The organism is uncultured Anaerococcus sp. (assembly GCF_963512375.1).
Classification (GTDB): Bacteria; Bacillota; Clostridia; order Tissierellales; family Peptoniphilaceae; genus Anaerococcus.
The window spans coordinates 57,672-110,838 of sequence record NZ_CAUPMI010000006.1 but is presented as its reverse complement, the minus strand read 5'-3'; the positions used below and the strand labels follow the sequence as shown (position 1 = coordinate 110,838).

General features: G+C 34.6%; 52 protein-coding genes, 1 pseudogene and 1 CRISPR repeat array (1 of these 54 running past the window's edge). Of the genes and pseudogenes, 51 read left to right on the top strand and 2 right to left on the bottom strand.

The features are described from left to right. The 31 genes and pseudogenes from RRB46_RS04290 to RRB46_RS04145 all read left to right on the top strand — a co-directional run. Positions 1 to 453: hypothetical protein (locus RRB46_RS04290; RefSeq protein WP_311537638.1), on the top strand; the 453-nt coding region annotated here is incomplete at its 5' end. A gap of 183 nt (positions 454 to 636) precedes the next feature. After that, a complete protein-coding gene (locus RRB46_RS04285) occupies positions 637 to 1,551 on the top strand; it encodes a carotenoid biosynthesis protein (RefSeq protein ID WP_311537637.1) in 915 nt (304 codons plus the stop codon). Positions 1,552 to 1,576: 25 nt separating this feature from the next. Next, positions 1,577 to 1,828 (top strand): hypothetical protein, encoded by a 252-nt coding sequence (locus RRB46_RS04280; RefSeq protein WP_311537636.1) that lies wholly within the window; start codon positions 1,577 to 1,579, stop codon positions 1,826 to 1,828. Positions 1,829 to 2,297: 469 nt separating this feature from the next. Further along, positions 2,298 to 2,708: a hypothetical protein gene (locus tag RRB46_RS04275; RefSeq protein WP_311537635.1), complete on the top strand. Its 411-nt coding sequence runs from the start codon at positions 2,298 to 2,300 to the stop codon at positions 2,706 to 2,708. 150 nt (positions 2,709 to 2,858) lie between these two features. Continuing rightward, positions 2,859 to 3,797 (top strand): alpha/beta hydrolase, encoded by a 939-nt coding sequence (locus tag RRB46_RS04270; protein ID WP_311537634.1) that lies wholly within the window; start codon positions 2,859 to 2,861, stop codon positions 3,795 to 3,797. Positions 3,798 to 3,846: 49 nt separating this feature from the next. After that, positions 3,847 to 4,326 carry an ABC transporter permease gene (locus tag RRB46_RS04265; RefSeq protein ID WP_311537633.1) on the top strand — a complete coding sequence of 160 codons (480 nt, stop codon included), beginning with the start codon at positions 3,847 to 3,849 and terminating at the stop codon, positions 4,324 to 4,326. Between the two features lie 12 nt (positions 4,327 to 4,338). Continuing rightward, entirely contained in the window at positions 4,339 to 5,082 is a 744-nt protein-coding gene (locus RRB46_RS04260) for an alpha/beta hydrolase (RefSeq protein WP_311537632.1), read from the top strand. A gap of 112 nt (positions 5,083 to 5,194) precedes the next feature. Next, a complete protein-coding gene (locus tag RRB46_RS04255; protein WP_296128969.1) occupies positions 5,195 to 5,563 on the top strand; it encodes a hypothetical protein in 369 nt (122 codons plus the stop codon). Beyond that, positions 5,560 to 6,228, top strand: a complete 669-nt coding sequence (locus RRB46_RS04250) for a hypothetical protein (protein ID WP_296128972.1) — start codon at positions 5,560 to 5,562, stop codon at positions 6,226 to 6,228. Before RRB46_RS04255 ends, RRB46_RS04250 begins: the two co-directional genes overlap by 4 nt. Beyond that, positions 6,173 to 6,670 carry a hypothetical protein gene (locus tag RRB46_RS04245; protein ID WP_311537631.1) on the top strand — a complete coding sequence of 166 codons (498 nt, stop codon included), beginning with the start codon at positions 6,173 to 6,175 and terminating at the stop codon, positions 6,668 to 6,670. Before RRB46_RS04250 ends, RRB46_RS04245 begins: the two co-directional genes overlap by 56 nt. Before the next feature lie 9 nt (positions 6,671 to 6,679). After that, positions 6,680 to 7,468 carry an EFR1 family ferrodoxin gene (locus RRB46_RS04240; RefSeq protein ID WP_311537630.1) on the top strand — a complete coding sequence of 263 codons (789 nt, stop codon included), beginning with the start codon at positions 6,680 to 6,682 and terminating at the stop codon, positions 7,466 to 7,468. Positions 7,469 to 7,689: 221 nt separating this feature from the next. Further along, complete coding sequence (locus tag RRB46_RS04235) at positions 7,690 to 8,001, top strand: hypothetical protein (RefSeq protein ID WP_311537629.1); 312 nt, start codon at positions 7,690 to 7,692, stop codon at positions 7,999 to 8,001. A 291-nt stretch (positions 8,002 to 8,292) separates the two neighbouring features. Continuing rightward, positions 8,293 to 8,547 (top strand): annotated as a pseudogene (locus tag RRB46_RS10620) (transposase); the annotation flags it as partial. 62 nt (positions 8,548 to 8,609) lie between these two features. Then, positions 8,610 to 8,900: a transposase gene (locus RRB46_RS10615; protein WP_399529907.1), complete on the top strand. Its 291-nt coding sequence runs from the start codon at positions 8,610 to 8,612 to the stop codon at positions 8,898 to 8,900. A gap of 53 nt (positions 8,901 to 8,953) precedes the next feature. After that, positions 8,954 to 9,100, top strand: a complete 147-nt coding sequence (locus tag RRB46_RS04225) for a hypothetical protein (protein ID WP_311537628.1) — start codon at positions 8,954 to 8,956, stop codon at positions 9,098 to 9,100. Between the two features lie 323 nt (positions 9,101 to 9,423). After that, positions 9,424 to 12,162 carry a CRISPR-associated helicase Cas3' gene (gene cas3, locus RRB46_RS04220; RefSeq protein WP_311537627.1) on the top strand — a complete coding sequence of 913 codons (2,739 nt, stop codon included), beginning with the start codon at positions 9,424 to 9,426 and terminating at the stop codon, positions 12,160 to 12,162. A 2-nt stretch (positions 12,163 to 12,164) separates the two neighbouring features. Continuing rightward, a complete protein-coding gene (locus tag RRB46_RS04215; protein ID WP_311537626.1) occupies positions 12,165 to 13,919 on the top strand; it encodes a type I-E CRISPR-associated protein Cse1/CasA in 1,755 nt (584 codons plus the stop codon). Next, positions 13,906 to 14,508 carry a type I-E CRISPR-associated protein Cse2/CasB gene (gene casB, locus RRB46_RS04210; protein WP_311537625.1) on the top strand — a complete coding sequence of 201 codons (603 nt, stop codon included), beginning with the start codon at positions 13,906 to 13,908 and terminating at the stop codon, positions 14,506 to 14,508. The genes RRB46_RS04215 and casB overlap by 14 nt, the downstream gene beginning before the upstream one ends. Continuing rightward, a complete protein-coding gene (cas7e, locus tag RRB46_RS04205; protein WP_311537624.1) occupies positions 14,498 to 15,562 on the top strand; it encodes a type I-E CRISPR-associated protein Cas7/Cse4/CasC in 1,065 nt (354 codons plus the stop codon). Before casB ends, cas7e begins: the two co-directional genes overlap by 11 nt. A 9-nt stretch (positions 15,563 to 15,571) precedes the next feature. Then, positions 15,572 to 16,261: a type I-E CRISPR-associated protein Cas5/CasD gene (cas5e, locus tag RRB46_RS04200; RefSeq protein ID WP_311537623.1), complete on the top strand. Its 690-nt coding sequence runs from the start codon at positions 15,572 to 15,574 to the stop codon at positions 16,259 to 16,261. 9 nt (positions 16,262 to 16,270) lie between these two features. Beyond that, positions 16,271 to 16,909: a type I-E CRISPR-associated protein Cas6/Cse3/CasE gene (gene cas6e, locus RRB46_RS04195; RefSeq protein WP_311537622.1), complete on the top strand. Its 639-nt coding sequence runs from the start codon at positions 16,271 to 16,273 to the stop codon at positions 16,907 to 16,909. Beyond that, positions 16,899 to 17,840, top strand: coding sequence for a type I-E CRISPR-associated endonuclease Cas1e (gene cas1e, locus RRB46_RS04190; protein ID WP_311537621.1), 942 nt, complete (start codon positions 16,899 to 16,901; stop codon positions 17,838 to 17,840). The genes cas6e and cas1e overlap by 11 nt, the downstream gene beginning before the upstream one ends. Then, on the top strand, positions 17,840 to 18,721 hold the full coding sequence (gene cas2e, locus RRB46_RS04185) for a type I-E CRISPR-associated endoribonuclease Cas2e (RefSeq protein WP_311537620.1): 882 nt from the start codon (positions 17,840 to 17,842) through the stop codon (positions 18,719 to 18,721). Before cas1e ends, cas2e begins: the two co-directional genes overlap by 1 nt. A 28-nt stretch (positions 18,722 to 18,749) precedes the next feature. After that, positions 18,750 to 18,961: a CRISPR direct-repeat array (repeat unit 29 nt; unit sequence GTATTCCCCGCACACGCGGGGGTGATCCT). Between the two features lie 196 nt (positions 18,962 to 19,157). Next, positions 19,158 to 20,009: a molybdate ABC transporter substrate-binding protein gene (gene modA, locus RRB46_RS04180; protein WP_311537619.1), complete on the top strand. Its 852-nt coding sequence runs from the start codon at positions 19,158 to 19,160 to the stop codon at positions 20,007 to 20,009. Then, on the top strand, positions 20,009 to 20,671 hold the full coding sequence (gene modB / locus RRB46_RS04175; protein WP_311537639.1) for a molybdate ABC transporter permease subunit: 663 nt from the start codon (positions 20,009 to 20,011) through the stop codon (positions 20,669 to 20,671). The genes modA and modB overlap by 1 nt, the downstream gene beginning before the upstream one ends. Further along, positions 20,665 to 21,693, top strand: coding sequence for an ATP-binding cassette domain-containing protein (locus tag RRB46_RS04170; protein WP_311537618.1), 1,029 nt, complete (start codon positions 20,665 to 20,667; stop codon positions 21,691 to 21,693). Before modB ends, RRB46_RS04170 begins: the two co-directional genes overlap by 7 nt. A 1-nt stretch (position 21,694) precedes the next feature. After that, positions 21,695 to 22,633 carry a GTP 3',8-cyclase MoaA gene (gene moaA / locus RRB46_RS04165; RefSeq protein ID WP_311537617.1) on the top strand — a complete coding sequence of 313 codons (939 nt, stop codon included), beginning with the start codon at positions 21,695 to 21,697 and terminating at the stop codon, positions 22,631 to 22,633. Further along, positions 22,634 to 23,122 (top strand): cyclic pyranopterin monophosphate synthase MoaC, encoded by a 489-nt coding sequence (gene moaC, locus RRB46_RS04160; RefSeq protein WP_311537616.1) that lies wholly within the window; start codon positions 22,634 to 22,636, stop codon positions 23,120 to 23,122. Further along, positions 23,103 to 23,534: an MOSC domain-containing protein gene (locus RRB46_RS04155; RefSeq protein WP_311537615.1), complete on the top strand. Its 432-nt coding sequence runs from the start codon at positions 23,103 to 23,105 to the stop codon at positions 23,532 to 23,534. The genes moaC and RRB46_RS04155 overlap by 20 nt, the downstream gene beginning before the upstream one ends. Continuing rightward, positions 23,527 to 24,501 (top strand): molybdopterin-binding protein, encoded by a 975-nt coding sequence (locus RRB46_RS04150; RefSeq protein WP_311537614.1) that lies wholly within the window; start codon positions 23,527 to 23,529, stop codon positions 24,499 to 24,501. Before RRB46_RS04155 ends, RRB46_RS04150 begins: the two co-directional genes overlap by 8 nt. After that, the gene (locus RRB46_RS04145; RefSeq protein WP_296129023.1) at positions 24,498 to 24,977 is read left to right on the top strand and encodes a molybdenum cofactor biosynthesis protein B; all 480 of its coding nucleotides are present in this window, start codon (positions 24,498 to 24,500) and stop codon (positions 24,975 to 24,977) included. Before RRB46_RS04150 ends, RRB46_RS04145 begins: the two co-directional genes overlap by 4 nt. A 50-nt stretch (positions 24,978 to 25,027) precedes the next feature. On the opposite strand, the gene RRB46_RS04140 is transcribed toward RRB46_RS04145, so the two are convergent. After that, positions 25,028 to 25,720: a GntR family transcriptional regulator gene (locus RRB46_RS04140; RefSeq protein WP_311537613.1), complete on the bottom strand. Its 693-nt coding sequence runs from the start codon at positions 25,718 to 25,720 to the stop codon at positions 25,028 to 25,030. Positions 25,721 to 25,921: 201 nt separating this feature from the next. On the opposite strand from RRB46_RS04140, the gene dpaL reads away from it, so the two are divergent. From dpaL to RRB46_RS04040, 20 genes are all read left to right on the top strand, one after another. Beyond that, on the top strand, positions 25,922 to 27,163 hold the full coding sequence (dpaL, locus tag RRB46_RS04135; protein ID WP_296129029.1) for a diaminopropionate ammonia-lyase: 1,242 nt from the start codon (positions 25,922 to 25,924) through the stop codon (positions 27,161 to 27,163). 25 nt (positions 27,164 to 27,188) lie between these two features. Then, entirely contained in the window at positions 27,189 to 28,385 is a 1,197-nt protein-coding gene (ygeW, locus tag RRB46_RS04130) for a knotted carbamoyltransferase YgeW (protein WP_265212663.1), read from the top strand. 18 nt (positions 28,386 to 28,403) lie between these two features. Beyond that, positions 28,404 to 29,741 carry a YgeY family selenium metabolism-linked hydrolase gene (locus tag RRB46_RS04125; protein WP_311537612.1) on the top strand — a complete coding sequence of 446 codons (1,338 nt, stop codon included), beginning with the start codon at positions 28,404 to 28,406 and terminating at the stop codon, positions 29,739 to 29,741. Positions 29,742 to 29,767: 26 nt separating this feature from the next. Further along, positions 29,768 to 31,228: an NCS1 family nucleobase:cation symporter-1 gene (locus tag RRB46_RS04120; protein WP_311537611.1), complete on the top strand. Its 1,461-nt coding sequence runs from the start codon at positions 29,768 to 29,770 to the stop codon at positions 31,226 to 31,228. Positions 31,229 to 31,243: 15 nt separating this feature from the next. Further along, positions 31,244 to 32,614 carry a dihydropyrimidinase gene (gene hydA / locus RRB46_RS04115; protein ID WP_311537610.1) on the top strand — a complete coding sequence of 457 codons (1,371 nt, stop codon included), beginning with the start codon at positions 31,244 to 31,246 and terminating at the stop codon, positions 32,612 to 32,614. Next, on the top strand, positions 32,607 to 33,539 hold the full coding sequence (gene arcC / locus RRB46_RS04110; RefSeq protein ID WP_311537609.1) for a carbamate kinase: 933 nt from the start codon (positions 32,607 to 32,609) through the stop codon (positions 33,537 to 33,539). Before hydA (RRB46_RS04115) ends, arcC begins: the two co-directional genes overlap by 8 nt. 63 nt (positions 33,540 to 33,602) lie before the next feature. After that, positions 33,603 to 36,167, top strand: a complete 2,565-nt coding sequence (locus RRB46_RS04105) for an FAD-dependent oxidoreductase (protein WP_311537608.1) — start codon at positions 33,603 to 33,605, stop codon at positions 36,165 to 36,167. A gap of 9 nt (positions 36,168 to 36,176) precedes the next feature. Beyond that, positions 36,177 to 37,496, top strand: coding sequence for a putative aminohydrolase SsnA (ssnA, locus tag RRB46_RS04100; protein WP_311537607.1), 1,320 nt, complete (start codon positions 36,177 to 36,179; stop codon positions 37,494 to 37,496). Between the two features lie 23 nt (positions 37,497 to 37,519). Beyond that, the gene (locus RRB46_RS04095; protein ID WP_297688568.1) at positions 37,520 to 38,899 is read left to right on the top strand and encodes a uracil-xanthine permease family protein; all 1,380 of its coding nucleotides are present in this window, start codon (positions 37,520 to 37,522) and stop codon (positions 38,897 to 38,899) included. A gap of 131 nt (positions 38,900 to 39,030) precedes the next feature. After that, on the top strand, positions 39,031 to 41,322 hold the full coding sequence (xdhA, locus tag RRB46_RS04090; RefSeq protein ID WP_311537606.1) for a xanthine dehydrogenase subunit XdhA: 2,292 nt from the start codon (positions 39,031 to 39,033) through the stop codon (positions 41,320 to 41,322). 13 nt (positions 41,323 to 41,335) lie between these two features. Continuing rightward, positions 41,336 to 42,223 carry a xanthine dehydrogenase subunit XdhB gene (xdhB, locus tag RRB46_RS04085; protein WP_311537605.1) on the top strand — a complete coding sequence of 296 codons (888 nt, stop codon included), beginning with the start codon at positions 41,336 to 41,338 and terminating at the stop codon, positions 42,221 to 42,223. Then, positions 42,213 to 42,767, top strand: a complete 555-nt coding sequence (xdhC, locus tag RRB46_RS04080; RefSeq protein WP_311537604.1) for a xanthine dehydrogenase subunit XdhC — start codon at positions 42,213 to 42,215, stop codon at positions 42,765 to 42,767. Before xdhB ends, xdhC begins: the two co-directional genes overlap by 11 nt. Positions 42,768 to 42,917: 150 nt before the next feature. After that, a complete protein-coding gene (locus tag RRB46_RS04075) occupies positions 42,918 to 43,280 on the top strand; it encodes a hypothetical protein (RefSeq protein ID WP_311537603.1) in 363 nt (120 codons plus the stop codon). Further along, positions 43,270 to 45,042: an acyltransferase family protein gene (locus RRB46_RS04070; RefSeq protein WP_311537601.1), complete on the top strand. Its 1,773-nt coding sequence runs from the start codon at positions 43,270 to 43,272 to the stop codon at positions 45,040 to 45,042. The genes RRB46_RS04075 and RRB46_RS04070 overlap by 11 nt, the downstream gene beginning before the upstream one ends. Positions 45,043 to 45,266: 224 nt before the next feature. Next, positions 45,267 to 46,637, top strand: coding sequence for a dihydropyrimidinase (gene hydA, locus RRB46_RS04065; protein WP_311537600.1), 1,371 nt, complete (start codon positions 45,267 to 45,269; stop codon positions 46,635 to 46,637). Next, complete coding sequence (gene xdh, locus RRB46_RS04060) at positions 46,637 to 49,270, top strand: selenium-dependent xanthine dehydrogenase (protein ID WP_311537599.1); 2,634 nt, start codon at positions 46,637 to 46,639, stop codon at positions 49,268 to 49,270. The genes hydA (RRB46_RS04065) and xdh overlap by 1 nt, the downstream gene beginning before the upstream one ends. Then, positions 49,263 to 49,964 carry a selenium cofactor biosynthesis protein YqeC gene (gene yqeC, locus RRB46_RS04055; RefSeq protein WP_311537598.1) on the top strand — a complete coding sequence of 234 codons (702 nt, stop codon included), beginning with the start codon at positions 49,263 to 49,265 and terminating at the stop codon, positions 49,962 to 49,964. The genes xdh and yqeC overlap by 8 nt, the downstream gene beginning before the upstream one ends. Further along, complete coding sequence (locus tag RRB46_RS04050) at positions 49,954 to 50,526, top strand: nucleotidyltransferase family protein (protein ID WP_311537597.1); 573 nt, start codon at positions 49,954 to 49,956, stop codon at positions 50,524 to 50,526. The genes yqeC and RRB46_RS04050 overlap by 11 nt, the downstream gene beginning before the upstream one ends. Next, positions 50,519 to 51,322, top strand: coding sequence for a selenium-dependent molybdenum cofactor biosynthesis protein YqeB (gene yqeB, locus RRB46_RS04045; protein WP_311537596.1), 804 nt, complete (start codon positions 50,519 to 50,521; stop codon positions 51,320 to 51,322). Before RRB46_RS04050 ends, yqeB begins: the two co-directional genes overlap by 8 nt. After that, positions 51,319 to 52,116: an XdhC/CoxI family protein gene (locus RRB46_RS04040; protein WP_311537594.1), complete on the top strand. Its 798-nt coding sequence runs from the start codon at positions 51,319 to 51,321 to the stop codon at positions 52,114 to 52,116. The genes yqeB and RRB46_RS04040 overlap by 4 nt, the downstream gene beginning before the upstream one ends. Positions 52,117 to 52,148: 32 nt before the next feature. Here RRB46_RS04040 and RRB46_RS04035 read toward each other — a convergent pair whose 3' ends face one another. Further along, positions 52,149 to 53,167, bottom strand: partial view of an aminotransferase class V-fold PLP-dependent enzyme gene (locus RRB46_RS04035; protein WP_311537593.1) — the 3' portion only. The gene runs 118 nt beyond the window's last position; 1,019 of the gene's 1,137 nt are visible here — the last part of the coding sequence; its start codon lies off the right edge, out of view — the gene reads right to left on this strand; it ends in the stop codon at positions 52,149 to 52,151.

Genomic DNA, 53,167 nt, shown 5'->3' with positions numbered 1-53,167 from the left:
ACACAAACACCAGGCACAGATCAAGCAGATGCCAGTACACAAACACCAGGCACAGATCAAGCAGATGATAGTACACAAACACCAGGAATAAATCAACCAGGCTTAGGTGGTAGTAAATTAGAATATCCAGCACCAAAGGCACCAGAGCATAAGAATCAAGAAGAAAAGGTAAATGATAATTACCAATATTATCTATCCGAATATGGCACAACAAATATCAAAGCCCATGATAGGATTAGAAAAGATTATAGTGATATTTATAGAAGGCTAAGGGAAGCTTATGAAAGAATTAGCAATACAGAAAGAGCAGCAAGATTTTTACTTAAAAACTTCCCAGAAACAGTAAAACCAGTAAAAACAGAATTAGAAGCCTTAGTCGAAAAATCTTATAATCTAAGACTACAAGCTAAAGAAAAACTAGACAAGTTCGAAGCTAGCATGGCAAATAGATAAAATTTATATATATATAGGCCATATAAAAAATAAAATGTATCAACCTAAATCCTGATTTAAGGATAAGGGTTGATACATTTTTTATTTCTACTAAAGTTAAATATTTAAGGTAAGATAAATTCAAGACCTTAGTTTATCTCTATAGCACACAGTTAAGATTAATAAAAAATTTGGGAGGAAGGTATGAATTGGACAAATTCTTTTGAACTTATTTGTTATTTTATAGTTTCAATCCTTTTAGTGGATATAATTAAAAATAAATCTTATAGGGAACTTGGACTCTTGATATCCGGAGCCCTTGCTGGATTTGCTTTAGAGCTTTTAGCAGTGAGGCTTACAGATATTTACCACTATAGCAATGATTTTTATATAAGTATTGGCTACACTCCCTACCAATTCCCATTTTTTGGAGGGCTCATGTGGGGTGGGATAAGTGTCGTTGCCCTAAGGATAGCCAAGAAGTTTTCTCTTAGTAACATTATGACAGCCTTATTAAGTGGATGGCTGATTGTGAGTATGGATTTACTTTTAGATGTAGTGGCTATTAGGCTAGATGGTGGATTTTGGGTATGGGATGGTCGTTCTATAAATCTAGATATCAACCACCATATGTTTATGTCTGTAATTTGGGTAAATTTTTTGGGTTATATGTTCGAAGTGCCTTCGATTATATTTATGACCTTAAAAAGTTGGGAAAAAGATGGAGATCAGGAGAAGGTAAGGTTTTTAAGGTCAATTCTTATTGGACTAGGAGGAGTGGCTTTTGTAGGTGTTTGTAGCTATATTTCATTACTTTTAAATAAAATCACTGACGAATGGTTCGCTTATTTATCTTTTTTAACTATATGGATATTTGTTTTAATGAAATTATTAGCTTATCTAATAGATAAAAGAAAAAATATAATTATAAGTCATAAAAAAGACTGGACTGTAATCATATTTTGGTTTTGTATCTACATCTATTGTATTGGCGGATTATTTAAACTTGGAATAATAAAGGACCTTCCTATTTATGGATTATTTGCCTTACTTTTATTTATTTTGACAATGGTTTTAGCAATCGTAGAAATAAAAGATAAGCCCAAAGCTATAAAATAATTTTGATTTTAAGATGGGGGATTATATGGGAGAAATTATAGAGTTTCCAGCCTATAAAGAAGCAAAGGAAAAATTAATAGAACTTAAAAAAACTTTAGCAGAATTGGTTTTTGAGAAAGACAATTTAAAATTTGTTATTTGTGAAAATATCAAAACTCAATATATGCTTAATTTTGGAAGTCTTGAATACAATTTTTATAAGGCTTACTGCAAATATCTCCGCCTAAGGAGAAAGAAAGAGATGATTCATGCAAATATGTATCATGGATATTCATAATTTTGACTTTGAATTAATTAAAGGATATCACTGCTTTATAATAGGCCATCGTATAAAAGATAAGAAATTATTGGAAAGTTAATAAATAAAAATTTAAGCACAAATATAGATACTTTAATGTATTTTGAGAGAAAGCAAATCTTTGGAGAAGACTAATCTCTAAAAAGTCAAAAGGCGAAATAGAAATAGAGTCAAGCAAAATAGATAGGCTTAAGATTGTATATGACCTTGCAATGATATCAAGTCTAAAAGCAAAGTCAATAAACTATCTGATATCAGATGATGAATATTTTACTGAATATTAAGTAGAAGATTTAGATAATATTTTTTCAGGCAAAAGTCTATTTGCTCCTTCTGATTGGAAAAAAATTAGAGATGGATAAATGATTTACTTAAATTGCTAAAATGATTTTTGCAAATAAAATAATAAAGAAACTCATAATTTAAAAATTTAAAATAGGGAGAGATGATGGTTAAGGTTAGGAAAAGAAATTTATTATTGATAGCTGGCTTTGTTTGGTTTATGGCTGGTTTTAATGTTGCGAGACTTGGGATTTTAGTTTATGGGTCTATCGATCATGTTTGGTATTTATATTGCCTAAGTCTTCTTGTTTTTATGGTTTTTGGTAGAATGTTTTTAAAGATGACTAAAAATCACACAAAAAGAATTATGGCTTATGATACTTATGTGCCTTTTTGGAAGTTTTTTGATAAGAAATCTTATTTGATTATGGCTTTTATGATGAGCTTTGGGATTGGCCTTAGAGCATCGGGCCTAGCCCCGGATTTTTTTATAGGATTTTTCTATACTGGCTTGGGCTTTGCACTAGCTTTAGCTGGTATTGTTTTTGTTAAAAATTATTTTGTATCTGGTAAATAAAATTAGAAATGGCTCTTAGGATGAGAAATCTTAAGAGTCATTTTTAGTTAGAATTTAATAAAAACCAATTTACCTTACTAAAATCACGGTATAATGATGGTGATAATAAGTATCAATTTATAAGATTTTATAATGTGACGAGGGTGTGATATGAGTTTAACTTATAAATTAGCAGCATGTCTTGTAAGAATGCTTGGTGTCAAAAAAATGTTTTTAAAGAACAAAGAAGAAATGCTTGAGTATGCAAGGGGAGAAAATGCAAAAGAAGTATTTGATTTAGCTAAGGCTATAAAGAGAGCTAAGAGAAGAAATTATTATCTTATTGATAAAGATGTGATGGGCTATAGGCTAATATCATATCAAAAAAATGAAAATCCTACTGCTGATGCTGTATTTTATTTATTCGGTGGTGGAATGATTACCCAGCCTAATAAATTAGATTTTTCTTTGGCAGAAAGAATCATGGAGAAAACTAATAAGGATGTGTGGTTTTTATTTTATCCTCTTTGTTCAGAAGATGTAAAAGTAGATAAGACTTATGAGGTATCTTTAAGAGCTTATGGTGTAATGACAAAAACTTATAAGGCAGAAAATATAAGTGTCCTAGGATTTTCATCAGGGGCTGATCTTGCCATTGGGATTTTTTTACACAATAATGCTTTGGGTAGGTCTTACCCTATGCCAGGGAAAATAATATCTGTATCTCCAGGAGGGATTCCTGACCTAAACTTACCCGAAAATAAGGAAATATGGGAAAAAGTAAATGCGATTAAATCTAAAGACGTAATGATAGAGCCTACATATCTAATAACTGCAAGGGAAATCTTAAAGGGAGATAAAGATTTGCCTGAGTATATGCTTGATGGGACTAAGGGAGATTTTTCCGACTTCCCAAAGACGTATTTTTATTATGGGTCAGATGAATGTCTTTATGCCTATGCAGATGAGTTTAAAAAAGCTATGGAAAATTATAAAGCGCCATATGAAATTGTTGTTGGCAAGGGAATGTGCCACTGTTATCCTTTGGTGAGATTTTTTAAAGAGGGTAGAGATGCCCAGGATGAAATAATAGAATTACTGAAGTATTGAATTTATATTAGTTTAAAGTCGATTACGGAAGTCTTTAAGGAGGGTCTTAATGCTTGTAATTGAATTAATTATCCTATGCCTAATATTTTTTGGCCTATGTTATTTAGGCACGGGAACAGATGATAAAAATTTAAAAAACTATATGTCTTATCCAGATGAGGTCCAATCAAAAATTAAAGACATAGTAGATTATCAAGGAAGTTTTAAAGAGAAAAGTAAGATTTCAACATTTGTAGGGAATTTTATAATTTTTTCACTTGTGTTTTTCTTCTTAGGCTTAAAAATACGACAAGAAGGCTTTATGCAAAATTTCATATCCTTATTAATTTTAGGCCAAGGTCTGAATCTTTTTGATCTAATCATAATTGATCTCTTGTGGTGGAGAAATACAAAGAGAATTAGATTTACAAAAATCCCAGAAAAAAATCTTTATCAAAATCCAAAAAAACATATAGAAACCTTTTTAAGGGCCATGCTTATGTATTTTCTTATAGCCTTGGTAGATGGCTATATTTTGACTTTATTTTAAAAAGGTGGAAGTATGAAATTTATCACTTACGGAAATAAAGATAATAAGTCACTCCTATTTATCCATGGTCTAGCATCAAGTGCTAACTTGTGTTTTGGAGGACTTTTGCCTTATTTAAAAGATTATTATGTGATTTTAGTAGAGCTTGATGGGCATTGTCCAAGTGATGAAAATGACCTAAATAGTATGGGAGAAGAGATATCTAAGATAGAAAATTACATACTAAAAAACCTAAAGGGAAATTTATATGGCCTTTGTGGCTTTTCTATGGGAGGAACCCTTGCAGTAGATTTAATTAGTAGGGGAAATATTTGTGTTGAAAAAGTCTTACTAGATGCTCCTATAACCGCGGAATTGGGATGGAAGGCTTATCCCTATACCCAGGCTTTTATCATTGGCACAACCATGATCAAAAAATCAATCTCTATTCCTAAATTTATGATTGATTGGCTTATGGGAAAAGATAATGATAGTGTAATTGAAATGACTTATAAAAAGATAAGTAAAAAATCAATTAAAAATGTGTGTAAGTATATTTTCCATTATCAAATAAATGAGAATTTAAGAAATTTTCATAAACCTGTCCTATTTTGGCGAGGAAGGCAAGAGCAAGTCCCAGAAATTAGCCAGGACAATTTAATGAAATATTTACCACAAATGAAGGTGGAAATATTTGAAGGAATGGGACATGGACAATATTTACACGAGCATCCAGCAGCCTATGCTGAAAAATTAAAAGTATTTTTTAATGACTAAGGAGATTTATGAAATATTTTACAAAAGAATATAACAAGTATCTAACAATAAGAGTAAGTGAATCAGGACTTGTATTGTACGATGAAGAAAAAAGGGCTTTGGGTTTAGAAAAATGAATGTAGAAAAAACTAGACAATTTTATAAAGATTATGATGACCTATGTGATTGTGCCTATTGCAAAAATTATATAAAAGAAATTAAGAAGGCTTATCCAGACTTGGATGCTTACTTAGATAAGTTTGGAATTGATATAGAAAAGCCCTGGGAAATTCTGCCAGGAGAGGTCTCTGATGAAATGATTGAATATCTAGGAGCCCAGTATATTCTTATTGGAAATAAAAATTATTTTAAAAAGGTAAAGTTAGGAGATATAGCAATAGACCTTGCAAAATCTTTCCCAGATCCTGGTTTAGATTGCGACCATTATGTGATAGAAGTAAGACCAATAAAATTACAATGGACAGTAGAAGGAGAAATATGAAAAAAATTTATAAAGAATTTTCAGAAATAAATGGCCAATACATTGAAGAAATACCGGGTCAAGCACGTTTTGGATATGGCTTATCCGATATGGATGACTTTTTTGAGATAGAAGATATCATCAAATATGATGGATTCTATAAGGGATCTCTAATAAGATTTTATGATTACCAAACAGGGAAAGTTTACCTGCCTTTTGACTTAAAAGAAAACATAGCCTACGGGAGGCCAATTTATATAGGAGATATTTTTTACATCTTGCAAGTAGACTTTAATGAAGGTTTTGCAAATATATATAAGTATTATCCAGGGGAAAGCTTGGAAAAAATTTTTGATTACAAAATCAAAGACCTATCAACCTACAATCTTTCTCTTATTGGTTTAGACCTCCATCTAATAAGCCAAGATTCTAACAAGTTTGAAATTTATTATCCTTATAGGAAGACTGTTAAACTTGCCGAAAACGAGTCAGTTCTTTTGATAGATGATGGTAAGGTTTATATTAATGCTTGGATTGAAGAAGGCTGGGATGAGGAAAATGATATAGCAAGTGAAGATTATTCCTATTATGATAAGCTAATCATAAAAGACTTGGAGTCAAATATTATCGATGAAAGGGTTGGAAATCTCCATCAAAGTCAAGATGGGACTTGGTGGGTATCTTAGAAAAATGGCAAATCTGGATATATTCTTAACCGATTATGAAATATATAAGGCAAATCCAAAATGGTGGCTAGAAATTTTCGATATTTTCTTAAAGTCAGGATTAAGATTCAAAGCAAGTTTTGAACGAAATCGAACTTATATTTTGGATATCCACTCTAATTATGATAATGACCTTAAAATTACTATAGAAAAAAATATAATTTATCTTGAAGGAATATTTAATAGAAAAATGATAAATTATTTTAAGGCAACCTACAAAGTCGTAAACGGCGTTGGAATAGATTATTATAGTCCATTTTTAACTCTTGAAATTGGAAAAAATTATTGTAGTGCCCATTACGGGAACGAGCTTTATCTGACAGACCTAAGCATGGATGAGTTTGACAAGGTCATGAAAATAATAAATCCTTTAAGGGAATATTTTAAAATTGATATTATTTAAGGAGGGGAAATGATTTTATATTTTTCTGCTACAGGAAATAGTGAATATTTGGCGAAATCACTTGGTGACGAGCTCGGGGATGAAGTTGTGGACTTATTTTCTTATATAAAAGAGGGCAAACTTGGTGTTTTTGAATCTGACAGTCCCTTTATTCTTATTACTCCAACTTATTCTTGGAGGATTCCTTTATTTTTATCTGAATATCTTTTAACTTGTGATTTTAAGGGAAGTAAGGATTTTTATGTGGTTATGGATTATGGGGATTCTTGCGGAAATGCCTATAATTACATAAAAGAAGATTTACATATGTTAGGCCTTAATTTCAAGGGGCTTTATGGGATAAAAATGCCTGAAAATTATATCATGCTTTTTGATCTTAATAGCCCGGAAACAAATAAGAAAATAATCGCAAATGCTAAAAATGATATAGAAAAAATTGCAAGATACATAAAAAATAAGGAAGAGTTTCCAAAAAGTAAAGTTGGATTAGTCGGTAAATTTCAATCTGCGATTATTAATCCTATTTTTTTCAAGTTTATTGTTAAGGATAAGAAATTTTATGCGACTGACGAGTGCATATCTTGCGGGCTTTGTTCTAAGGCCTGTGTTTTAAATAATATAAGCTATAAGGATGGCAGACCGGTTTGGAATGGTAGATGCACTCATTGCTCTGCTTGTATTTCAAAATGCCCTAAGGCTGCTATTGAATATGGCAAGAAAACTAATGGGAAGAAGAGGTATTTATTAAGTAAATTACTAGATAGTAAGAATCAAAATAACGATATAAAATGTAAATAGTTATAAGTTTATTTTTAACTTTATATAAAATAATGTTAAAATATGGTTAGAGCTTGGTAGATAGAATTTTTTAGAAGGTTGTTTGTCAAAAAAATGCCAAATTTTATCAAATCATGATTAATTTATCTGGTGTAGGGTATATATAAAATAGCTAGCTTATAACAAATTATGTCTTATGATAGACTTAGATAATAAATTTTAATCTAATCCAAGGGGGATTTATGAAACTATTTGATTTTACAGATAAAGAACAAGATGAAATAAAAAAAGGACTTGAGACAGCAGAAATAAGTGATGAAGAAGCAGGTCAAAAAATATTGGATTTAGTTCCAGAGGAGTGGATCAAGAAAATTCCATTTTTTATTAGAAACCATTCTACAAGTAAGACTATAGAAAGGATCGCAAATGAGTTCCCTGACCTATATGAAGTTGCTAAAAGGCCTGGTGACCTTCCAGAAAAGGAGAGGGAAGAACTAAGGAAGATTATTACAGATATATTTAAGGAAAAGATGGAAAAACATAATATTAAATAGATTTGATTTTTAAATTTATAAGATAATAGTCGAATATTAAGCCAATAATTATGGCATAAAAATAGCATCTAGGTTTACTGGATGCTTTTTAACTAACTAATTTTACTCTTCTACAACCGTTAGCACAAGGAGCCTAGAATTTTCCATTTAGTAGGTGCAGGTTATAAGGCTGATAAGCCTTAGACTGTAGACAAAGTAGATGAAAAACACAACTTCATCTACTTTTTCTATGCGATAAATCCTTAAATCAAGCCATCTATAGGTATAAATATACGAAAGATGGAGGAAGTTATGATCTATGAAAACGAAAAGAATAATACTGAGCAAGTTCAAATGGTATCAGTAGAACAACTAGTCCCAAAAGACCACATATTAAGGAAAATAGATAAATACATAGACTTTAACTTCATATACGACCTAGTAGAAGATAAATACTCACAAACAACAGGTAGACCAAGTATCGACCCAGTAGTCTTAATAAAACTTGTAATCCTACAATACTTCTTCAACATAAACAGTATGAGACAAACAATAAGAGAAAAGGAAGAATTGATAAAGAATCATTCTATCCAAAACAATACAAATATGATGAAACAAACGACTGCTAAATATGCCCGGAAAACAAAATCCTTCTCCACTCAACAACAAACAGAGAAGGCTATAGAGTATATCAGAGCAAGAAGAGCCTATGTGAAAACTGTCCAAGTCTAAGAAGAGGTACAAGAAGTAAAAGCAATGTAAAAGTAATAACCAAACATATCTGTCAAGAATACATAGACAACTGTGAATGGTACAGATTAACCAAAGCTGGAAAATCTGAATACAAGCAAAGAAAAGAAACAATAAAAGACAATTTTGAAGTGCAAAAGAATACCGTAGCTTCAGATATACTAACATGATAGGAAAAGCTAAAATGAGTATGAAAGCGGCACTAACTTTTGCGTGATTAAATATGAAAAAACTAGAAAAATTACTAGATAGATTAGATGAAAATATAGGTAAATTCACTCCATTATTTGAAAAAATAATATATTTTAGGATAAATATAGAAAAAAGCGTCGACTGGCCAGGTGTATTAGTGGGTTTGTCAACTCTCTGAGATAACACATAAGTTATCTTTTATAAATTATATCACAAAAAAATAAAAGAGAAGATGTAAAAGGAAAATTCAATAATACATGACATTTAAATCTTTTTCATATATTTTATCAAATGTATTGACATTGTTTGTAAACCGAAATATTATATAAAATATAAAACATTGGTGTTTTATATTTTACTCGATCATCGAGGGTGATCCTGTTTTATATTTTATAATCAGGGATTTCTCGCAAACGCGAGGGTATTTTTAAAACCTCTTTCAATAAGCGGATAAACAGGATCTCGCCTCTAGGCTATTAGAATTATTTGTAGGTAAAAATTATGGATTATAAGAAATTATGGGCTAAGAAAAAACGCATTGACGATCAATTTTATTGGTTGCCACTTTATATTCATCTTAAAGAAACTGGATTAATTGCAGGAGCTTTGTGGGACCATTGGCTAAGTGCTGGTGTTAAGGATATGATATCAAAAATTCTTACAGATAATTATGGGGTAGATGACGGTTATGGAAAGAAATTAGCCATATTTTTAGGAGCAACACACGATTTAGGCAAAATTTCTGCAAGTTTCGCATTTAAGAAAACCTTTCCAAGAGATAATTCTTTAGATGAATTTATATATGATTTGTTAAGCAAGGGCGGATTTTATTATGATGGCAGAGATTATGGTAATCTCAGGCATAATTACTTGAGTGAATATATTTTATATAAGTTTGGTGCTAATTCTACTGTTGCTTGCCTTGCTGGAGCTCATCATGGTAGACCAATGTCTGAAAAGACAAAAAATCTTGGAACTAAGTATATTGAAGAAATCTACCAGACTAACGACCCTAATAGTAAAACTTATGAGGAACGGGAAAATATACATAGGTATTTTTTTGAGACAGCACTTAAAGATAGCGAAATAAATGATGTAAAAAATTTGCTTATTTTACCTCAAAATGTCCAGGTAATTTTTTCAGGTCTTTTGATTTTTGCTGATTGGTTGACGAGTAATGAAACCTATTTTCCCCTCATAAAGGTAGATGAACAGGCTTGTGTTGATGATAGGATTGAATTAGGATTGCGTAAATGGTTAGACGAAAAAAATCCTACTTGGAAGCCTTACGAGATTTATCATCCTGAAACTTTTAAAAAAAGATTTGAAAATAAACCAAGATATGATCAAAACCTAGTTGGAGAGATAGTCTCTGATATTTCAGACCCAGGCATAATAATTTATGAGGCAATGACAGGTTCTGGAAAAACTGAAGCAGCTCTTATGATGGCTGAAATATTGGCGAACAAGGCGAAAAGGAGTGGCATATATTTTGCACTTCCAAGTCAAGCTACATCTAATGCTATATTTTCGAGGATGAAAAAATGGTTGAATAATTTATCTAAACTTGATAAGACAAAGAAAGCTATAAGGTTAATACATGGCAAGGCCTACCTTAATAGTGAGTATGAGTCGCTTAAGGAGTCGGAAAATATCTTTGATGGTGAAGGAGGAGTAGGAGTTAATAGCTATTTTGCTGGAAGAAAATTATCCATACTTGATGATTTTACTATAGGAACTATTGACCAATTACTTCTTTTATCTCTAAAACAAAAACACCTCATGTTAAAGCACTTAGGCCTAGCAAATAAGGTTGTTATTATTGATGAAGTGCACTCCTATGATGCCTACATGAGTGTCTACCTAGAAGAAGCAATAAAATGGCTTAGTTCCTATAAGGTTCCAATCATAATCTTATCTGCAACCCTCCCGATATCTAAACGAAATAGTTTGATAAAAGCCTATGTCCAAGGTCAAGGCAAAGTACATGATTTTATATACCCTAAAGATTTTGAAGAAAATTATTCATATCCTCTTTTAACATATTCTGATGGGAAAAATATTAAGCAATTTACTGATTTTGAGAAAAATAAAGATAAAACTATTGAATTAATTAAATTTAATAAGAATGAATCTGATTTAATTATTGAAAAAATAAAAGGAATATCAGAGGATGGTGGGATATTTGGAATTATAGTGAATACAGTTAGGAAAAGCCAAGAACTTGCTAAAAAATGTATTGATCTTTTTGGAGATGAGAATGTAGAGCTTCTTCACTCAGCTTTCATTGCTGAAGATAGGTATGAAAAAGAAAACAGGCTAATGAAAATTGTTGGAAAAAGTGCAAATAGGCCTAAGTTTAAAATTCTCATAGGGACTCAGGTTATGGAACAGTCGCTGGATATTGATTTTGATGTATTATTTACAGAACTCGCTCCTATAGATTTGTTAATACAAAGAATAGGCAGACTTCATAGACATGAGGAAAATGATAGACACAGACCCGGTAATTTTAAAAATCCAAAATGCTATGTCTTATCTTGTTCTTCATACGAATTTGATAAGGGTTCTACTTATGTTTATAGTCCCTATATATTAATGAGAACTGAATATTATTTACCAAGTGACCTTAAATTGCCTAAAGATTTACCTAAGTTAATTAGTCAAGTCTATGGTGATGAAGATTTAATGCTTGAACAAAATGACATGATCAATTATATGACTTATAAAAAAGATTATGAATATAAATTGAAAAATAAAAAAGATAAGGCCAGAGTTTATAGGATTTCAGATCCAAAGCATACTATAAAAGAAAGAAATAATATAAAAGAATGGATTGTAAATCCTAAAGCAGATGCAGAAATCTCTGATCTTAAAGCGTCAGCTCAAGTTCGTGACAGTGCTGATAGTATAGAATTAATATGCTTAAAGAAAATTGGAGATGGCTATGGACTAATTGATAGTGATAAAAAAATAGAAAACATTGATGAAGCTCTTGCCAGGAAAATTGCTAATCAAACCATAAGACTTCCACTTGCGGTAGCAAATACTAAGTCTATAGATAAAATAATTAGAAATTTAGAGATGACTTATATAAAAAAGTTAAAGGAATGGGATAACCATAAGTGGCTTAAAAATAATTTGGCAATAATCTTTGATGAAAATCTAAAATATGAAATGGAAGATTATATTTTAATTTATGATAAAAAATTAGGATTAATTTATGAAAGAAAGGAGTAAATATGGGAAGGTTTAATCTAATTGATGATCCTTGGATAGAGGTTTTATTAGATAAGAAGGGATCTAGAAAGTTAGTAAGTCTTAGACAAATATTTGAGAATTCTGCAGATTATATTGATATTTGCGGAGATATGTATATTCAAGATTTTGCTGTAATGAGGCTGGTTTTAGCTATTATGCACACAGTATTTTCAAGATATGACGCAGATGGAAATCCTTATGATTATCTAAAAATAAATGATAAGATGCAGCAGCTAGAAAAAGTAGATGAAGATGATTATGAAATTTATAAGGATGATTTATTAGATACTTGGGAAAATATTTGGAAGATGGGTAAATTTCCTCAAATAATAATAGATTATCTGGAATGTTGGAAAGATAGTTTTTATCTTTATGATGATAAAAGACCCTTTTATCAAGTGACAGATGAATATATGAGTCTAGACAAAATAAAGGGTAAAACTATTGGACAGATATCAGGAAAAAATATTAATAGAACTATAACTGAGTCGGATAATAAAATTGCATTATTTGCGCCAAAGTCAGCAAATGAAAATAATAAAGAAATTTTGACAGATGATGAAATTGCTAGATGGCTAATAACTTTTCAGTCTTATACAGGTTTAGCTGATAAGACAGTTTATGGTAAAGAAAAATATAAGCGCCGCAATTCAAAAGGTTGGCTTTATGACTTAGGAGCAATATTTTTCAAGGGTTCAAATCTTTTTGAGACATTGATTTTAAATTTTGTGATATATAACAAGTCATCCGACGAATACACTTATAATATCCAAAAACCAGCTTGGGAATTGACCGATGATAAACTAATTAATTTTCACCTTGACTTTGAAAAAAATATTGATAATATAGCTGGTCTTTATACCGCTTACTCTAGAGCGCTTTTTATAGATCCTAATCATAAACAAGAAGAGCCTTTTTCTATGAAATTAATCAAACTTCCAGAAGTTAATCATGCCGATAATTTTCTAGAGCCAATGACATTATTTAAATATAACAATACTGGAGAAAATAAAGGACAATTCACTCCGAAAAAACATCCAGCAAATCAATCTATGTGGAGATACTTTGGACAAATTAAAATGTCATACGAAAATTACGAATCTGAAAATAAAGATGCAACATATAGAAAACCAGGAATTATTTATTGGTTTGATGAGATTTCTGATATAGTAGATTTGGAAAAAATATCTTTAGTAGCCTTAAGCCTAGAAGATGATGGCAATGCTACATCTTGGGTTCCAATAAATGAAATATATGACAGGATGAATATGAATATTGATGTATTTATAGATGACCTTGGAGAGGGATGGATATTTAGAATTAATAAAATGGTTGACTACACTAAAAAAATAGTAGGAGGCATATACGGAGGATTCCTTAAAGATATTGAGGCAATTAGAAATCTGAAAAAGAGCGATTTTGCAAAAAACAAGGTTGAGCAAATGTACGCTATAATAGATAAACCTTTTAGAGATATGATAGAAGCAATTAATAAAGAAGATTCAATGATAGATACCGAGGTGAAATGGAAGTGTGAATTGAATCATTTAATATATAGAGAAGCGAAAAAAATATTTGAAGAAGCTGGAGCAAGTGATTACACTATGAAACAAATAGTAAGCAAAGATAAGGATGGTAAAGAGAAGAAAGAGCCAGCAAATATAGCCACAGCCTTTAACAAGCTTTGTGCAATATTATATAAATATGGAAAGGAGGAAGACGATGGAAAGAAATAGTATATATAAAGTGAGCAAAAAGATAATAATATACTTAAACGAAACGAGGAAAAATCCATCAACTAAGGCAATTTTAGCAAATTTAAGGAATTCTTCTAATAGACCTATTGGAGAAAATATTGAATCGTTAGCTTTTATATTTTCGATGGTGCCAGAAGAAGAGCTTGGGATAAGTTATAAGCTAAATTCCTTTGAAGATACGCTATTGACGGTATTACAACTTTATGCTTTATATCAACAAGGAAAAGATGAACAGGTGATATTTAATGAAGAAGGTCAAAGTAAAAGTTTTGGAATTAGTCTTAAGTCTATAAAAACATCTGAAAAAGATGAAAGTAACTCCACAGATCTTAGGTTTAATGCTTTGATAAGTGCAAGTGATTTTAATGAGTTAAAACACCATTTAAGACAGCTAATAAAAATTTTGCGTTCAAAAACAGATGATAAAGTTGATTTTCCGACTCTCGCTAAGGATTTATACGAATATAAAAAATATAATAGCAAGGATTCCATTAGAATAAAATGGGCAAGAGATTATTATAGAAGTAGTAAAAATGAAAATAATAAAGGAGAAAATGATGAAAAATAGACTATTTTTAGATGTACATGTAATTCAAACACTACCACCAGCAAATATTAATAGGGATGATACAGGAAGTCCTAAAACAGCTCAATATGGCGGAGTAACAAGATCTAGAGTTAGCTCTCAATCTTGGAAAAAAGCTGTTAGAGCATATTTTAATGAACATGGAAATTTAGAAAATCAAGGAGTAAGAAGTAGAAATTTAGTTAAATTCATAGCTGACAAAATAATAGATTTAGACCCAAGTAAGAGTGAAGAAGATGCAATGAAATTAGCAGAAGATAGCTTGAATAAAGCTAAGATTTCAACAAAAGATGGTAAAGTAAAAGCTTTATTTTTCATCAGTGACAAGCAAGCAGAAAACTTTGCTAAAGCAAGTTTGGATGGTATCAAGGATAAAAAAATCTTACAAGAAATATTAAATGATAATCCATCAATAGACATCTGTTTATTTGGTAGGATGGTGGCAGATGACCCAACTTTAAATGAGGATGCATCATGTCAATTTGCTCACGCAATTTCAACTCACCCTATAGAAAGAGAATTTGATTTTTATACAGCAGTAGATGATCTAGCACCAGATGATAATTCAGGCGCAGGAATGTTAGGAACAATTGAATATAACTCATCAACAGTATATAGGTATGCTAATATAGGACTTCATGAATTTAGAAATCAATTAGGTGATGACGATGCCTTTGCTTATGCAGTTGGCTTGTTTATTGAAGGTTTCTTTAAGTCAATGCCAACAGGAAAGATCAATACTTTTGCAAACCAAACCTTGCCATCTGCTATAGTATTATCGCTTAGAACAGACAGACCTCTAAATTTGATAACAGCCTTTGAAAAACCTATAAGATCAAATGATGGTTATGTAGAAAAATCAATCATAAAGCTAAGCGATGAGTATGAGAAATATAACAAAATACTCGAAAAACCTATATATTCATCATATTTAATTATAGATGACGACGAATTTAGTAATTTTGGTAAAAAAGAAGAATCTCTAGAATCATTAATAGAAAATCTTAAAGTAAGTCTAATAGAATATCTTAAATAGGACTTAGAAATGAAAACTATATTATTAAAACTAGCTGGCCCTATGCAAGCATGGGGTACAAGCTCAAAGTTTGAGACAAGGTATACTGACTATTATCCTTCAAAGTCAGGAATTATTGGGCTTGTAGCTGCTAGTATGGGCCTAAAAAGAAATGATAAAAATATAGAGGAATTAAATAAGATAGACTTTGCAGTAAGGATTGACCAAGAAGGAAAAATTCTAAGAGATTATCATATAGCAGCAAAATATAAGAAGAATGGAAGTCTTGAAAGAAATTATGTGACTAATAGATATTACCTAGAGGATGCTGTCTTCGTAGTAGCTTTAGGTGGCGAAGATGAATTTATTGAAGAAATTTATAAAGCCCTTAAAAATCCTTATTACCAACTTTTTATGGGAAGAAGGTCTTGCCCAGTTCAAGCAGACTTTATATTAGGCTTATATGATGAAGATATAATGAATTTGATAAAAAAATATCCTTGGCAAGCAAGTAATAATTACAAGAAAGCAAATCCAATTTATAGGGCAAATATTTACTCGGATGCAGATTTAGTAGACGGAAAAGAAAACATAAGAAATGACAGGGTCATAACATTTTCACAAGAATCTAGAAAGTTTGGAATAAGGTATGAAACAAGAACGTATGTAGATATGTTTTTTGAAAATCAGACTGACCATGATATATTTGCAAAACTTTAAGGAGAAAATATGTATTTATCAAGAGTAGAATTAGATATATACAATAGGAAAAAAATAAGAGACTTAAGAGATTTAAATTCCTACCATGGTTTTGTAGAATCTTGTTTTCCTGAAGAAATAGATAAAGAAATTAGAACTAGAAAACTCTGGAGAATAGATAATATTTCTGGGAAAAAATACCTATTAATACTCAGCCAAACAAGGCCAAATCTTGAAAGATTAGAAAAATACGGAATAAAAGATTCTGGGGAAAGCAAGTTATATGATGCTTTTATAGGAAAACTTGAAAATGGAATGAAAGCTAGATTTAGAATCAAATTAAATACTGTATTTTCAAAGGCTAACGGTCAAAAAACAAGAAGAGGTAGGATACTACCTGTAAAAAATGAAAATCTTGGGAAATTTTTCTTAGAAAGAGCTGAGAAAAATGGTTTTATAGTAGAAGATAATGAGTTTTCGATTTCAGATATTGGGAGTCTAGATTTTAAAAGGGAAGACAATAAAGTTTATCAATTATCTTCTGCTACTTATGAGGGGGTTTTGACTATAAAAGACATTAATCAATTTAAAAAAGCATTAATAAATGGTATTGGAAGAAAAAAGGCTTATGGATTTGGCTTATTGACAGTGATTCCTTATGACAGATAAATATTTTAATTCGAAGATACAGATAAATGAACTACCCAGAATATCTGATAGGGTTAGCTTTATCTATATAGAAAGATCAAAAATAAATAGAATAGATAGTGCAATAACCTCTACTGATTCAAGAGGGATGGTAAAAATTCCAGCAGCAATGATAGGAGTACTTCTTTTAGGACCAGGAGTAGAAATAACTCATAGAGCGGTTGAATTATTAGGAGATACTGGAACATCTATAATTTGGGTAGGAGAAAATGGTGTAAGAAATTACTCAAATGGCAGACCATTAGCTAGTTCTACGAAATTTTTGGAAAAACAGGCGAAATTAGTATCTAATAGTAGAACTAGACTAAAAGTAGCCAGAAAAATGTATCAAATGAGATTTAAAGATGAAAATGTTGAAAATTTAACTATGCAACAATTACGTGGAAGAGAAGGCTCTAGAGTAAGAGGGGTATATAGAAAATATTCCAAAGAATATGAAATAAAATGGCAAGGAAGAAATTATAAAGTAGAAGACTTTAAGGATTCTGACTTAATAAATCAAGCACTATCTGCATGTAATGTATGTTTATACGGAATATGCCAAAGTGTAATACAAGCATTAGGGATGTCAAGTGGTCTTGGATTTGTTCATACCGGACACGACAAGTCTTTTGTTTATGATATAGCAGATCTTTATAAGGCTGAAATAACAATCCCACTAGCATTTAAAATTACGAGTGAATTTGAATCAAGTGAAGATATATCCCGTGAATGTAGACTAGCCATGAGAGATATTATTAGAGAAAAGAAATTAGTCAGCAAAATAAATAAAGACTTACAATATCTAATGGAAATAGATAAAGAAGAAGCATTCGAATTTGATAATATCTATTTGTGGGATGAAAAAGAAGGCCATGTAGCCTACGGAATAAGCTATGAGGAAAGAGACTAATGCCGCTAACTGTGATAACCTTATCAAAAGTGAAAAATTCTCTAAAGGGAGATTTAACAAAATGGATGCAAGAAATAGATACAGGTGTATATGTAGGAAACTTCAATAGCAAGGTTAGAGAAAATTTGTGGCAAAGGGTAATTGAAAATATTGATGATGGAACTGCAACCTTAACCTATGCATATCGAAATGAAATAGGATATGAATTTAAATGCATAAATACAAATAGGAATCCTGTTGATTTTGACGGTATACCTCTAGTATTAATTGAGAGTAAGAAAGACGATAGAGAAAAAATAAAATTTGGTTTCAGCAAACAAGCGAAAACTAGGAAGGCAAAAAAATATGCTAGTGGAAAGTCAACGAACATTTATGTAGTTGTAGATATAGAAACTAGCGGCCTAGATTACAAAACAGATAAAATTATAGAGATAGGTGCAGTAAAGACTAATTCAAAAGGAGAAATATTAGATGATTTCTCATATATTATAAAGCAAGATATAAAATTAAACAAAGAAATTGTTAATTTAACAGGAATAAATGAAGAAGATTTGGCTGATGGAAAGGATGAAAAAGAAGCTCTCGAGGAACTTATTAAATTCATAGATAATTATAAACTAATTGGATATAATTTTTCTTTTGATTTAAAATTTTTAAATAATAGCCTTAAGCAAAATGGAATACAAGAGATAAGAAATCAATTCTATGATCTAATGGACTATGTAAAGAAAGAAAATTTATTTATGAAAAATTACAAACTCCAGACCGCCTTAAATAAATACGGTATAGAGCATACGCAAAAGCACCGAGCCCTAGATGATGCAAGAATAACTGCAATGTTATCTAGCAAAGTGAATGAATTTTTGAAAAAAATAAATTAAAAGATTGAAAAATAGAGGAAAATTTAGTGTATTCCCCGCACACGCGGGGGTGATCCTCCTAGCAAGGTTATATATGTCGGTGCTGGTACGTATTCCCCGCACACGCGGGGGTGATCCTCCTGTCTAACGGTTTCAATCTCACCTGTAATAGTATTCCCCGCACACGCGGGGGTGATCCTAATTTGAATTTTCACTAAAAAGATTAATCATAGTATTCCCCGCACACGCGGGTGTGAACCTAGTTTTGAAATAGGTGCTAATGAACAATTAGCTATTTCTATTGCAATCGAGCCTTAACTAGTTAATTATTTTTAAATTTATTAAGCTTTGAATTTTCGAAAGTTACTTAAGTTATAATACATTTTGCTATATTTTTTTTAAAAAAAATATGATATAATGAAAAAAATAATCAATTTTTAAAAATAGAGAGGTTTATATGAAAAGAAATTTTAAGATTGTAGCTATGACTATGCTTTGCGGTCTTGTTTTTGTGGGTTGTGGAGCTAAGGGTAATGATGCTAAGGATGTTAAAGACGAGGCTAAGAGCCAGGTGGATCAAGCCAATAAGGAAGATAAGAAAGATTTGACTGTTTTTGCGGCGGCTTCTATGACTGAGTCTTTGACTGAGATTAAGGCTGAGTTTGAAAAGGAAAACCCTGGTGTGAACCTTGTTTTCAACTTTGATTCTTCTGGCACTCTTAAGAGCCAAATTGCTGAGGGAGCAAACTGCGATGTCTTTATTTCAGCTGCTTCTAAGCAAATGGATGAGTTAGATCCTACCAGTGATAAGAAGGATTCTGACGTTGAGATTGATCCTGATTCACGTTTTGATCTTCTAGAAAATGAAGTGACCCTTGCTGTTAAGGAAGATTCTAGCAAGGATATCAAGTCTTTTGAAGATTTAAATACTGACCTTGTTGAAACTATTGCCCTAGGTAATGCTGATGTTCCTGTTGGTCAATATTCTGAATCTCTTCTCAAAAATATGGGCATTTGGGATGGTATCCAAAGCAAGGTTACTTTTGGTTCAAATGTTAAGGAAGTTACATCTTGGATTAGCGAAGGTGCAGTTGATTGTGGAATTATCTACTCTACTGATGCCAAGGCTGCTGGTCTTAAGCTTGTAGCTAAGGCTGATCCAAGCCTATTAGATAAGAAAGTAATATATCCTGCGGCTGTTCTTAAAGATAGCAAAAATAGGGAAGATGCTGATAAATTTATATCTTTTCTTAATAGCGATAAGGCCAAGGAAATCTTTGAAAAATACGGATTTAAACAGGCTGAATGATGGATCTATTTCCCTTATATAATTCTATAAGAATTGCAACGATTTCAACAATTTTTATATTTTTCCTAGGGATATTTTTAGCTTTTAAGATCAAAGACCTACCTCAAGGAGTAAAGGGCATACTCGATGTGCTTTTGACTATGCCTTTAGTCCTTCCGCCTACAGTCCTTGGTTTTTTTCTTTTAAAAATTTTAGGACCTAATAATTTTTTGGGGAAATTTTTTGCGAATTTCGATATAAAACTTATTATGAATTGGCAGGCGGCAGTTGTTGCTGGAATCCTGGTTGGATTTCCCCTTATGTATAGGACAAGCAGGGGGGCTTTTGAGGCTTTTGATGAAAACTTAAGTTTTGCTGCCCAAACCCTTGGTAAATCTAATACTTGGATATTCTGGAGGATTGTTCTTCCTAATTGCAAGACAGAGATTATAGCTGGGATAATTTTATCTTTTGCGAGAGCCCTTGGTGAATATGGAGCTACCAGTATGGTTTCAGGTTTCATTCCAAATAAGACTGCGACGATTTCAACAACTGTCTACCAATTTTGGAGGATTGGCCAAGACCAAATGGCCTATAGGTGGGTTATGATCAATGTTTTAATATCCTTTATTGTTTTGATTTCTATAAATTTATTTGAGAAAAGGAAGTCTTCCAGATGTTAGAGTGTAAGATTAAAAAAGCGTTTAAAAATTTTTATCTAGATACAGATTTTCTTATGGAAGATTCAAGGCTTGGGCTTTTGGGCCCTTCAGGCTCTGGGAAGAGCTTGACCTTAAAGGCTATAGCAGGTCTTATTAAGCCTGATTCAGGAAAGATTATCCTTAATGGTAGGACTCTTTTTGATTCTGAAAAGAAAATTAATCTAAAACCCCAAGAAAGACGTGTTGGCTTTCTTTTCCAAGATTATGCACTATTTCCCAATTTCACGGTTGAGGAAAATGTAAGAGCCGGTCTTAGGGATAAAAATTCAGCTGATATTAAAGAAAAATTAAATGAGATGAGAATCTTTCATATTAGGGATAAGTATCCAGACCAAATTTCAGGTGGAGAAAGGCAGAGGACTGCCCTTTGTAGGATTTTGGTCAATGATCCAGAAATCCTTCTCCTTGATGAACCTTTTTCTGCCTTGGATGAATATTTGAGGTCAGAAATTGAAGAAGAGGTTATGAAATTTATCGACACTTACAAGCTTAAAACTATTTTGGTTAGCCATAACAAGGAAGAGGTCTACAGGATATGCGATAGTATTGTAAGCATAAGTTCAGGAAAGACTAATTCTGTAAAGTCCAGAACTAATTTTTTTGAAAATCCTAATAATATTACAGAGGCTAAGCTTATTGGAATTAAAAACTTTTCGACTTTTGATATAAAAGATAATGAGATTTTCCTTAAGGCTTGGGGTATATCTATAAAGACGAGTCGTAAATTTGATGGTGATATCATCGCTATTAAGGATAAGGCCATGGAGCTTAGCAATCAACCTATAAATGAAAACTCTATTAGGATAAAATCTTATCGCTTAATTGAAAATATCAATTCTTGCCTTGTTATTTATAACGAAGATGATCAAATTTATGAAGATTTAAAGATTGAAATTAGCAAAGAAGGCTATAAGAAGCTTAAAGACGGACCGATTTTTTTAACAATAGATGAGGATGCGCTTATTTGTTTGGAAGAAGGATAAAATGAAGGATAAATTTGGAAGAGAAATTTCATATCTTAGGATATCTGTCACAGACAGGTGTAATTTTAGGTGCAAATATTGCATGGGTGATAGAGGAATAGACCTTCTAAAGCATGAAGATATCCTATCTTTTGAAGAGATTTGTCAAACTGTGGAGATAATGGTAGGTCTAGGAATAAAGAAAATAAGATTAACTGGTGGTGAGCCCTTTGCAAGACGTGGTCTAATGGACCTTGTAGAAATGCTAGCAAAAATTGATGGTATTGAAGATTTTGCCATAACTACAAACGGATCAATGGTCTATGACAAGCTTGAAAGGCTCAAAGAATTAGGGGTTACAAGGCTTAACTTTAGTCTGGATACCTTAGATAGGGATAAATTTAAGCAAATTACTAAATCTGATGGATTTGACGAGGTCATAAGGTCAATTAATAAGGCAATAGATTTAGGTTTTAAGGTTAAAATAAATGTTGTTCTTATAAAAGGATTTAATGATGATGAGGTCTCAGATTTTATAGCCCTAACCAAAGATAAATCAATCGAAGTTAGGTTTATTGAGCTGATGCCAATTGGTGCTGACCTTGCTTTTGATAGAAATAATTACAAGGAAAATTCACAAATTCTTAAAGATTATGAGAAGGAAGATCTGGGCTTTGATGGTGTTTCTAGGACTTATAAAATTGATGGCCATATAGGAAAGGTTGGCCTAATTTCACCCCTTAGCCATAAATTCTGTGGTGACTGCAATAGGATTAGGCTCACATCAGATGGCAAGCTTAAGGCTTGCCTGCACTCAAAGGATGAGATTTCAATAAAGGGCTTGTCTAGATTTGACAAGGAAAGGCTAATCAAAGATACAATTTATAATAAACCCCAAAGTCACAAGCTAGATGAAAAGGGCTCGGAAAGTGTGCGTACAATGAGCTCGATAGGAGGATAGATGGATAAATTTACACACTTAGATGAAAATGGAAGGGCAAGGATGGTAGATGTTTCTAATAAAAAATCTTCCGATAGAGTCGCCCTTGCTACAGGTAAGGTTTTTTTGAATGATAAAACCTATACCATGGTCAAAAATCAAGAAATTCAAAAGGGAGATGTTCTAACAGTTGCTAAGATTGCTGGAATTATGGCAGCTAAAAATACTTCAAATTTAATTCCCATGTGTCATCCTATCAATCTTACATCAGTCGATATCGAATTTAAGATGGATGACGAGAGAAAAGTCATAGAGATATTTGCAAAAGCAATGCTAAATGCAAAAACAGGTGTGGAGATGGAATCTTTAACAGCGGTAAGCGTGACTGCTCTAACAATTTATGATATGTGTAAGGCAGTTCAAAAAGATATAGAAATTGGCGAGATAAAGCTACTTAGAAAGACAGGTGGCAAGAGTGGAGACTATAAAAATGAAAGTTATATCGGTTAATATCAGCGAAAAAAAAGGGACGATTAAGACTCCAGTTCCAAGTATAGCCCTTAAGAAAAACCACGGAATAATCGGTGATGCCCACGCTGGAAATTGGCATAGGCAGGTCTCTCTACTTGCAATCGAGTCTTTAAATAAAATGAAAGAGAAAATTCCTAGCCTAAAACCAGGAGATTTTGCCGAAAATATAATGACTGAGGGCATAAGCCTCCATATTCTTCCTATCGGGACAATTCTTGAGATAGGTGAATGTGAGCTTGAAGTAACTCAAATTGGCAAAGAATGCCATAAGGGGTGTGAAATTAGAAATCTAACAGGCGAGTGCATTATGCCTACCGAGGGGATTTTTGCTATAGTCAAAAAAGAAGGGGAAATCTTTCCAGAAGATAAAATAAGGATAAAGAATGATTAAAAAGATTAGAGTTGAAGATGCAATTGGCTTGCCTCTTCTTCATGACCTTACAGCCATCATGGAAGATGGTTTTAAAGGTGTGAAATTTAAGAGGGGTCATATCGTAAAAGAAGCTGACATAGAAGAACTTAAAAATATTGGCAAGGACCATATTTATGTAGGCGAATTGGAAGAAGACCAAGTCCATGAAGAAGATGCTATAAGTGAGATTGGTCCACTTCTTGCTGGCCCTAATATCGAAATGTCAGAAGTTAGTGAGGGGAAAATCAACCTTTCAAGCAAGAAGGAAGGACTTTTTTTAATTAATAGAAAGCTTTTAAGAGCTATAAATGAAATTGGCGATTACACAATTACCTGCAAAAAATCCTATATAAGGGTTCAACCAGGAGAGAAGCTAGTTGGGGCTAGAATTGTACCACTTTGGACAGATAAATGGCAGGTAGAAAAAGCCAAGGAAATCTTAAATGCTGGTCCAGTTTTCGAGGTCAAGAAATATAAAAAATTGAAAGTGGGATGCATCATAACAGGTGATGAAGTCTATTATGGTAGGATAAAAGACGCCTTTAGGCCTGTATTAGAAGAAAAACTAAGCCACTTTGATGCCCAAATCTTGGGCTTTGAATTCTTGCCTGACGATGAAGAGAAACTTGTTGAAACTTATAAGAGATTTAAAGAAGCCGGTGCAGATCTTGTAATCTTTACAGGTGGAATGAGTGTAGATCCTGATGATATAACACCAAGTGCCATGAGAAAAACTGGAGCAGAGCTTATTGTTCAAGGAATCCCAATGCAGCCTGGCAATATGCTAACACTTGCAAAAGATGATAAAACCTACCTAATGGGGGTACCAGGAGCAAGCATCCATTCAAAGATTACAAGCTTTGACTTCTTCCTTCCTAGGATATTTGCAGGACTTGACCTTAAAAAAGAAGACTTCCTAGAAATGGCTGAAGGAGGGCTCTTGTGATTTTTACAGCAGGCGTTATTACAATTTCTGATAGGGCATCAGCTGGAATTTATGAAGATAAGAGCGGGAAGGTCTTAGTTGAATTATTAAAAGATTTTGGCTTTGAAGTTAAAAAATACGAGATAATTGCTGATGACTTTGATCAGATTAAGGAAAAACTAATAGAATATTCTGACGAAAATATGTCTTTGATTTTAACAAGTGGGGGAACTGGCTTTGCCCAAAGGGACATCACCCCAGAAGCAAGTCTAGCCGTCTTTGATAAAAGATGTCCTGGCATAAGCGAGGCTATTAGAAGCCAGTCAGCAAAAATAACACCTATGGCCTACCTTTCAAGGGCTGAGGCGGGCATAAGAAATAAAAGCCTAATAATAAACTTCCCAGGAAGCCCTAAGGCTTGTAGGGAAAATTTTGAAATAATAAAAAGCTTTTTAATTCATGGGCTTGAGACTATAGCAGGAATAGATAGGCATTAAAAGAGACCCTCTCATCATCACAAATTTTGATGAGAGGTTTTTATATGTTGTTAATTCTCGACATTTAATAACTTACTAATTTTTTCTATAGATTTATCTGAAATAGTCGTAGACCAATTTTCCTTAAGGGCAGCGAGTGATTTTTCTAAATCTCTTTTTCTTAATTGTTCTATTAATATAACATGCTCATCATAAGTTGAAGGTGGCTTCTGAAAGTCTTTTACCCTATAAAAGGCAATCTCAAATCTCTTGATACGCTTCTTTAGTCTATCAATAATAGGTTTTATTTCCTTGTTTGTAGATAAGGATATAAGCAAATCATGAAAATCATCATCTAGCTCAATTACAGCCATAATATTTTCCTTCATGTGTTGAATCTTTATCTGTTCATTAATAGCCTCTAGCTTATCAATGAATTCGTCATCTATTTTAGAAAAATTTTCCCTAAGGGCAAAACTTTCCAGTTCATAAACTAGGTGGTAGATATCCTTAAGCCTTTCTACCTTGATAGGGGCCACCATGGTCCATTGATTGGCCTTGCTAATTACTAGGTCTTCATTCTCCAGTCTTAATATTGCTTCCCTAATTGGTGTCCTTGAAATCCCTAATTCTTCAGATAAATCTGCTATTTTAAGCTGGGTATATGGTTTGAGATTTCCATTTATTATTTGATCGTGAAGTATATTATATGCTTGGTCTTTTACAAAAGTTCTTTTGATTTTATTGGTTTCATTGCTTTTCATTTTAATTCCTTTCCTAATTCATTTTACCATAAATATGAAAACGTTAATAAAAAATTTGACAATATGTAAAATAGGTTTTATAATATAAGTGATATATCACATACCACTTATATTTATTATGGCTTAAGATATGGAATTTGCAAATCCCGACTTAAGGGCTAAGTGAAGGATGTATCGATAAATAATCGAAAGGATGTAATTTTGGAAGAGAGATATAATATAGTACTAAATGATATTAGTAAAAGAGAAAAGGCTTCCCTAGATTTTATAAATGAGGAAGTTGTAAACACAGCACAAAAATTTCATGAGAGTTTCCCGGATTATGAGCCAACTCCACTTGTAAGACTAAGTAACCTAGCTAAGCAATTTGGTGTAAAAGACATATTTGTAAAGGATGAATCTTATAGGTTTGGCCTTAATGCTTTCAAGGTTTTGGGTGGATCATTTGCTATAGGCAAGTACATAGCTGATAAGTTGGGAGTAGATATTGAAGATTTACCATTTGAGAAAATGATTTCAGATGAAGTTAGGGAAAAACTTGGCGAGATAACTTTCGTAACAGCTACAGATGGTAACCACGGAAGAGGAGTAGCGTGGACTGCTCACCAATTAAAACAAAAATGCGTTGTACTCATGCCAGATGGGTCAGCACTTGAAAGACGTGATAACATCAGAGCCCTAGGCGCTGAATGTGAGATAATGGAAGGCCTAAACTATGATGCCTGCGTACGTCTTGCAAGCAAGAATGCTGATGAAAAAGGCTGGGTTATGGTTCAAGATACAGCTTGGGAAGGTTATGAAAAAATTCCGACATGGATAATACAAGGTTATGCGACCCTAGCAAAAGAAGCTAACGACCAATTAAAAGAACTTGGACTTAAACCAAGTCACGTATTTGCTCAAGCAGGTGTAGGCTCATTTGCAACAGGAGTAACCGGTTACTTCTCATCAGTTTATAAGGGAGAAGAAAAACCATTTATTACTGTAGTAGAACCAGAAAAAGCAAACTGTAACTTCATAACAGCCAAGGCTGATGATGGCAAGATTCACAATGTAACTGGCAAGATGGATACAATAATGGCAGGTCTCGCTTGTGGTGAACCAGTAACAGTTGGCTGGCCAGTTCTACATTCTTATGCAGATGCATTTTTATCAGTACCAGATAATTCAGCAGCAAGAGGAATGAGAATTTTAGGCAATCCTCTAAAAGATGATAAGAAAATAATCTCTGGTGAGAGTGGAGCAGCAACAATGGGTCCTCTTTCAGAAATCCTACAAAGAAAAGACTTAGAAGAAATCAAAAAAGATTTAAAACTAGACGAAAATTCAGTAATCCTTTTAATCTCTACTGAAGGAGATACAGATTACGAACACTACCTAAGAGTTGTTTGGGATGGTATATATCCAAACGAAGCAGAATACAAATACACAATACAGAGATAAAAATAATAAATATAAGGAGAGAAAAATGACACAAGACATCAAAAAATTAATCGACGAATTACAAGAACTAGACCACAAGAACCTATTTGGTGATGACTTCTTCCATACATGGGATAAATCACAAGACGAACTAAAAGCTATCTGGAAAACAGCTGACATCCTAAGAGCAATGAGAGAAGAAAATATCTCTCCAAAAATCTTTGATTCAGGACTTGGAATCTCATTATTTAGAGATAACTCAACAAGAACAAGATTCTCCTTTGCTTCAGCTTGTAACCTACTTGGCCTAGAAGTACAAGACCTAGACGAAGGCAAAAGCCAAATAGCTCACGGTGAAACAGTTAAAGAAACAGCAAACATGATCTCATTCATGGCAGATGTAGTAGGTATAAGAGATGACATGTATATAGGCAAAGGCTATAAATACATGAAAGACTTTTCAGAATATGTTCAAGAAGGATATGATGATGGAGTTCTAGAACAAAGACCAACCCTAGTAAACCTACAATGTGATATAGACCACCCAACCCAATCAATGGCAGACCTTAACCACGTAATCCACGAATTTGGCGGAATCGAAAACCTAAAGGGCAAAAAAGTAGCAATGACATGGGCATACTCACCATCATATGGTAAACCATTATCAGTTCCACAAGGTATATCAGGCCTATTTACAAGACTTGGTATGGATGTAGTTCTAGCTCACCCAGAAGGATACGAAATAATGCCAGAAGTAGAAGAAATAGCTAGGAAGAATGCTGAAGAATACGGCGGAAGCTTCACAGTAACAAACTCAATGGAAGAAGCATTCAAAGATGCAGACATAGTATATCCTAAATCTTGGGCTCCATTTGCAGCTATGGAAGAAAGAACAAAACTATACGGAGAAGGCGACCAAAAAGGAATAGATGAACTAGAACAAAGACTTCTAGAACAAAACAAAGACCACATGGATTGGGAATGTACAGAAGAAATGATGAAGCTAACAAAAGATGGAAAAGCTTTATACATGCACTGCCTACCAGCAGACATCACAGGCGTATCTGCAGAACATGGTGAAGTAGCTGAATCAGTATTTGATAGATATAGAGTTCCTCTATATAAAGAAGCAAGCTTCAAACCATACATCATAGCAGCAATGATTCTTCTACAAAAGATAGAAAATCCAGAAGAAAAACTAAGAGAACTAGTAGATAAAGCAAACAAGAGATTAGACAAATAAGAATAAATGGAGGATATAATGACAGAATTTAAAAACATTGATTTTGAAGCTATAAAGGCAAAAGCAGGCGAATACAAAGAAGACATGGTAGCTTTTCTAAGAGATTTAATCAAACTAAAAGGTGAATCTTGTGAAGAAGGCGACAAGGCTAAAAGAATAAAAGAAGAAATGGAAAAAGTAGGCTTTAACAAAGCTTGGATCGATGGCCAAGGAAACGTATTAGGTGAAATGGGCGAAGGAAAAACACAAATTGCCTTTGATGGCCATATAGATACAGTAGGTATCGGAAACATAGACAACTGGGAATTTGACCCATATGATGGATTTGAAGATGAAAATCTTATAGGTGGACGTGGTGGTTCTGACCAACTAGGTGGACCAGTAGCATCAGTATACGGAGCAAAAATCCTTAAAGATCTAGGCTACCTAAACGATGACTATAGAGTACTAGTAACAGGAACAGTTCAAGAAGAAGACTGTGATGGTAACTGCTGGTTATACATGATTGAACAAGAAGGCATCAGACCAGAATTTGTAGTATCAACAGAACCAACAGACGGCGGAATCTACAGAGGTCAAAGAGGAAGAATGGAAATGAGAGTGGACGTACAAGGTATATCTTGTCACGGATCAGCTCCAGAAAGAGGAGACAACGCAATCTACAAGATGGCTGACATCCTTAAAGAAATCGAAGCATTAAACGAAAACCCAGCAGATGATTCAGTAGAAATCAAGGGCCTAGTAAAAATGCTTGATGAAAAATATAACCCAGAATACAAAGAAGCAAACTTCCTAGGACGTGGTACAGTAACAACAAGCCAAATCTTCTACACATCTCCATCAAGATGTGCAGTAGCAGACTCTTGCTCAATCTCACTAGATAGAAGAATGACAGCTGGTGAAACATGGGAGTCTTGTATAAAAGAAATCGAAGATCTACCATCAGTTAAAAAACATGGTGCAAAAGTATCAATGTATGACTACAAGAGAGCTAGCTGGACAGGCCTTGAATATGAACAAGAAGCTTACTTCCCAACATGGGTAATTCCAGAAGATCACAAGGTAACAAAAGCACTAGAAGATGCTTACAAGAACCTATATGGTGATAAGAGAATAGCTCCTCCAATAGCAAAAGAAGAAGAAAAAAGAGCAGCTCGTCCACTAACAGATAAATGGACATTCTCAACAAACGGTGTTGCTATAATGGGTCGTCACAACATCCCAACAATAGGATTTGGACCAGGAGCAGAAGACCAAGCTCACGCACCAAACGAAGTAACATTCAAACAAGACCTAGTAACATGTGCAGCAGTATACGCAGCTCTTCCATTAGTATACACACAAGAAAATAAATAATATTTGAAATCAAATAGGAGTTTACAATGGATGTAAAAAACACTCAAGTACAAAAAGGCGATATTGTAGATTTAACAAACGCTGGATTAGAAGAAATCAAAAAGTACAATAACGACTATAACGATATGAGTGCTCCTATACCATCAAATAAAAGAGATTGGCGAACTAAAGACATCGCCAATCTCTGGATTGGTATGATAGTATCTATCGCAGTTTATCAAGTAGCAAGTGGTTTGCTTGTTTCTGGAATGAGCTGGGGGCAAGCATTATTTACCGTTGTATTAGGACATACTATAGTTATGGGTGTAGCTATAGCTTTAGGACATTTTGGAACGAAGTATGGAATGACATATCCTACGCTTAGTAAAATCGTTTTCGGTAATAAGGGTACTATATTCCCTTCGATAATCAGGGCGGTTCTAGGTGTTTTTTGGTTTGGAGTTCAAGCTTGGATAGGTGGACAAGCAGTCTATACTATTATTGGCGCAATATATCCAAACTGGTTAAATATGGGATTTACATCGCAATTCATTTCATTCATAATATTTTGGATAATGAATGTCTATATTGCAGCTTCAGGAAGTAAAGCTGTAAAACTACTAGAAGGGGTTTCAGCTCCTATTCTTATAGTTTTAAGCTTAATTGTAATAATTTGGGGGCTTTCAACAGCTGACTGGAGTTTAAACGCTCTATTAAATGTAAAAATTTTAAAAGCGGATCCTAATGTTGATTTTTGGAAGCTATTTTGGCCAGCACTTTCTGCGATGATTGCGTTTGATGGAGGTATTGCATTATCAATGCCTGACTTTACAAGACATTGTGTAGACCAAAAATCCCAAAGTGTTGGTCAAATAATAAGTGCTCCTTTAATGACATTTTATATATCATTTGTTGGAATGTGTGGTACAGCAGGTGGGCTACTAGCCTTTGGTGATGAAATTTGGGAACCAGCTGTTTTGGTTGGTCATTTTCCAAGTGTAGCAATAAGGATAGTTTTTTCTATTTTTATTATTATGGCAGTATTAACAACAAATGTAGCTGGAAACCTAATACCTCCAGTTAACATTGCAGCAACATTGACTAAGAATAAATTTAATTATAAGACTGTAACTATCGGAGTAGCATTATTAGCTTTGTTAGCACGCCCATGGGATTCACTTTCAAGTGCTTATAATTTAATATTTAATGTTACACAATTATTAGGTGCATTAATTGGTCCGATTTCAGGAATATATCTTGTTGCATATTTATTTGACTATAAAACAGATATTGATGTTGTAGATACCTACAGAATTGATGGCGGAAAATATTTTTATAATAAAGGCTGGAATATACCTGTTATTATATTATTTTTAGCTATGACAATACTTATATTTATTGGAAAATATGTAGAAAGTTTGTCCTGGATATTTAATAATGCTTATGTATTTGGTGTTATCGCAACTGGAATCTTATATTATATATATATAAAATTTATAAGAAAGTAAAATATTGGAGAAAGTATGTCTTTAATTATAAAAAACGCAAATTTATTTGGTGAAAATATTGCAGATATAAAAATCAATGATGAAAAAATTGAAGCTATAGGACATAATCTTGACGAAAAAGATTGTGAGATATATGATGCAAAAAATAGACTTACACTACCAGGTGGAGTCGATGTTCATACTCATATGTCTTTGGATTTAGGACAATATGTAGCTGTAGATGATTTTCATACAGGGACAAGAGCTGCTGCTCATGGTGGAACAACTAGTATTGTTGATCATATTGCTTTTGGACCAAAAGATAGCTATGTTTCCGAAATGATAAAACATTATCATGAGCTTGCAGATGGTAAAGCTATAATTGATTATTCTTTTCATGGTGCACTTCAAGATGCTAGAGAAGAAACTCTAAGACAAATTGAAGAACTCCATAAAAATGAAGGAATTGTTTCGGAAAAAATATATACCACATATGGTGGAAAGATAAATGATGATGAAATATTAAGGGTATTGAAAAAAGCTAAAGAGACGGGAACAGTCGTTTGTATTCATTGCGAAAATGATGGATCAATTCAAGAACTAAGAGCTGAAACAGAAAAAGAAGGCAAGTTAGATCCTATCTATCATGCAAAAACAAGACCCGCAGAGACAGAAGCTGAAGCAATTAATAGACTCATTTATTTATCTGAAATAGCTGGCTTTCCAAAGTTATATATAGTTCATACATCTACAGAACTTGGTTTAAGAGAAATAATTAAAGCAAGAAAAAGAGGGGTTAAAAATCTCTTCTGCGAAACCTGTACCCAATATTTAATGCTAAATGAAAATAAGTATATTGAAGGCGGTAACGAAGAAGGTATTAAATATATCATGGCACCTCCATTGAGAAAACAATCAGATCAAGATTTCTTATGGGAAGGAATTAGAAACGGCCATGTAAACGTAGTAGCTACTGATCATTGTCCATTCTTCTACAAAACAGAAAAATTACCTCACAAAGATAATTTTCTAACTTGCCCTGGTGGTATACCTGGAGTTGAAGAAAGAGTTGAATTAATTATTAGTGAAGGTTTAAGAAGAGGAATTAGTTTAGAAAGACTTATTGAAGTATTAATGATCAATCCTGCTAAAATTTTTGGTTTATATCCAAAGAAAGGAAATATAATTCCTGGAGCAGATGCTGATATTATAGTATTAGATAAAAAAGAATATATTATAAAACAAGAAAATAGACATTCAATTGTTGATTACACCACATACGAAGGAATGAAATCTGACTATGAAGTAGATACAGTTTTATGCAGAGGTAATTTCATTCTTAAAGATGGTGAATACCTTGGTAAACAAGGTTATGGACAATTTATTAGAAGGAAGTTTAATGAATAAAAAAATTTTAGTAGCTCTTGGGGGTAATGCCTTAGGCAACACCCCTACTGAGCAAAAAAAAACGGTAAAGATAACAGCATCTGCAATAGCAGGGCTAGTTAATGAAGGTTATAAAATCATAGTATGCCACGGTAACGGACCACAAGTAGGTATGATAAATCTCGCTATGAGTGCTGGTGCTGAGGTAAATGACAAGGTTCCTTATATGCCATTTGCAGAATGTGGGGCTATGAGCCAGGGCTACATTGGCTACCACCTACAAAATGCTCTTGAAAATGAGTTTATAAAAGAAAAAATCGAAAACCCAGTAGTAAGCCTTGTAAGCCAAGTAATGGTAGATGCAGAAGATCCTGCCTTTTCTAATCCAACTAAGCCAATAGGAGATTTTTATAGCGAGGAAGAAGCTAAAAAATTAGAAGAAGAAAAAGGCTTTGTGATGAAGGAAGATGCTGGTCGTGGTTATAGAAGGGTAATAGCAAGTCCAAAACCTGTTGATATAGTAGAAAAAAGAGCTATAACAAGCTTATACAATAGTGGTTGTGTAGTAGTAGCAGCAGGTGGTGGCGGAATTCCTGTAATCATGGAAAATGATGAATATGTTGGAGTTGATGCAGTAATTGATAAGGACTTTTCATCAGCTAAATTAGCAGAGCTAGTAGATAGTGATGTGCTTGTAATTCTTACAGCTGTTGAAAAAGTTGCCATTAACTTCGGCAAGGAAAATCAAGAAGACCTCGATCATTTAACAGTCGAAGAGGCTGAAAAATATATAGGAGAAGACCAATTTGCTAAAGGTTCAATGCTACCAAAAATTGAGGCAGCACTAGAATTTGTAACAAGCAAAAATGGTAGGAAAGCAGTGATAACAAGCTTAGAAAATGCCAAAGAAGCCCTTAGCGGCAAGACAGGTACTTGGATAGGTTAAGGAGAAAACCCCATATAATTTCAAACAATTGTATGGGGTTATTTCTTTAGGAAGGAAGTAAGTATGAGTGAATACATGAGATTGATAGAATTTCCCAAGCTTATAGAATGGGCCTTGGAAGAATATAAAAATGAGGAAAGCGTATTTTCTATATCTAAAGAAAAATTTTATAAAAATACAAGCGGAAAAAGCCTAAAAACTGTTTTTGGTGATGAACTTGGTTCGGCTGTTGGTCCTGCAGCAGGTCCTCACACTCAGCTTGCCCAAAACTTGATAGCATCATATCTTGCAGGTGGTAGGTATATGGAGCTTAAGACATGTCAGATAATGGATGGGGAAGAGCTCATGGCAGCCATTCCTAAGCCATGTATAAATTCTGAAGATGAGGCCTATAACTGTGAATGGTCCACAGAGCTTAAAATAGAAGATGCAGCAGCTGAATACATAAAGGCAGAAATTGCCATAAGAGTCCTTGCCAAAGAATTTGGCATAGCAGATAAAAAAGATTTTGTTCTAAACATGTCTGTTGGCTACAACCTTGAGGGAATTAAATCTCCTAAGGTAGATAATTTTATAAATTCTTTAATGGATGCAAGCCAAACTGAAGTCTTTAAGGAGTCTATAGCATATTTAAAAGAAAATATCGGAAAATTTGAAAACGTTAATCTAGAAGATATAGAAGCAATAGATGGCAAGGTTTGTAACTCTATGACCCTATCAACCATGCACGGTACACCAGCAGGTGAGATAGAAGAAATAGCTGCCTATTTGATAAAGGATAAGGGCCTAAATACCTTTGTTAAGTGCAATCCAACCCTTGTTGGCTATGACTATGCAAGAGAAATTTTAAACAAATTGGGCTATAAATACATAGACTTTGACAAGGCACAGTTTGATCACGACCTAAGCTTTGGTGAGTCTATAGAGATATTTACAAGATTATTAGAATTAGGCAAGGAAAATAATTTAGTCTTTGGATGTAAATTATCAAATACCTTCCCAGTCATCCAAAAAAGAGGAGAACTTCCAAGCGATGATATGTATATGTCAGGTAGGGCCCTACTTCCTCTAACAATTTCTGCAGCCTATAAGCTATCAAAGGCCTTTGATGGCAAGCTCCCAATGAGCTATTGTGGTGGTGCTGATGGGCTTAATATAAAAGAAATATTTGAAATTTTTAACCAACCAATCACAGTATCAACCACACTTCTAAAGCCAGGTGGCTATTATAGACTAAAAGAATTAGCAGAAGAAACTGAAGAGCTTTTGGGCAGGGACTACCAAGGAATAGATAATAATAAGCTAAAAGACTTAGTTGATAAGCTTGATTCAATCGACCTTTATAAGAAAAATCCAAAGCAAAGACTAAGATCTAGAAATTGGCAGAGTGACCTTCCACTTGTGGATTGCTACTCAGCACCTTGTAAGGAAGATGGTTGTCCTTTAGGTCAACAAGTTTCAGCCTACCTTCACTATGCAGAGCTTGGAGATTATAAAAAAGCGATGGAGACAATTGCAATTGATAACACTGCTCCATCAATATTAGCAACAACTTGCTATGAGTTTTGTAAGAAATCCTGCACTAGGGTTGACTATGAAGCAGGAGTAAATATAAGAGAAGTTAAAAAAGAAGTCGTAGATGCTTACTATGACACCTATATAGAAAATCTTAAGTCAAGCCCAATTAAAACTGAAAACAAGGCAATCATTATAGGTGGAGGCCCTGCAGGAATAGCAGTTGGAATCTTCCTTAGAAGAAATGGCCTTGAATCAAAGGTCTTAGAAAAATCAGACAAGCTTTATGGTTATGCTAATGAACTTGTAAGTGAAGAAGTCATAGAAAAAGATATTAAACTTCTAGAAAAAGTCGGCGTATCTTACGAATTAAACAATGACAAAGCTTTAGATATTGCCAAATTAAAAGAAGAATATAAGTATCTAGTAATAGCAACAGGTTCAAAATCTAATATTGATAATCTCAAAGACCAAGGCGTAAGCATTGATAAGAAAATAAATCTACTCGATACTAAAGAATCAAACATCGAAAATGTCTACTTTGCAGGAGATATAACAAAGGGAAGAAAATCTATTGTAAATGCAATAGCAGATGCAAAAATAATTGCCAAGGATATACTCAAAAAAGAAAAGCTTGAAAATGATTTTATAGAAGTGTCTTATGAAAAACCACTTGATCAAATAATCGATATACGCGGCAATCTAGAACTTCCTAAGGAAAAAGATGCAGTAAGGTGTTTGTCTTGTGACAATGTATGTGAGGTATGCACAGAAGTTTGTCCAAATAGGGCAAATGTTGCTATCATCGTCGATGGCTTTACTAATAAGAGACAAACAATTCACTTAGATGGTCTTTGCAATGAATGTGGCAACTGCGAAAGCTTCTGCCCACACAAGGGAGCACCTTATAAGGATAAGTTTACAGTCTTTAAAGAGAAAATTGACTTTGATATGTCTGAACAAATAGGAATCCTTAAAATATCTGACGATAAGTATTTGATAAGACTTGCAAATAAAAATGTAATCGAAGCAAAAATCGATGATCCAAGAATAGATGAGACTTTTGTAAAATTAATAAAAGCCCTAGAAGCAAGGTATTCTTACTACCTATAAGGAGAAACAATGATAATAAAGGCAAAGACAATAATCACCAACGATGAGGCAAATAACTTCTATGAAGATTCAGCAATCCTAATTGAAGGAAAAATCATAAAAGAAATCGGTGATTTTGAAAAAATTAAAAAAGAAAATCCTAATCAAGAGATAGTAGATTTTTCAGATAAGCTTGTTATGCCAGGACTTATTTGTGCCCATTCTCATTGCTATTCAGCCTATGCTAGGGGAATGAGCGTTTCAAATCCTACAGATAACTTCTTCCATGTCTTAGAAAATCTATGGTGGGCCCTAGATAAAAAATTAACCCTAGAAGATGTAAAGTTAAATGCCCTTACAACATTTATGGAATCAATCCATAATGGGGTAACTACAATAATAGATCACCACTCAGGACCTAACTCAATAGAAGGCTCCCTCTTTACCATGGCTGATGCTGCTAAAGAGCTTGGAATAAGAGCAAGCCTATGCTATGAGGTATCAGATAGGGATGGCCTAGATAAGAGAGATTTGGGAATAGCAGAGAATATAAATTGGATAAAGGAAGCAGAAAAACACGATGATATGCTAAATGCTTTATTCGGTCTACATGCATCCTTTACCCTTTCTGATGATACTTTAGAAAAATGCCAGAAAGCTATGGAAGACTTTGACAATGGCTACCATGTCCACATAGCAGAAGGAATCGAAGATGAGTGGGAAACTTTTAAGATGAGTGGTAAAAGAGTGGTAGATAGGCTAGATGCTTATGAAATATTTAGGCCAAAGACCCTATCCATCCACAATGTCCATATAAATGAAAGAGAGATGGATATCCTAAAGGCAAGAGATACCATGGCAGTTTTTAATCCTCAAAGCAATATGAATAATGCGGTAGGTGCTCCTCCAGTCCTAAGGATGCTTGATAAAAATATCCTCCTAGGCCTAGGAACAGACGCCTATACAAATGATATGTTTGAATCAATGAGGGTTGCAAAAGTCTTGCTAACTCATGAAAGTCACGACCCAACCAAGGGCTTTGGAGAAGCAATCAAATTACAATTTGAGAACAATCCAAAAATAATGGATAGGTTTCTAAAAAATCCTGTAGGAAGGATAAAGGAAGGAGCCTACGCTGATATAATAGCCCTAGACTATGACCCAATGACTCCTCTAAATGGAAACAATTGGATGGGCCACGCCTTATTTGGCTTAAATGGTGGACTAGTAACAGATTCAATCATAAATGGACAAATCGTAATGAAAGATAGGGAAATAAAAACTATCGATCAAAAAGAAATACACGAAAAATCAAGACAAAGAGCAAAAGAAATATGGCCTAAGCTCTAGTCGAAAAATAACAAGGAGAAATTATGCAAAAAAATACAACTGGCCCCGTATCAAAATCTTTATTTGATGTTGATGGCAAGCCTGACTTAAAGAAATCTTTTCCTATAGCCCTCCAGCATTTGCTGGCGATGATTGTAGGTAATACCCTTCCAGCAATCGTTTTGACAAATACTTTGGCTAACACTGACCATGCCCTTACTGCGGCTCAGTCAATTTATCTAATCCAAGCGGGAATGTTTGTAGCAGCTCTTGCTACCTTCCTTCAGCTATATCCAATTATAAAACTAGGTCTTGGATCTAGACTTCCAATGATAATGGGTGTATCCTTCGCTTATATTCCAGTTATTAACTCTGTTGCAGTTAAGTATGGAATTGGAGCAGTTTTTGCTTCACAAATTGTAGGTGGCGTTATAGCCTTCCTTGTGGGAATGAATATCAAAAGACTTTATAAATATTTCCCACCAATGGTTTCTGGTACTGTAGTTCTTACTATAGGTCTTTCCCTTTACTCTGTAGCCCTAAACTATATGGCAGGAGGAAATGGAAATCCTAACCAAGGTGCTATGGTTTATTGGATTGTAGCCCTTATTACCCTTGCTGTTGTTCTAGTTTGTAATATGTTTGGTAAGGGATTAGTAAAATTATCAGCTATACTTATTGGTATTGTAGCAGGTTATATTGCCTCACTATTTTTCAACATAGTTGACTTTTCTAAGCTTGCAGATGCAGCTTGGTTTACAGTTCCAAAAGTGATGCCTTTTAGCCTAGACTTCCACCTAGATGCTTGCATAACTATGGGTGTAATGTTTGTTGTAAACTCTATCCAAGCGGTAGGAGATTTCTCATCTACAACAACAGGTGGTCTTGATAGACAACCAACAGAAAAAGAGCTTGAGGGTGGTATTAAGGCTTACGGTCTTACAAATATGGTATCTGCCTTCTTCGGTGGTCTACCAACAGCTTCTTATTCACAAAACGTAGGTATAGTATCACTTACAAAGGTAGTATCAAGAGCAGTTCTTAGACTTACAGCTATCATGATCCTTATAGCAGGATTTATTCCTAAATTTGGTGCCCTAATGCTTTCTGTTCCACAAGCGGTAATCGGTGGTGCGACAGTAACAGTATTTGCCCAAATCACCATGAGTGGTATGAAGCTAATCACATCTGATGAAATGAGTGTTAGAAATGTTACCATAACAGGTCTTGCTATAGCACTTGGTATGGGTATAACCCAAGTTAACCCAGTTGCCCTAGAGCAATTTCCACAATGGTTTAGAATGATATTTATATCTTCACCTGTAGTAATGTCTACTCTAATAGTATTCTTCTTAAATATAATCTTACCAAAGAAGACCATAGAAGAAGAAGCTCGTGAAAGAGAAATGATGGATAAAGAATAAAATGCTTAACCCTTCAGTTTTAAAATTGGAGGGTTTTTCTATTAGAAAAAAATAAAAAACACTATAATTTTTTATGAAAATGTGATATATTTATACTAATAAGAGCTATTTAATTAAGGAAAGGAAATATAATGTACGTAGGTAAAAAAGTCAAAAGGGTAGATGCTTTTGATAAGGTCACAGGTAGAGCCAAATTTACAGAAGACCTTATTCCAAAAGATGCATATACTGCCAAGATCCTTCACTCTAATATTGCCCATGGTAGAGTTTTAAATATTGATATAAGCGAGGCTATGAAGGTCGCAGGTGTTGTAAAGATTGTAACTTGCTTTGATGTACCAAAAATTCAGTTTCCAACAGCAGGCCACCCTTGGTCTACAGAAAAGGAACGTCAAGATGTGGCAGATAGACATCTCTTAAATGAACATGTAAGATTTTACGGAGATGACATAGCTGTAGTCATTGGCAGGGACGAAGTAGCTTGCAAAAGAGCCTTAAAAAAGATTAAGGTTGAGTATGAAGAATATCCTGCAAATTTTGACCCAAAAGAAGCCATAAAAGATGTAAAAGTCCCAATTCATGATGAGTGTCCTGACAATATCCTAAAGCATACCACAAATAACAGGGGAGATTTTGAAGAAGCAATAAAGGAAGAAGGCTTAATTAAAATTGAGGGAGATTATGAAACTCCAATAATTTCCCATTCACATTTGGAAAATCCAGATGTTTATGCCTACGAAGAGGCAGGTAAGATTGTCGTTGTAGCTTCCACTCAGATTCCACACATAATTAGAAGAGTAATTGGCCAAGCCCTAGGCATAGGTTGGGGTAAGGTAAGGGTTATAAAACCATACATAGGGGGAGGTTTTGGAAATAAACAAGACGCGCTTTATGAGCCACTTTGTGCCTTCCTTACAACTCAAGTAGGTGGCCATCCTGTAAAGCTTCTCCCAACTAGAGAAGAGACTTTCGTTTCAACTAGGACAAGACATTCTATGAAAATCCACCTCGAATCTTACGTTAGAAAAAATGGTGATTATGTTGCAAGGCGAGTTGAAACCTACTCTAATGGAGGTGGCTATGCTTCCCACGGTCATTCCATAGCGGCCAAGGGCCTTAACTGTTTCCATCAGTTATATCCTTGTGAAAATATCAAGGGTGATGCCTATTCAGTTTATACAAATCTACCAACAGGTGGTGCTATGAGAGGCTATGGTATTCCTCAGGCCATGTTTGCCTATGAAGCTCACCAAGACGATATAGCTAAGGCTCTTGGCATGGATCCATTAGAATTAAGGCTTAGAAATGTAATGCCAAAGGGGTATGTCGATCCATTTTCACACAATGAAAATTATTACGATTCCTTTAGAGATTGCCTAAATAAAGGTGCTGAAGCTATGGACTATTATGGCAAGAAGGAAAAATATAAAAACCAAACAGGTAATATTAGGTATGGTGTCGGTTGTGCTGTTTATTGGTACAATACAGGTGTTTTTCCGATATCACTAGAATCTTCTTCTTGTAGGATGATTGTAAATGAAGATGGATCTGTTCAGATGCAATTACCTGAAACAGAAATAGGCCAAGGTGCTGATACAACCTTCACCCAAATGGCAGCTGACTGTCTTGGAATGAAGATAGAAGATATCCATATCATTTCAACTCAAGATACAGACATATCCCCATTTGGTCTAGGTGCCTACGCATCTCGTCAGACCTATATGGCAAGTTTTTCCATAACAAAGACAGCCAAAGAACTAAAGGCAAAAATCCTAGATCAGGCTTATCTACAAACAAGAATTACTCCAAATAACCTAGATATAGTAGATTCAAATATAGTTAGAAAAGAAGATGGTAGGATTCTTCTAACAATGGAAGAACTTGCGACAGAATCCCTTTACACCCTAAAGACTGAAAACCAACACATAACAGCAGAAACAACCCACACAGTAAGGACTAATGCTTATTCCTTTGGGGCAAGCTTTGCTGAAGTCAAGGTAGATATAAACCTTGCTAAGGTTGAAGTTCTTAAGCTTATAAATATCCACGATGCAGGTAAGATTATAAATCCACAGCTAGCTGAAGCCCAAGCCCACGGAGGCATGAGTATGGCTGTAGGTTATGCCCTAACTGAAGAGATGAAATATAATGACAAGGGTAGGATTTTAAATGATAACCTACTTGACTATAAGCTAGGAACCATAGCAGATACACCAGAATTTGAAGTCTACTTTGTAGAAAATCCAGAGCCAACTTCACCATTTAATACCAAGTCCCTAGGAGAGCCACCAACATGTTCTCCAGCCCCTGCAATTAGAAATGCAGTCTTAAATGCGACAGGTATTTCAGTAAATAAGATACCAATGACCCCACACGTCCTCTTCCCACTCTTTAAGGAAAATGGACTTATAGATAACGACTAATAAGGAGGATTAGATGTACGATATAAAAGAAATAAAAGAAGCCTACTCCATAGATGAGGCTTGTAAGATACTGGCAGATAATCCTGACTTTAAAGTCATAGCAGGTGGTACAGACCTTTTAGTTAAACTTAGAGAAGGGTCAATTGAAAGCCCAAAGCTTTTGTCAATTCATTTGATAGATGACCTTAAAAAAATTACTATAGATGACAAGGGAGACATAGAAATAGGTGCCCTAGCTACTTTCACAGAAATAGCAGAAAACCCTATTATCAAAGAAAATCTGCCAGAGCTTGCAGAAGCAGTCCTTACAGCAGGCGGTCCACAGCTTAGAAATGCAGCCACAATTGGAGGCAATGTTTGTAACGCAGCCCCTTCCGCAGATTCTGCTCCGATGCTATTCTGCTTAGAAGCTAATGTAAATATAGTAAGTGCTGATGGAAATAGGTACGTCCCTATAACAGAATTTTACCTAGGCCTTGGAAAAGTAGATCTAAAGGATAAGGAATTTGTAAAAAGTTTTACCATCACAAAAGACAAATACCAAGGCTATATAGGAAAATATTTCAAATACGCCATGAGAAATGCCATGGACATAGCAACAAGCTCTTGTGCTACACTGGTTAAACTTGATGATGATTTAAAGATTGAAAAAATCAGGGCTTGCTACGGGGTTGCATCAGTAATCCCTGTTAGGGCCTATAAGGCAGAAGAAGAATTTGTTGGTAAAGTCTTAACAGAAGAAAATATCAAAGCCTTTGCCAAACTTGCCCTTGAAGAGCTATCACCTAGAGATTCTTGGAGAGCAAGCAAGGCTTTAAGGACTCAAATCTTATATGAAATATGCGTACGAAACCTAGAAGCTACCCTAAGTGTTTACAAAGGAGGAAATGATGAAAATTAAACATAGCAGGGAATATGGTCCCTTTGCTCCAAGAATAGATGAACTATCTGATATAGATCCTTCTTATAAGAGGGTAAGGTGTACCCTAAATGGCATACCAGTTGATAAGATGGTCGATACTAGGGCCAGCCTTACAGATTTTCTGAGAAATGACTTTGGCCTTACATCAGTTAAGAAGGGGTGCGAGGTAGGAGAGTGCGGAGCTTGTTCTGTCTTAATAGATGGAAAGAGCGTCGATTCATGCCTATATTTAGCAATTTGGGCAGAAGGAAAAGATATCTGGACAACAGAAGGCCTAGTAGCAAGTGATGGTTCAATTTCAATCATCCAACAAGCTTTCATAGACCAAGCTGCAGTCCAATGCGGCTTTTGTACACCAGGTTTTATAATAACAGCCACAGAAATAGTTGCCAGAGGCCAAAGATATGATAGAAGTGAGCTTAGAAAGCTTTTAGCAGGCAATATGTGTAGGTGCACAGGTTATGAAAATATTCTAAGAGCTGTTGAAGAAGCTATAGAGATAGAAATTAAGGCTAGGGCCTAGGCTTTAATAATTAAAAATAACAAGAATCCCTTAGTCTGCTAGATTTATTCGACCAGGCTAAGGGATTTTTTGTGGCAAATAAATAATCTAATGGTATTATGAAAGAGATTTTTACAAGCAATTACCTATCATAGGGAAGAGGATATATGGATGGATTATAAAAAATATTTATCATATTTGGCAAGCCTTTGTCTAGGCCTAGTTGTTATTGGTCTTATTTATTCATTTGCAAAGCCAAAGACAAAGTCTGTAGCAAATTATAAAATTAATGAAGACCTTACTTATACTGGCATGATCTATAAGGATAAGTTTCAAGGCGAAGGTGTCCTTAAGACTAAGGATGGCTTGTTAAAGGCTAGCTTTGATGAGGGAAGACCTGTGGGAGATTTTGCCTACAAGGCCAGTGATTATTATTATTTTAAGGTTAAAGATCAGGTGATAATTAAATTTAAAGATGGAAAGACATACAAAAAAGCAGATGGCAAATGGGAGGAGATAGACAATGAAGGTTAAGGGTTTAGATTATCTTCGTATCTACGGCATAGGAATAATTTTAATATACCACCTTTTTAAAAACATCCTTCCAGCTGGTTTTTTGGGTGTAAATATAATGTTTGTCCTTTCAGGTTTTCTTGTAAGCTACCATCTACTAGATGAGATATATAAAAAGGACGGTCTTGATTTAAAAACATATTATAAGAAGAGATTTGTAAGGATTTTCCCAGGCCTTTTCTTTATGGTATTTGTCATAAGCCTAATGGCTTTTTTTATCAATAAGGACTTCACGGTCAATTATTTTGATCAATTCCTAGCAAGTATCTCTTTTAATAGCAATATTTACGAAATTTTATCAGGAGGGTCTTATGAGTCCCAATTTATAAGCCACCTCTTCCTTCATACTTGGTTTTTGGCCTTGGAAGTACATTTTTATCTACTTTGGCCACTTGTAATGAAAATAATCTATAAAATAAGCCAGGGAGAAAGGAATGCCTTTTCAAAGAGATTTTTACTAATGAGTGGGACTTATTACCTTTTAAGTCTAGGCTTTACTATAGGACTTACCATCCTTAATAAGGACAGGTCCTTTGTTTATTTTTCAGACTTTACTAGAAGTGCATCTTTCTTTGCAGGATCCTTTTTGGCTTGCTTTGTAAAAAGATATGGTTTTAGGAGACTTCCTTTTAGACAGCTTAGTGTTTTTTCTGGTCTTCTAATCCTTGTAATGTCAATCTTTCTATCCTATGACAATGACCTTACCTATTTGATTGGATTTTTTATAACAGATTTACTCACCTGTCTTGTAATCTTAGCAGCTGTACCAAATAAAAGAATGGAAGAGTCGGAAATTATAGGGAAGATTGCATCCTACACCTATCCTATTTATCTTTTTCATTGGCCAATATTTGTAATAATGGAAAGTACTTTTGAAAAGCCCCTAGCCTTACTCTTAACAGTGATTCTTACGGCGATTTTTGTTCTAATCAACAATCACATCTTCGAGCCATTTTTTAGGGGAGAAGAGATAGACCTTAAAGCCTATAAGCTAAATCCTGCTGGAGGTCTTAGGATAGCCTCTCTAACAAGTCTTATCTTAATTTCTTTCATCTCTGCAAGAAGCCTATCACTTGCATCAGATAAGATGGTAAGTCTTGAGAAACAAATGTGGCTTGGAGCCCTAGATCAAGACCTTGGAAAGATTGCTAAGGATAAGAAAGATTTAGATAGAAAGCTTATAGAAGAAGAAAATCCTAAAAAAGCCCTAGAAGATAATGATTTAAAAGTAACTGTAATCGCTGATTCAGTCCTACTTGGCAACAGGCAATATATAGAAGAAACCATCAAAAATACTTCTGTAGATGCCGAAAAATTCAGGCTACTTGAGACAGGTGCTGATATAATCGAAAGCTACAAAAAAGCGGGAAGCCTTGGGGATATAGTTGTCATGGCCCTTGGGACAAATGCCAAGGCAGATCCTGTAGACTCTCTCGAAAACATAATAGATGCCTTACCAAAGGGCACAAGGCTAATCTTAGTTTCCTGCTATGACAATAGGTATGACCAGCCCCACAGGGTAAGTCTTGCCATGCAAAAGATGGTCAAAAAATATGACTTTATAACCTATATGCCATGGGAAGAACTAGCCATGGACCACCCTGAATACTACAAGGGCACAGATGGTGTCCACTATTATGGAATCATGGATGCCTACGATGCCTACAATAGCCTGCTTGAAAAAGCTATTTTAGAAGCAAGTAAAAAAGAAGGAAAAAAATAAAAATAAAAAATATCAACTCCAACTATAAAGGATGGTAGTTGATATTTTTTATTAATAAAACTTACAAATTTTACAAGGAAAGTCTTTAAAAATCATAAAAAAATATTCAAATACCCCTTATCAAATTCTATAATTTATGATAAAATATATATAAGTGCAAACGTTAACTTATATTAATGTTTAATTTTTAGTGATATGTTACATATCATTTGTGAGGAGTTTTGATGAGTATTTTACTTAAAAATGCAAAAATTATTGGAGAAGACGGTTTTCTTCTTCGTGATATCTATATAGAAGATGAAAAGATTATAGAAATTGCTGAAAATATCAAAAGGGATGCAGATAGGATTATTGACCTTAAGGAAAGTCTAACTATGCCTGGTGGGGTGGATGTTCATACCCATCTGTCACTTGATCTTGGCAAATTTATTTCAATTGATGATTTTTATACAGGCACAAGGGCAGCAAGCTTTGGAGGAACGACTTCAATTGTTGACCATATTGCCTTTGGTCCTAGGGGGAGTCTTGTTTCAGATGAGATTGATAAATATCACAAGATGGCTGGGGGTAATGCTGTAATTGATTATTCCTTCCACGGAGCTATCCAAGAAGTTACTGACCATATTTTAGATGAAATAGAAAAACTTTTTAATGAGGGAATCGTTTCTACAAAGATTTATACAACCTATGGAGGGATGCTTGATGACAAGCACATGCTAAGGGTCCTTCAAAAGGCAAAGGAAACAGGAACTGTTGTTTGTGTCCACTGCGAGAATGACGGAATGATTGCAGAGCTTAGAGAAGAGGCAAAAAGTGCAGGAAATCTTGCTCCAATCTACCATGCCAAGACTAGACCAGCAGAGGCTGAGGCAGAAGCTATTAATAGGCTTATTTATCTAAGCGAAGTAGCTGGTTTTCCAAAACTTTATATAGTTCATACATCATCTGCTCTAGGTCTTAGAGAAATTCAAAAGGCAAGGGCTAGAGGTGTGAAGAATCTATATTGTGAGACCTGCACCCAATATTTGACCCTTACAGATGAAAAATACCTAGAGGGCGGGGAAAGCCAGGGAGTTAAGTATATATGCGCACCACCACTTAGGAAGCAATCTGATGTAGATGCCCTTTGGGAGGGAATTATAGATGGCACAGTCGATGTGGTTGCGACAGATCATTGTCCATTTTTCTATGAAAGTGAGAAGCTTCCTTATAAGGATGATTTCCTAAATGCTCCAGGCGGTATTCCTGGAATTGAGGAGAGGATGGAAGTTGTTCTAACAGAAGGGCTTAAAAGAGGCGTTTCTCCAAAGAGGCTAAGGGATTTACTATCTACTAATCCCGCAAAAATCTTTGGTCTAGGCCACAAAAAGGGAAGCCTAGAAGTAGGAAAGGATGCGGACATAGTTGTTTTTGATGAAGAAAAATATACTATTAGCCAAGCAAATCGTCACTCTAACTGTGATTATACGACCTATGAGGGTTTTGAAAGTGACTTTAAGGTAAAGATGGTTCTTTCTAGGGGAGAAATCATCTTAGAAAATAGTGAATATAAAGCCGAAAAAGGCCGAGGCAAATTTATAAAGAGGAAATTTTAATGACAAATATATTAATTGGCGAAAGACTCCCGAATGTGGAGCCTTTCCTTGTGAAAATAAATGGAAATACTTATGAAACTTACGAAGATAAGAGCCTTTTGAGGTTTTTGAGGGATGATTTACATATTACATCTGTAAAAGATGGATGTTCCCAAGGAGCTTGTGGGACTTGTTCAGTCATAGTTGGAGATGCCAAAAAACTTGCCTGTACCCAAAGATTATCTAAACTCAAAGACAAGGAAATCCTTACCATAGAAGGTCTAACAGAACTTGAAAAAAAGGCCTTTGTCCATGCTTTTTCAAAGGCTGGAGCTGTTCAATGTGGTTTTTGTATACCAGGTATGGTCATGAGTGGGGCAGCCATTATAAGAAAAAACCCTAATCCAACTAAGGATGAAATAAAAGAAGGTATCAAGCAAAATATTTGCAGGTGTACAGGTTATGTCAAAATTATAGAGGGTATAAAGCTTGCCTCAGAAATTATAAACGGATCTATTGAAATGACTACAGATGAGTATGACAGGGTCAAGGTTGGGGATGAATTTATTAGAATAGATGCCCACGACAAGGTCCTAGGAATCGGCGAATATGTCGATGATATGATTTTTGATGATATGAAGGTAGCTTCTGCCATTAGGAGCAAATATCCAAGGGCAAGGATTTTAAAAATTGATGCAAGCAAGGCTGAAGCCCTCGAAGGCGTATATGGAGTCTTGACAGCTACTGATGTACCAAACAATAAGGTTGGCCATATCTTTCAAGATTGGGATGTATTTATAGCTGAGGGAGATATTACAAGAAGCCAGGGCGATGAAATTTGCCTAGTTGTAGCTGAAAATGACAAGATTTTAGAAGAAGCTAAAAAACTTGTTGAAATAGAATATGAAGAGCTAGAACCAGTTTCATCTATAGCAGAAGCAGAAAATCCAAATTCTCCTTTTGTCCACCCTACAGGCAATCTTTGCCAAGAGCGTCACGTAAGTCGTGGTAATGCAGAAGAAGCCTTTAAGAAATGTAAATATATAGTCGAAGAAACTTATACCACACCTTTTACAGAGCACGCCTTCCTTGAGCCAGAATGTGCAATAGCTGAGCCAATGGGGGATGGGGTCAAGCTTTATACTACAGACCAATCTGTCTATGATACCAGAAAAGAAACCCTAATCATGTTTGGTTGGGAAGATCAACCAGAACGTGTTGTAGTTGAAAATAAACTTATAGGTGGTGGTTTTGGTGGTAAGGAAGACGTTTCCTGCCAACACCTTGCAGCCCTTGCTGCCTATAAATTCCAAATAAGGGTAAAAATTAAATTTAGCCGTGACGAATCGCTTAAATTCCATCCAAAAAGACACCCAATGATAGGAACCTTTAAGCTAGGCTGTGATGAAGAAGGAAACTTCCTAGCCATGCAGGCGACTATAAAAATGGACACAGGAGCCTATGCTTCTCTTTGTGGACCTGTTTTAGAGCGTGCTTGTACCCACTCAGTTGGCCCATACCACTATGAAAATACTCAGATAGATGGCTATGGTTATTACACAAACAACCCACCAGCAGGTGCCTTCAGGGGCTTTGGAGTTTGCCAATCAAACTTTGCCTTTGAAAGTAATATAAATCTTTTGGCAGAAAAGGTAGGAATTTCTCCTTGGGAAATTCGCTACAAAAACGCTATAAGACCTGGAGAAGTTCTCCCTAATGGACAAATTGCAGATTCATCGACAGCCCTTGTAGAAACTCTTGAGGCTGTTAAGGATGTCTATGAAGAAAATATCGACAGAGCAGGTATTGCCTGCGCTATGAAAAACGCCGGTGTAGGTGTTGGTCTTCCTGATAAGGGTAGGGCAAAGATAAGAATAGAAGATGGTAAGGTAAATATTTACTGTGCAGCAAGTGACCTTGGGCAGGGAGCTCAAACCGTCTTTAAGCAAATGGCTCTAGATGTCCTAGGTTTAAGATTTGATCAGGTAAATATAATACATCCAAATTCAGGAAATTCACCAGACTCTGGTACATCTTCAGGTTCTCGTCAAACTTTGATTTCTGGTGAAGCAATCAAGAAAGTTACAGAAAAGCTTAAGGTAGATTTGGATAAGGTAGATGATATTAAAGAGCTTGAGGGAAAAGAATATTTCCACGAATATTTTGACCCAACAGACCCACTAAATTCTGACAAAGAAAATCCAGTTAGCCACATAGCCTACGGTTTTTCTACAAATGTGGTAATATTAAATGATGATGGAACAATAAGAAAGGTAGTGGCTGCGACAGATGCAGGCAAGGTTATAAATCCAAAGGCCATCGAAGGCCAGCTTGAAGGTGGTATAGTAATGGGGCTAGGCTATGCTCTTACAGAAGATTTTAAACTTGATAAGTCCAAGGTTAAGGCTAAATATGGTAATCTTGGCTTATGGAGGGCACCAATGATACCTGAAATTGAAACGACCTTCGTAGCTAAGCCAGACGATGAACTCCTAGATAGGGCCTTTGGTGCCAAGGGTGTGGGAGAAATTGCGACAATTCCGATAGCCCCAGCTGTTCAAGGAGCCTATTACAAGCTAGATGGAATCCTCCGCAGGGATTTCCCAATGGTAGAAACTGCTTACAGCAAGCCAAAGAAGAACTTTAATGTATAAAATAGATGAAATATTTGATATAAAAAAGCATGATATAATTTCCATAACAGGAGCAGGGGGCAAGACTAGTCTTATGGCAAGTCTTGCCCTTAGCTTGTCAAAAAAGGGAAGGGTCCTAGTCACAACTTCGACCAAAATCGCCCTGCCTAAAGAAGGTTTTGATAGGCTTTTTACAAGTTTTGATGCTTATTTTGATGATAAGGACGCCAAGATTATCTGCTTAGGAGAAAAAGTCCCTGATAAGGATAAGCTAGCAAGTATTGGCTATAAAAATCTTTCGAAAATCGTAGGTGATTTTGATTATGTTTTGATAGAAGCAGATGGTTGTAGAAATATGCCTCTTAAATTTCGGTACCCTCATGAACCTGTAATCTATGATTTTACAACAAGAGTTATAGGCATCCTACCAATTAAAATCATGGGAAAAGTGACAAAGGATGATTTTATTTATAACTACCAGGGCTTTTCAAAAAATATAGGGACTGGTATTATAGATTCTAAGATTATTAATAAATTAATAGCCTATGACAAGGGCTTTTACAAGGGATTTGAAAAGGAGAAATATTTTTTCTTCAATCAAGTAGAAAGTAAGTCAGACTTTTATAGGATAGAAGAATTTAAGAAAGAATTTAACTTTGCTGATATAAAACTAAGATATGGATCACTTAAGGAGGGAAAATTTTATGAAAATTAACGCAATACTAATGGCATCTGGACTTTCAGAAAGAATGGGCCAAAATAAACTTATGTTAGATTTTAAGGGTAAAAAGATTTATGAGCACACCCTAGACCTCTTAGAATCTCTAGACTTTGACAAGGTAATAGTTGCATCATCCTATGAAGAAATATTAGAAGATGCCAAAAATAGGGGCTTTATTAGTCTAGAAAATGATAATAATACTATTGGCAAGTCTTCCTCAATAAAATTAGGAGTTGAAGCTAGTGATGAAGATAGTGCGATGATGTTTTTTGTGGCAGACCAACCACTCCTAACTAAGGAAACATGCCAGAAATTAATAGCAAGTTTTAAGGAAAATCCTCAAATGACCTACCCTGTTGTAGGCCTTAGGAGGGGAGCACCAGTTATTTTCCCACCAAGCTTTAGAGATAAACTCCTAAGCCTAAAAGAAGACCAGGGTGGGATGATCTTTGCCAAGGATAATCCAACCAATAAGGTAGAAATAGGTTCAGAAGATGAGCTTTTAGATATTGATAATATCGAAGCCTACGAGAGATTAAGGCATGACCATGAATAAAAATCTAGTAATAGTAAGGGGTGGCGGAGATGTAGCCACAGGGACTATCCAGAAATTAAATAGGGTAGGCTTTGATGTTTTGGTTCTTGAAATCGAAAGACCAACTTGCATAAGACGAAATGTGGCGGTAGCCCAGGCTATCTTTGAAGGAGAGATCCAAATAGAAGATATAAGGGCCCTTAGATGTGAAAATATAGAAGAAATTAAGAGGGCCTTTAAAGATAATCTTATAGCTGTAGCAGTAGACCCTGAAGGCAAATGTATAAAAGAACTGAAGCCCCTATGTGTGATTGATGGAATCCTTGCTAAGAAAAATCTAGGCACAAATAGGGATATGGCACCTATTACCATAGGTCTGGGTCCAGGTTTTGAGGCAGGAAGTGATGTAGACCTAGTAATAGAAACAAATCGTGGTCATGACCTAGGTAGGCTTATATTTACTGGTCCTGCAGCTGAAAATACAGGTAATCCTGGTAATATCAACGGATTTACCACAGAAAGAATCCTAAGATCCCCTGCTTCTGGCAAGGTCCATATCATAAAGGATTTGGGCTCTGTTGTAAAAAAAGGCGATGTTGTAGCAAAGGTTGCTGGTAAAGATGTCCTAGCAGGTCTTGATGGGATGGTTCGAGGCATGATAAATGAAGGCTTGGAAGTTTTTCAAGGAATGAAAATAGGAGATGTAGACCCTAGGGTTATTCCTAAAAATGCCAAAACCATATCAGATAAGGCAAGGCTAATAGGAGGGGGAACTCTGGAAGGACTTTTGATATTAAAAAGAAGGAAGGGCCTATGAAAGCAGAAATTTTAGATCTAATCTATGAAGAAAATAAAAAGGGAAAAGACGCTGCCCTCGTCTTTCTTATTGAAAATAAGGGGTCAACCCCAGGTGAGGATAATTCCCTCATGGCGGTCTTATCTGATGGAAAATCTTTTGGGACAATAGGTGGAGGAAAAATCGAAGCGGATGTAATTAGAAGAACTCTCGAAGGCTTTAAAGATGGCAAATCTTTTGAATTTGACTACAATCTTTCAAAAGATGGCGAACTTAAGATGTCTTGTGGGGGCAATTCTCGTGGCTTTGTCAAATATTTTAAGGCATCAAGCCGCCTTATAATCTTCGGTGCAGGCCATGTATCACAAAAGCTAGCAAGGATTGCCACTAAGACTAATTTTGAAGTAACAGTTATAGATGATAGGGAAGAATTCAAAGATTCTCCTGACTTTGCTGGCATAAAGGAATATCTGGCAGAGTCAATTGATGAAGCCATATCTAAAATTGACTTTGATAAGGAAAAAACTTATATAGTCCTTTGCACCAGGGGCCACAGCCTAGACGGGCAAGTTTTAAGAAATATTCTAGCTAAGGACTATAAGTATCTTGGAATGATAGGCTCAAAAGCTAAGGTAATATCTGTCTTCAAAGATCTAGAAGAAGAAGGCTGTGATAGGGATAAGCTAAATCAAATCTACACCCCAATAGGCCTAGATATAGACAATGGATCAGTAGAAGAGATAGCCATATCCATAATGGCTGAAATCTTGATGATTAAAAACAAAAAATCTGGCCAAAGCCAGAAATTTAATTAGAATAAGCTATGAAAATAGACCCGGCTTCGGGTCTATTTGTATGTTTGAGCAATTTCTTTTACAGCCTTAATAGCCTCTTCCACTTCATCATCAGTGTTAAAATATGAAAATGAAAACCTAAGAATACCTTGATTTTCTGTGCCAAAGTGCTTGTGGATAAGGGGAGCACAGTGGGCTCCGGGTCTTACTTGGATATTATAGTCCTCATCTAGGATTAAAGCTATTTCATCAGATGGGATAGATCCTATATTAAAGGATACGATTGGACTTTCTAGGTTTTTCCAAGCTTTGGAATAAAATTTTATATTTTTTATATTTTCTATTCCCTTATAAAATCTTTTAGCTAAGCTAAGAGTTTTATCATTTATTTTATCTATTCCTGTATCAAGGATAAAGTCTATCCCAGCCTTTAGGGCGATTTGTCCAATAAAATTTGGAGTTCCAGGCTCAAAGATTTGCGGGAAGGAATCCGGCATGCTTTTAGCAAATGAATTTATACCGCTTCCACCGGATAGGACTTGTTTGAAAGCAAAGCTTCCATTTTTTATAAGCCCCCCAGTTCCGCTTAGGCCGTAGAGGGACTTATGGCCGGTAAAGGCAAAGAGGGAATTTTCATATTTTCCCATATTTATATCAACAAGTCCCAGGCTCTGGGCTAGGTCCACTATCATTATAAGGCCATTTTCTCTTGCAAAGTCATAGAGCCTATCAAGGTCGTTGACATTGCCTAGAAGATTTGATGCCGAATTTACTACAAGGTATTTTGTATTTTTTTTAAGCAAGCTTGGAAGGTCCTGGTATTTTAGATTGAAATTTTCATCAAAGTCTAAAAATGAAAGGCTAGCACCACTTTGGTAGAGGGGACGAAGGATGGAGTTGTGTTCTGTAGTCGTAGTTATTACATGGTCATCCGCCTCTATTAGGCTAAGGATAGCAAAATTTAGGGCATAAGTAGCATTTGGGCTAAAGAGTATATCGGAAGGATTTTCTATATGGCAGAGTCTTGCCAAAGCCTTCTTACTTTCAAAAATTGCCATCATAGTATTTTGAG

What these genes read in the sequence shown, in the direction of transcription:
- cas5e (WP_311537623.1), top strand. Translation starts at nt 15,572, where the DNA reads ATGAAAACTATATTATTAAAACTAGCTGGCCCTATGCAAGCATGGGGT.
- xdh (WP_311537599.1), top strand. Translation starts at nt 46,637, where the DNA reads ATGACAAATATATTAATTGGCGAAAGACTCCCGAATGTGGAGCCTTTC.
- RRB46_RS04120 (WP_311537611.1), top strand. Translation starts at nt 29,768, where the DNA reads ATGGATGTAAAAAACACTCAAGTACAAAAAGGCGATATTGTAGATTTA.
- cas6e (WP_311537622.1), top strand. Translation starts at nt 16,271, where the DNA reads ATGTATTTATCAAGAGTAGAATTAGATATATACAATAGGAAAAAAATA.
- RRB46_RS04140 (WP_311537613.1), bottom strand. Translation starts at nt 25,720, where the DNA reads ATGAAAAGCAATGAAACCAATAAAATCAAAAGAACTTTTGTAAAAGAC.
- arcC (WP_311537609.1), top strand. Translation starts at nt 32,607, where the DNA reads ATGAATAAAAAAATTTTAGTAGCTCTTGGGGGTAATGCCTTAGGCAAC.
- RRB46_RS04255 (WP_296128969.1), top strand. Translation starts at nt 5,195, where the DNA reads ATGAATGTAGAAAAAACTAGACAATTTTATAAAGATTATGATGACCTA.
- xdhA (WP_311537606.1), top strand. Translation starts at nt 39,031, where the DNA reads ATGTACGTAGGTAAAAAAGTCAAAAGGGTAGATGCTTTTGATAAGGTC.
- yqeB (WP_311537596.1), top strand. Translation starts at nt 50,519, where the DNA reads ATGAATAAAAATCTAGTAATAGTAAGGGGTGGCGGAGATGTAGCCACA.
- moaA (WP_311537617.1), top strand. Translation starts at nt 21,695, where the DNA reads ATGAAGGATAAATTTGGAAGAGAAATTTCATATCTTAGGATATCTGTC.
- hydA (WP_311537610.1), top strand. Translation starts at nt 31,244, where the DNA reads ATGTCTTTAATTATAAAAAACGCAAATTTATTTGGTGAAAATATTGCA.
- RRB46_RS04075 (WP_311537603.1), top strand. Translation starts at nt 42,918, where the DNA reads ATGGATTATAAAAAATATTTATCATATTTGGCAAGCCTTTGTCTAGGC.
- casB (WP_311537625.1), top strand. Translation starts at nt 13,906, where the DNA reads ATGGAAAGAAATAGTATATATAAAGTGAGCAAAAAGATAATAATATAC.
- RRB46_RS04275 (WP_311537635.1), top strand. Translation starts at nt 2,298, where the DNA reads ATGGTTAAGGTTAGGAAAAGAAATTTATTATTGATAGCTGGCTTTGTT.
- xdhB (WP_311537605.1), top strand. Translation starts at nt 41,336, where the DNA reads ATGTACGATATAAAAGAAATAAAAGAAGCCTACTCCATAGATGAGGCT.
- RRB46_RS04265 (WP_311537633.1), top strand. Translation starts at nt 3,847, where the DNA reads ATGCTTGTAATTGAATTAATTATCCTATGCCTAATATTTTTTGGCCTA.
- cas7e (WP_311537624.1), top strand. Translation starts at nt 14,498, where the DNA reads ATGAAAAATAGACTATTTTTAGATGTACATGTAATTCAAACACTACCA.
- RRB46_RS04270 (WP_311537634.1), top strand. Translation starts at nt 2,859, where the DNA reads ATGAGTTTAACTTATAAATTAGCAGCATGTCTTGTAAGAATGCTTGGT.
- RRB46_RS04240 (WP_311537630.1), top strand. Translation starts at nt 6,680, where the DNA reads ATGATTTTATATTTTTCTGCTACAGGAAATAGTGAATATTTGGCGAAA.
- RRB46_RS04050 (WP_311537597.1), top strand. Translation starts at nt 49,954, where the DNA reads ATGAAAATTAACGCAATACTAATGGCATCTGGACTTTCAGAAAGAATG.
- cas1e (WP_311537621.1), top strand. Translation starts at nt 16,899, where the DNA reads ATGACAGATAAATATTTTAATTCGAAGATACAGATAAATGAACTACCC.
- RRB46_RS04250 (WP_296128972.1), top strand. Translation starts at nt 5,560, where the DNA reads ATGAAAAAAATTTATAAAGAATTTTCAGAAATAAATGGCCAATACATT.
- RRB46_RS04070 (WP_311537601.1), top strand. Translation starts at nt 43,270, where the DNA reads ATGAAGGTTAAGGGTTTAGATTATCTTCGTATCTACGGCATAGGAATA.
- RRB46_RS04225 (WP_311537628.1), top strand. Translation starts at nt 8,954, where the DNA reads ATGAAAAAACTAGAAAAATTACTAGATAGATTAGATGAAAATATAGGT.
- RRB46_RS04285 (WP_311537637.1), top strand. Translation starts at nt 637, where the DNA reads ATGAATTGGACAAATTCTTTTGAACTTATTTGTTATTTTATAGTTTCA.
- RRB46_RS04235 (WP_311537629.1), top strand. Translation starts at nt 7,690, where the DNA reads ATGAAACTATTTGATTTTACAGATAAAGAACAAGATGAAATAAAAAAA.
- modA (WP_311537619.1), top strand. Translation starts at nt 19,158, where the DNA reads ATGAAAAGAAATTTTAAGATTGTAGCTATGACTATGCTTTGCGGTCTT.
- ssnA (WP_311537607.1), top strand. Translation starts at nt 36,177, where the DNA reads ATGATAATAAAGGCAAAGACAATAATCACCAACGATGAGGCAAATAAC.
- RRB46_RS04105 (WP_311537608.1), top strand. Translation starts at nt 33,603, where the DNA reads ATGAGTGAATACATGAGATTGATAGAATTTCCCAAGCTTATAGAATGG.
- cas3 (WP_311537627.1), top strand. Translation starts at nt 9,424, where the DNA reads ATGGATTATAAGAAATTATGGGCTAAGAAAAAACGCATTGACGATCAA.
- RRB46_RS04040 (WP_311537594.1), top strand. Translation starts at nt 51,319, where the DNA reads ATGAAAGCAGAAATTTTAGATCTAATCTATGAAGAAAATAAAAAGGGA.
- RRB46_RS04170 (WP_311537618.1), top strand. Translation starts at nt 20,665, where the DNA reads ATGTTAGAGTGTAAGATTAAAAAAGCGTTTAAAAATTTTTATCTAGAT.
- RRB46_RS04280 (WP_311537636.1), top strand. Translation starts at nt 1,577, where the DNA reads ATGGGAGAAATTATAGAGTTTCCAGCCTATAAAGAAGCAAAGGAAAAA.
- RRB46_RS04215 (WP_311537626.1), top strand. Translation starts at nt 12,165, where the DNA reads ATGGGAAGGTTTAATCTAATTGATGATCCTTGGATAGAGGTTTTATTA.
- RRB46_RS04150 (WP_311537614.1), top strand. Translation starts at nt 23,527, where the DNA reads ATGATTAAAAAGATTAGAGTTGAAGATGCAATTGGCTTGCCTCTTCTT.
- cas2e (WP_311537620.1), top strand. Translation starts at nt 17,840, where the DNA reads ATGCCGCTAACTGTGATAACCTTATCAAAAGTGAAAAATTCTCTAAAG.
- RRB46_RS04245 (WP_311537631.1), top strand. Translation starts at nt 6,173, where the DNA reads ATGAAAGGGTTGGAAATCTCCATCAAAGTCAAGATGGGACTTGGTGGG.
- RRB46_RS04095 (WP_297688568.1), top strand. Translation starts at nt 37,520, where the DNA reads ATGCAAAAAAATACAACTGGCCCCGTATCAAAATCTTTATTTGATGTT.
- xdhC (WP_311537604.1), top strand. Translation starts at nt 42,213, where the DNA reads ATGAAAATTAAACATAGCAGGGAATATGGTCCCTTTGCTCCAAGAATA.
- RRB46_RS04155 (WP_311537615.1), top strand. Translation starts at nt 23,103, where the DNA reads ATGAAAGTTATATCGGTTAATATCAGCGAAAAAAAAGGGACGATTAAG.
- hydA (WP_311537600.1), top strand. Translation starts at nt 45,267, where the DNA reads ATGAGTATTTTACTTAAAAATGCAAAAATTATTGGAGAAGACGGTTTT.
- RRB46_RS04125 (WP_311537612.1), top strand. Translation starts at nt 28,404, where the DNA reads ATGACAGAATTTAAAAACATTGATTTTGAAGCTATAAAGGCAAAAGCA.
- modB (WP_311537639.1), top strand. Translation starts at nt 20,009, where the DNA reads ATGGATCTATTTCCCTTATATAATTCTATAAGAATTGCAACGATTTCA.
- yqeC (WP_311537598.1), top strand. Translation starts at nt 49,263, where the DNA reads ATGTATAAAATAGATGAAATATTTGATATAAAAAAGCATGATATAATT.
- RRB46_RS04260 (WP_311537632.1), top strand. Translation starts at nt 4,339, where the DNA reads ATGAAATTTATCACTTACGGAAATAAAGATAATAAGTCACTCCTATTT.
- ygeW (WP_265212663.1), top strand. Translation starts at nt 27,189, where the DNA reads ATGACACAAGACATCAAAAAATTAATCGACGAATTACAAGAACTAGAC.
- moaC (WP_311537616.1), top strand. Translation starts at nt 22,634, where the DNA reads ATGGATAAATTTACACACTTAGATGAAAATGGAAGGGCAAGGATGGTA.